Source organism: Methylobacterium durans (genome assembly GCF_003173715.1).
GTDB lineage: Bacteria > Pseudomonadota > Alphaproteobacteria > Rhizobiales > Beijerinckiaceae > Methylobacterium > Methylobacterium durans.
The window spans coordinates 4,389,628-4,445,236 of the sequence record NZ_CP029550.1 but is presented as its reverse complement, the minus strand read 5'-3'; the positions used below and the strand labels follow the sequence as shown (position 1 = coordinate 4,445,236).

Genomic DNA, 55,609 nt, shown 5'->3' with positions numbered 1-55,609 from the left:
ATCGGCGTCACCGAGGTCATCGGCTCGACATTCGCCACGTCCACGGCGCCGAGCTGCTCGACGAAGGCGAGGATCGCGTTGAGCTCGCCCTGGAGCGGCGCCACGTCCTCCTCGCTCACCGCGATTCGGGCGAGGTGGGCGATGCGCCGGACTGTCTGTGCGTCGACCGACATGCTGCTGTCTTCATCCTCGCGGAGGAGGCCCGGTGCGGGGCGGCCGGAAGCGGCCTGCGGGGCTGTTTCCCGCGCTATAGCACCGGGTTTCGCGCGCCCGCAACGCGGGCGGCGCCGTCGCGCGAGCGAGCGCGTCCGCTCTCAGGTCACCACGTGGTTCGGAGTCACCGACATCTCGATCAGGATGCCGGGCCGCTTCGGATGGCGCTCGGCCTGCGCGAAGCCGAAGACCAGCGTCTCGAAGGCGAGGAGCAGCATCAGCTTGTGCCGGCGCGACAGGGCGCGTCGGCCCGCCGCCATCTCGGGCCGCGCTTCGGACGGAGCCCGCCCCACCGCCACGAAGGCTCCCGCCGGCACCGCCACGCGCCGCGCCGAGGCGACGAGGCGCAGGATCGGGCGGACCCGCGGCATTCGGCTCGGCGTTGTCACGGGCGACCTCGAACACGGTTAAGAAAACGTTAAACGCGACTATGGCCGAACAGGTCCCGGCCCCGCTACTGCAAGGTTTCGTTATGGTTAATGCGTCGGACGCACGGAGGGGCAGCATGTGGCAGTCGGTGTTCGAAGAGCTGCATCCGGGCTGTCCTTCGAGCGAGGCCGAGATAGCCCGGGCGGAGGGTGAACTCGGGGTGCCGCTGCCGGATTCCTATCGGCGCTTCTGCCGGTCATGCGGGGCAGGGCTCGCCGGCGGTCTGATCCGGATCGCCACGCCCCTGCCCTTCGAGGCCGCCGACCTCGTCGCCCGAGGGGCGCTGATCGCGCACAGCGTCGGCAGTGCCGCGCAGGCGCTCGCCGAGAACCCGGCCTTCGCGGACCGGCCCTTCCGCTTCGACGTCGCGGGCGACGATCCGAGCGTGCTCGATCGGGCCCTTTTCTTCGGCGAAACCGAGGACGGCGCCTTCCTGTTCTGGGACGTGCAGGGCACCGGCGAGTACGATATCTGGGTGATGGGCGCAGATCTCGAGAGCGTCCGTTTCGGCGCCGAGAGCCTCGACGAGCTGTTCCGCGATCTCCAGGGCCCGCGCGTCGCCGCCATCCTCGGGCCCGGGGCCGAGCCGCTCCCGTCCCGGTTCGAAGGCATCGACGAGGCGGTGCTGGCGCGGGCGGGCGCCACGGCGTAAGGCCGCCGCACGAGTGGGAACCCGGGTGCCGCGTGAACGCTGACGAGATCCTTGCCTTCGCCGAGGCTTCGCGCGGCGGCGCGCGGCTGATCGGGATCGACCTCGGCACGAAGACGATCGGGCTCGCCCTGTCGGACCTCGGCCGGACGATCGCGACGCCGTTGGAGACCATCCGGCGGGTCAAGTTCACGCAGGACGCGACGCGGCTCAAGCTCCTGTGCGGGCAGCATGCCGTCGGCGGGCTCGTGATGGGCCTGCCCCTCAACATGGACGGCAGCGCGGGACCCCGCGTCCAGTCGACCCGCGCCTTCGTCCGCAACCTGACGCCGCTGCTCGACCTGCCGGTCCTCTACTGGGACGAGCGTCTCTCGACGGCAGTGGTGACGCGGGCGCTGATCGAGGCCGACGCATCGCGGGCCCGGCGGGGCGCGCTCGTGGACAAGCTCGCCGCCACCTACATCCTGCAGGGCTGCCTCGACGCGATGCGCGGCCTGGATGCGGCCGACGAGGGCGAACAGGATTACTGACCGATGAGCGAGACGGCACCGCTGCCGTGGCGCTCGATGCGCCCGTCGAGCTCGAGTTCGAGGAGCGTGGTCTGGACGACCCGCACGCTGAGGCCGCTCGCGCGGGCGAGTTCGTCCGTCCCCATCGGGGTCGGGCTGAGATAGGCGATCAGGCGGGCGCGATCGTCCACGGCCTCGCCGAGGCCGGTGGGCGTGGCCTCGGCGAGGCCCTCGGCGGGGACGGACAGGGCGATCCCGTCGAGATCGATCTCGTCCCAGAAGATGGGCTCGTCCGCGAGGTCGGGCCGGTCGACGGCCAGGGGCGAGGCGGTCCCATCGTCGACTACCAGGAGGGCGAGGACGAGGAGGACGTGGTCGGGCTCGGCCACCAGCGTCGCGCCCTGGCGGATCAGATCGTTCGTGCCCTCCGCGCGCGGGTCGAGGGGGGAGCCCGGGACCGCGAACACCTCCCGCCCCTGCTCCAGGGCGAACCGGGCCGTGATGAGCGAGCCCGAGCGACGGGCCGCCTCGACCACCACGCTGCCGAGCGCGAGCCCCGAGATGATGCGGTTGCGCCTCGGGAAGTCGCGGCCGCGCGGCTCCCAGCCCATCGGCATCTCGGCGACCACGGCGCCTCCGGCGCCGAGGATCTCGTCGACGAGCCCGGCGTGATGGGCCGGGTAGATCCGATCCTGCCCGCCGGCGAGGACGGCCACCGTGCCGGTGGCGAGCGCCGCCCTGTGCGCCCGGGCATCGATGCCGCGGGCGAGGCCCGAGACGACGACGAGGCCGGCCTCTCCGAGAGCGCGCGCGAGGCGCTCCGTGAAGGCGAGGCCCGCGGCGGAGGCGTTGCGCGAACCGACGATGGCGACGGACGGCCGCCGGAAAGCGGCGGTCTCGCCCCGGATCGCGAGGAGCGGCGGCGCGCTGTCGGTCGCCTGGAGCGGCTTCGGGTAATCGGCCTCGCCCATCGCCGTCAGCCGCACGCCGAGCCGGGCCGCCGCCGCGATCTCGGCCTCGGCTTCGCCGCGCGTCGGCGGCGTGATGCGGCGGCCCCGGGCCGCGGTCAGGTCCGGCAGCGCGTCGAGGGCGGGGCCGGCCCCGCCGAAACGGTTGATCAGCCCGCGGAAGGTGCGCGGGCCGACGCCATCCGTGCGGATCAGGCGCAGCCAGTCGACCCGCTGAGCGTCGGTGAGCTGCATCCCCCCTCCTTGGCCCCTCCCCCAAGGGGCCGGCAGGCGGGCGCCTCAGCCCTTCTGCCCGATGCGCCCTTCGGTGCCGGCCATCAGGCGGCGGATGTTGGGCGCGTGCTTCCACCATAGCAGGGCGGCGAGCACGAGAAAGAGGAGGGCCGCGCGCGGCTCGCCGAGCGCCCAGAGGACGAAGGGCGTCGCCGCCGAGGCGACGAGGGCCGAGAGGGACGAGTAGCGCAGGGCGAAGGCGAGGCCGAGCCAGAGCGCCGCGAAGCCGAGCACCGCGAGCGGGCTCAGCGCCAGGAGCACCCCGATGAAGGTCGCGACTCCCTTGCCGCCCTTGAAGCCGAGCCAGGCCGGGAAGAGGTGCCCGAGGAAGGCGCCGAGACCGGCCGCCAGTGCCGCCGTCTCGCCGAACCGGGCGGCGAGCAGCACGGCGGCCGTGCCCTTCAGGGCATCGCACAGCAGCGTCGCCGCGGCGAGGCCCTTCCGACCCGTGCGCAGGACGTTCGTCGCGCCGATATTGCCCGAGCCGATCGCCCGGACGTCGCCGAGGCCGGCGATTCGCGTGAAGATCAGCCCGAACGGGATCGATCCGAGAAGGTAGCCGCCGACGAGGCAGGTGGCGAGAACCGCGAAGTCGGCTGCGCCCACGTCCATCAAGCCGCCTCGGAGAGGTCGTGGCCCTGGTGCACGACCTTGCCGCCCACGAGGGTGAGCACGGCCGCGCCCTGGAGGCGGGCCTCGTCGAAGGGCGAGTTCTTCGAGCGCGACTTCAAGTGCCGCTTGTCGAGGAGGTAGGGCACGTCCGGGTCGATCACGATGAGATCGGCCGGCGCGCCGACCGCAAGTCGGCCCGCCTCGCGCCCGAGGATCTCGGCCGGACGCGTCGTCAGCGCCCGCAGGAGTTGCGGAAGGGCGATGTCGCCGGTGTGGACGAGGCGCAGCGCCGCCCCGAGCAGGGTCTCGATGCCAAGCGCCCCGTCCGCGGCCTCGGCGAAGGGCAGGCGCTTCGTCTCGACGTCCTGCGGGTTGTGGTCCGAGACCACCACGTCGATCAGGCCCTCGGCGAGCGCAGCGACGACGGCGAGCCGGTCGGTCTCGTGCCGCAGCGGCGGCGAGAGCCGGCAGAAGGTGCGGTAATGGCCGATGTCGCCCTCGTTGAGGACGAGGTTGTTCACCGAGACGCCGCAGGTGACGGGGAGACCGTCCGCCTTGGCGCGGCGCACGATCTCGACCGAATCGGCGCAGGAGATCATCGCGGCGTGGTAGCGCCCGCCCGTGAGCCGGACGAGCCGGATGTCGCGCTCCAGCATCACCGTCTCGGCCTCGCGCGGGATGCCGTGGAGCCCGAGGCGGGAGGCCATCTCGCCCTCGTTCATGACGCCGTCGCCCACGAGATCCGGCTCCTCGGCGTGCTGCATCAGGAGCACGCCGAAATCCCGCGCATAGGTGAGCGCCCGGCGCATCACCTGCGCATTCGTCACCGCCTTCAATCCGTCCGTGAAGGCCACCGCCCCGGCCTCGCGCAGAAGGCCGAACTCGGTCATCTCGGCCCCAGCCAGCCCTTTGGTGATCGCGGCGGCCGGCAGGACGTTGACGCTCGCGGTGTCGCGGGCGCGGCGCAGCACGAAATCGACGATGGCCGGCCCATCGATGACCGGGTTCGTGTCCGGCATGCAGACCAGGGTCGTGACGCCGCCCGCGGCCGCGGCCGCGCTCGCGCTCGCCAGCGTCTCCCGGTGCTCGGCGCCGGGCTCGCCGACGAAGGCGCGCATGTCGATGAGGCCCGGCGCAAGGATGTGGCCGGCGCAGTCGATGATCTCTGCGCCGTCCGGCGCCGCAGGGACGCTGCCCCAGGCGATGTCGGCGATGCGGCCCTCGCGGACGAGGACGGCGCCGGGGCCCTCGCGGCCGATGGCGGGATCGATCAGGCGGGCGTTCGAGAGGAGGAGCGGGCGAAGCGACATCGGCATCACGCGTTCGGCAGGTGGGTCGCGAGGGCCTCCAGCACCGCCATGCGCACGGCGACGCCCATCTCGACCTGCTCCCGGATCAGCGACTGGGTCCCGTCCGCGATGTCGGAAGCGATCTCGACGCCGCGGTTCATCGGGCCCGGATGCATCACCAGGGCGTCCGGCTTGGCAAGCCGCAGCTTGTCCCCGTCGAGGCCGAAATAGCGGAAATATTCCTTCACGGACGGCACGAAGGAGCCGTTCATGCGCTCGCGCTGGAGGCGCAGCATCATCACGATGTCGCAGCCTGCGAGCCCCTCGCGCATGTTCGTGAACACCTCGACGCCGAAGCGCTCGATGCCGGTGGGCAGCAGGGTCGAGGGGCCGATCACCCGAACCCGGGCCCCCAGGGCCTGCAGCAGGATGATGTTGGAACGCGCCACCCGCGAGTGCAGGACGTCCCCGCAGATCGCGACTTGAAGCCCCTCGATCCCGCCCTTGTTGCGGCGGATCGTCAGCGCGTCGAGGAGCGCCTGGGTCGGGTGCTCGTGGGCGCCGTCGCCGGCGTTGACGACCGCGCAATCGACCTTGCGGGCGAGCAGATGCACGGCGCCAGCCGCGTGGTGGCGAACCACGATGATGTCGGGCCGCATGGCGTTCAGCGTCGCCGCGGTGTCGATCAGCGTCTCCCCCTTCTTCACCGAGGAGGAGGCGACCGACATGTTCATGACGTCGGCGCCGAGGCGCTTGCCCGCGAGTTCGAATGAGGATTGCGTGCGCGTCGAGGGCTCGAAGAACAGGTTGATCTGGGTGCGGCCGCGCAGGACGTTGCGCTTCTTCTCGACCTGCCGGGAAATGTCGACGGCGGCGTCCGCCCGGTCGAGCAGGCCCTCGATCTCGGGGCGGGTCAGCCCCTCGATGCCGAGCAGGTGGCGGTGCGGGAAGCTCGGGGTCACGGGCGCGCTCATGTCGAGGCCGGGCTATAGGTCGCCGGCAGGGGCGCCGCAAGGCTCGGCGCCCCTCGCCCCCACAAACTCGTGAGAGAGCGGCCCCTCGCAACATTCCGCGCCTGCCCAACGTAGACGCGTAACTCCGGCGATGCCGCGGCGAACGATTCGTCGCCGGCTCAGCGAGCATCCCGCCAGCCAACCACGAGCGCCCGCCCTTGTCCGTCTCATCGGCCCCGGCCCAGCCTGCGGAGGATCAACGCGATTCCGCGCGGCTCTGGATCTTCCGCCACCCCCTCGTGATCCGGCTCGCCCACTGGATCAATGTCGTCTGCCTCGTCGTGCTGCTGATGAGCGGCCTGCAGATCTTCAACGCGCATCCGGCCCTGTACTGGGGGGCGGCCTCGACCTTCGATGCGCCGGCCCTCGCCATCACGAGCGACGAGGGGGCGGGCGGGACTCCGCGCGGGATCACGCAGATCGGGACGCACACGTTCGATACGACGGGCTGGCTCGGCCTCTCCGCGGTCGGCGGCGAGCCGACGGAGCGCGCCTTTCCGGCCTGGGCAACGCTGCCGGCAGGCCAGGACCTCGCGACCGGGCGCCGCTGGCATTTCCTGTTCGCCTGGGCCTTCGTGATCAACGGCCTGATCTATCTCGCCTACGGAATCGGCACAGGGCAGTTGCGCCGCCGCCTGATCCCGGACGGGGACCAGATCCGCGACATCGGCGGCTCGATCCGCGAGCATCTGACCCTGCACTTCCCCGAAGGCGAGGAGGCGCGCCGCTACAACGTCCTGCAGAAGCTCACCTACCTCGTGGTCGTCCTCGTGCTTCTCCCGATCATGGTGCTCGCCGGCCTCGCGATGTCGCCCGGGCTCGACGCGGCCTTCCCGTTCCTCACCGAGCTGTTCGGCGGCCGGCAATCGGCCCGCAGCGTGCACTTCATCGTGGCGAACCTGCTGGTGCTGTTCGTCATCATCCACGTGCTGCTCGTGCTGCTCTCGGGCTTCTGGAACAACATGCGCGGCATGATCACCGGCTGGTTCACGATCCGGCGAATCCCGGGCGCGACGATCAGGACGGGAGAGAGCCGGTGAAGCACATCGCACCGCATCGCCGTCGCTTCCTGCGGGGCGCCGCCGGTCTCCTCGGCGCGGCAGCCCTCGGCGGCTGCGACCGTCTCGCAGAGACCGCCTTCGGCCGGCGCACCCTCAAGCTCGGCGAGGACGCGAACCTGTTCGTGCAGCGCCTGCTCCTGACGCCGCAATCGCTGGCCCGAGAATTCCCGGATTCGGCGATCTCCGCCTATTTCAAGCCGAACGGCACGATCGACCCGTCCGACGAGGCGTATCGCGCGCTCGTCGCCGACCAATTCTCGGGCTTCACGCTCGCCGTCGACGGTCTCGTCGAAGCACCGCAAGCCCTCAGCCTTTCGGATCTCCGCGCCCTGCCCGCCCGCACCCAGATCACGCGCCACGATTGCGTCGAGGGTTGGAGCTCGATCGGCAAGTGGACGGGCGTGCCCCTCTCCGAGATCCTGGGCCGTGCCCGCCTCAAGCCGGAAGCCCGCTATGTCGTGTTCCATTGCGCCGACACGATGGAGGTCGCCGGCGGCGGCCTGGAGGAGGGCGGCACGCCGATCCGCTACTACGAGAGCATCGAACTCACCGACGCCTACCACCCGCAGACGATCCTGGCCTACGACATGAACGGCAAGGCGCTCCCCGTCGCGCATGGAGCCCCCTTGCGCCTGCGCCTCGAACGGCAGCTCGGCTACAAGATGGCGAAGTACGTGATGCGGGTCGAGGTGGTCGCCTCCCTGGCGAGGCTCGGCGACGGACAGGGCGGCTACTGGGAAGACCGGGGCTACGAGTGGTACGCGGGGATCTGAGCGCCACTCGACCGGCTCGGCCCGGGCTCGATCGCCGGGCGGACGGCCGCGCGATTTGACATCGCGCCGCCCTTCCACCACTTCTGCCGGCGCAATGGCCCCTCCCCCGGAGGAGGCCGGCATCCGACACAATTGCATCTGACCGTCGCTGCGGTGGGCTCTGGCAAGAGGCTGACCCGTTCATGAAAGTCGTCGTCGTCGAGTCGCCGGCCAAAGCCAAGACGATCAACAAATATCTGGGCCACGATTACGAGGTCATCGCCTCCTTCGGGCACATCCGCGACCTGCCGGCCAAGGACGGCTCGGTAGATCCCGAGAACGACTTCCTCATGCTATGGGAGTTGGAGGATCGCGGCGCGAAGCGGGTCTCCGAGATCGCCAAGGCCGTGAAGGGCGCCGAGAAGCTCATCCTCGCGACCGACCCGGATCGCGAGGGCGAGGCGATCTCCTGGCACGTGATCGAGGCGCTCGCCGCCCGCAAGGCGCTGAAGGGCGTGCCGGTCGAGCGGGTGACCTTCAACGCCATCACCAAGGACGCGGTCCAGACCGCGATGCGCCAGCCCCGCGAGATCGATCAGGCCCTGGTCGACGCCTACCTGGCCCGCCGCGCGCTCGACTACCTCGTCGGCTTCAACCTCTCCCCGGTGCTCTGGCGCAAGCTGCCCGGCGCGCGCTCGGCGGGCCGGGTGCAATCGGTGGCGCTGCGGCTCGTCTGCGAGCGCGAATACGAGATCGAGACCTTCCGCCCCCGCGAATACTGGTCGATCGTCGCCACCCTCGCCACCGAGGCCGGCGGCGTGTTCGAGGCGCGGCTCGTCGGCGCGGACGGCAAGCGAATCCAGCGCCTCGACGTCGGCAACGGCGAGGACGCGGCGGCCTTCAAGCGTGACCTCGAACTCGCGACCTTCCAGGTGGCGAGCGTCGAGGCCAAGCCCGCCAAGCGCCACCCGCAGCCGCCCTTCACCACCTCGACCCTCCAGCAGGAGGCCTCGCGGAAGCTCGGCATGGCGCCGGCCCAGACCATGCGGGTCGCCCAACGCCTCTACGAGGGCGTCGAGATCGGCGGCGAGACGGTCGGCATCATCACCTACATGCGCACCGACGGCGTCGACATGGCGCCCGAGGCCGTCCAAGACGCCCGCCGCGTCATCGGGCGCGAGTTCGGCGACGCCTACGTGCCCGGTGCCCCGCGCAAGTACAGCACCAAGGCGAAGAACGCGCAGGAGGCCCACGAGGCGGTGCGCCCGACCGAGATGAGCCGACTGCCGAAGCAGGTCGCGCGCTACCTCGATCCCGAGCAGGCCCGGCTCTACGACCTGATCTGGACCCGCACTGTGGCGAGCCAGATGGAATCGGCCGAGCTGGAGCGCACCACCGTCGACGTGACGGCGAGCGTCGGCCCGCGCCGGATCGAGCTCCGCGCCACCGGACAGGTCGTGAAATTCGACGGCTTCCTAGCCCTCTACCAGGAAGGCAAGGACGACGAGGCCGACGAGGAGAGCCGCCGCCTGCCGCCGATGAAGGCGGGCGACCCGCTCCGGCGGGAGCGCATCACCGCGACGCAGCACTTCACGGAGCCGCCGCCGCGCTACTCGGAGGCCAGCCTCGTCAAGCGGATGGAGGAGCTCGGCATCGGGCGGCCCTCCACCTACGCGGCGATCCTGCAGACCCTGCGCGACCGCGAATACGTCAAGATCGAGAAGAAGCGCCTCGTCCCCGAGAACAAGGGCCGGCTCGTCACCGGCTTTTTGGAAAGCTTCTTCAAGCGCTACGTCGAGTACGATTTCACGGCCGATCTCGAAGGCCAGCTCGATCGGGTCTCGAATGCCGAGATCGATTGGCGCGAGGTGCTGCGCGAGTTCTGGCGCGATTTCTCCGCCGCGGTCGGCGGCACCAAGGAATTGCGGGTCGCCGAAGTGCTGGAGGCGCTGAACGAGCTCCTCGGCGCCCACATCTTCCCCGAGCGTGCGGACGGCTCGAATCCGCGGACCTGCCCGAATTGCGGTTCGGGCTCGCTCTCGCTCAAGCTCGGCAAGTTCGGCGCGTTCGTCGGCTGCTCGAACTACCCCGAGTGCAAGTACACCCGCCAGCTCTCGGCCACCGGTGTCGAGGGCGAGGGCGACGGCTCCTCGTCCGAGGGCGGCCAGCCCGGCGTGCGCGTGCTCGGGACCGACCCCGCCACGGGCCTGCCCGTGACGCTGCGCGACGGCCGCTTCGGCCCCTTCGTGCAACTCGGCGAGGCATCCGCCGAGAAGGGTGCAGAGAAGCCGAAGCGCTCGTCCCTCCCCAAGGGGCTGGCCCCGTCGGCGGTCGATCTGGAGCGGGCGCTGCGCCTCCTGGCGCTGCCCCGCGAGGTGGCGCGCCACCCGGAGACCGGCGAGCCGATCCTGGCCAATCTCGGCCGCTTCGGGCCCTACGTGCAGCACGGCAAGACCTACGCGAACCTGGGCAAGGACGACGATGTCCTCGAGATCGGCGGCAACCGGGCGATCGATCTCATCGTGGCCAAGGAGCAGGGCGGCGGGCGCGGGCGTCCGGCCTCGGATCCCGGCCGCGCTCTCGGCAAGGACCCGGCATCGGGCCGCGAGCTGACGGTGAAGGCCGGCCGCTACGGTCCCTACGTCACGGACGGCGAGGTCAACGCGACCCTGCCGAAGGCGATCAGCGCCGAGGCGCTGACGCTGGATGAGGGTATCGGCCTCGTCAACGCCAAGCGCGCCTCGGGCGGCGGCAAGGCTTCGGCCCGCGGCCGCAAGGGTGCGGCCGCTCGCGGCAAGGCGCCGGCCCGGAAGGCGGCGTCGGAGGGTGAGGAGGCGGCACCGAAGAAGCGCGCGGCGGCCAAATCCGCGACGAAGGCCGGCGCCAAGGCGAAGCCGGCCGCCAAGAAGACGGCGGCCCGGGGCTGAGAGCGGGGCCTTTGCCTCAGACGAGGTAGGTGATCGTCGCCGCGAGCGCGGTCGCGAAGGTCGCCATCGCCAGGGTTGCCGGGGTGAGGAAGGCGGCACGCGCGGCGTCCCTCGCCTCCTCCGCGAAGCCGAATGCCTCGCCGGCGGCGCGCTCGTAGCGCGCGAGCGCGATGTGGCGGGCCTGAGCGGCGGCGTTGCTCATCGGCGTCCTGCTCCCTCTGTCTCCGTCGCGGCGGGGCGCGATACGGCAAAGCTTTGCCGTGACAATGCGCGAGCGCACATAAAGGTTCCCTGAACCGGCATGGACCCCGCGACGATGCGTGAGGCGATCTTAACCATCCCTCCCGCATCAGTTTGATGACGGTTGCCGAGAAAGCCTCGCGGTGCCGCGTTGCCGGGGGTGCATTTGGCCCGTCGGCTGCCGCCATGCGATGCTCGACCGCACCGGCGACGGCGCCGGGTGCTTTGATGTTTCCGGTTTGTTCCGGTAGAACGGGCGGATGAAGGCACATGCTGCGAGACGAAATCCGGCTGCACGGGGGGCGCGCGTGAGCGATCCGGCACGGGATCTGTTCGGTCCGGGCGCGAAGCCGGCCGCCTCGGGGCCCGGCAGCCGGGAGGAGGCGCGCCGCCGTCTCAGCCTGACGCCCGCCGTCCCGGCCCCTCCGGACGCTGCGGAGGCTGGCTACGACGCGTCCGCCATCGAGGTTCTGGAGGGGCTGGAGCCGGTGCGCCGCCGCCCCGGCATGTATATCGGCGGCACTGACGAGCGGGCGCTCCACCACCTCTTCGCCGAGGTGATCGACAACTCGATGGACGAGGCGGTGGCGGGCCATGCCAGCTTCATCGAGGTGGAGCTCGAGGAATCCGGCGCCCTCGTCGTGACCGACAACGGCCGCGGCATCCCGGTCGATCCGCACCCGAAATTCCCCGGCAAGTCCGCGCTCGAGGTCATCATGACCACGCTGCATGCGGGCGGGAAGTTCGATTCAAAGGTCTACGAGACCTCCGGCGGCCTGCACGGTGTCGGCATCTCGGTGGTGAACGCCCTCTCGGATCTGCTCGAAGTCGAGGTCGCCCGCAACCAGACCCTGTACCGCCAGACCTTCTCGCGCGGTCATGCGCAGGGCGGGTTGGAGACGGTCGGGCGCGTCCAGAACCGGCGCGGCACGCGGGTGCGCTTTCATCCGGACGCGCAGATCTTCGGCTCGCTCAAGTTCGATCCGCGCCGCCTCTTCAAGATGGCCCGCTCCAAGGCCTACCTGTTCGGCGGCGTCGAGATCCGCTGGCGCTGCGCGCCTGCCCTCTTGGACGGCCTGGACGGCGTGCCGCCCGAGGCCGTGCACCGGTTCCCCGGGGGCTTGCGCGACTATCTCGCCCGCGACATCGAGGGGAAGGAACTCGTCACCGACGCGATCTTCTCCGGAAAGGTGACAAAGCCCGGTAGCCACGGCTCGCTCGAATGGGCGGTGGCCTGGATGGTCCAGGACGACGGCGTCTCCTCATCCTACTGCAACACGATCCCGACGCCCGAGGGCGGCACCCACGAATCGGGCCTGCGCGTCGCCCTGCTGCGGGCGCTGCGCGAGCACGCCGAGCGGGTGAATCAGGCCAAGCGCATGGCGGCGGTCACTACCGACGACGTGATGGCGACCTGCGCCTCGATGCTCTCGGTCTTCATCCGAGAGCCTGAGTTCCAGGGCCAGACCAAGGACAAGCTCGCCACGGTGGAAGCCTCCCGCATCGTCGAGACGGCGATTCGCGACGCCTTCGACCACTGGCTCGCGGATTCGCCGGCCCAGGCCAACAAGCTCCTCGACTGGGTGATCGACCGGGCGGAGGAGCGCCTGCGCCGCCGCCAGGAGAAGGAGGTCGCCCGCAAGACCGCGACCCGAAAGCTGCGTCTGCCCGGCAAGCTCGCCGATTGCTCGGCCGCGGGCACGGCGGGGTCGGAGATCTTCATCGTCGAGGGCGATTCGGCCGGCGGCTCCGCCAAGCAGGCCAGGGACCGCGCGACCCAGGCGATCCTGCCGTTGCGCGGCAAGATTCTGAACGTCGCCTCGGCGAGCCGTGACAAGCTCGGCGCCAACCAGCTCATCGCGGACCTCACCCTGGCTCTCGGCTGCGGCACGGGACACCAGTACCGGGAGGAGGATCTCCGTTACGAAAAGGTGATCATCATGACGGACGCCGATGTCGACGGCGCCCATATCGCCTCTCTCCTGATCACCTTCTTCTACCGGCAGATGCCTCGCCTCATCGACAAGGGGCATCTCTACCTCGCGATCCCGCCTCTCTATCGTCTGCAGCAGGGCACCAAGACCGCCTATGCGCGCGACGACGCCCACAAGGACCAGCTGATCAAGAGCCAGTTCAAGAGCGGCAAGGTCGAAATTGGTCGCTTCAAGGGCCTCGGCGAGATGATGCCGGCTCAGCTGAAGGAGACCACCATGGATCCGAGAAAGCGAACGCTCCTGCGCGTCGCGATCCTCGACGAGGCGCGGGAATCGACAGGCGACACTGTCGACCGCCTGATGGGCAACAAGCCCGAGGCCCGTTTCGCCTTCATCTCCGAGCGCGCCGCCTTCGCCGATGGGACCGACCTCGACATCTGAGAAGGCCGGACGGCGGGGTCCCGCGGGCACGTGCCTGAAGCGGCCGGTGGCGCGAGGTCTACTCTCCTCAGGCGGAGGGACGCGTTTTGAGAGCGTCACCTGTGCGATCGCGCGAGGTGATACCAGAAACGAGAAAGCCCGGCCGTGAGGCCGGGCTTTCTCGTCTGTCCGTCCCGATGGGCGGCGCCGGAGCGCCGCCCACGAGGTCAAACTTAGTAGGATCCGAACTTGTAGTTGAGGCCGGCGCGGACGACGGCGAACTCGTCGTTGCGGTTGCGGCCGGCGAAGCCGAGCGTGTCGTAGACCGGGACCAGGCCGCCGGCGGTGTTGAGGCCGCCCACCAGGGTGTTGACGCCCGTCCGGCCGCGATCGAGGTTCACGTACAGACCTTCGACCTTCAGCGTCACCGCCGAGGAGCGGAAGAAGTTCAGGAACGAGTCGGTCGGCAGCGCGTACTCGATGCCGCCGCCCACGGTCCAGCCGGTCAGGAAGTCGCTGCCGCGGGCCACGTTGGCGAAGTTGCCCAGGCTGGTGTCGCCCGAGGCGTAGGCGAAGCCGCCGGTGCCGTAGATCAGCGTGCGGTCGAAGGCGTAGCCGAGGCGGCCGCGCACCGTGCCGAAGAAGTCGAGCGTGCTCAGCGTGCCGTTCACCGGAACGAAGTTCGGGTTGATCGTGCCGACCGGCGCGGTGGTGGTGAAGCGGTTGTTCCGGCCCGAGCCGAAATCGAGGTACTGGGCGTCGGCCTCGACGCCGACCACCACGCCCGAGCCCGGCGTGAACTGGTAGTTGTAGCCGATCTGGCCACCGCCGGTGAAGCCGTCGCGGTCACCCGAGCGGTAGAGCAGGGTGTTGCCGACCGGCAGGATCGAGGTGGTCACCGGCGCGCCGCCGACGCCCGTCAGGGTGACCGGGTTGCCGGCCGTCTGCAGGAAGCCGTTGCGGTTGTTGCCGGTGTCGAACGCGTAGCCGGCGTTGAAACCCGCGTAGAAGCCCGTCCAGGTGAACACCGGGACCGGCGCGAACACCGGCGGCGGCGCAGCGCGACGCGGAAGATCGGCAGCGGACGCGACGGCGGTCATGCCGGCGAGAACGGTCGAGGCAAGGAGAAGCTTTTTCATCATCACTGGTCCTGTCTGGCGAAAGCCGGCGCGCTTTTAGGCTGCGGGAGCGATCGGGTCTGTCGCTTTCGTGCAACAAGCCCGTCCAGATAAGCCGTAAGGAGTCAACGAAACGTGAAGGTTAGATCGAGGTAAGATTCCAGCGGCGGAGGATGTGCCCCAGCGCACACGCCGAAGGACGAGAACAAAGCTTGCGGGAGAATTAAGAAATGCAGCCACAATCCTGTCGGAATGAGTGGCCGGCGCTTCTCAATCCTGCAGCATGGTGCGGAATCGGACGCGAGGCGGCGTTTTAGTTCAGGATGCATCCTCGTCAGCACGAGATGAGCCGGTAGGGCTCTCTTAACCCTGTCCGTGAAAGTCTCCCGGTCGCAGGTTGCGCGTCCCGCGCGGCCGGCCTCGCCAAGCCAGCTCCCGAGCCGATGCGCGCCTCCGACTCCTCGCCCGAAGCCGGCTCCCGCTCTCCCCTCCTCGCCTGGGCTCTGCGCGTCGCCGCCGTGACGCTGGTCCTCGGATGCGCGGCGGCTCAGTATCTCTCACGCTACCACGGCGCATCGGAACGCCGCGTCGCCGTCGCGGCGGCGCTGCCGGAGCCCGAGACCACGGGCTCGATCGGGGGCGGCGCGCGCGCTGTCACCCTCGACCCCTGCGCCCTGGCCGGCCGGATTCGGGGCAGCGCGCACTGAACGATCCGCCCGCACGGCCGAAGGGCATTCCGGCCCGGATCTCAGATTGACAAGCCGCGCCAACACTCTAAGTGTGCCGGCACTCGCATGCGCGGCGGGTCGGGAAACGAGACAGCCGTCATTGCCGTTGCCGCGACGATCTCCTCCGCGCCGGCCGGCGACCTTCCCGCGCGCAACGGTTCTCAAAAGAAGATGTCATTTGCCGATCTCGGATTGAGCGACAAGGTCCTCCAGGCCGTCACCGCCGCCGGCTATACCCAACCGACTCCCATCCAATCGCAGGCCATTCCCCACGTTCTCGCGCGCCGGGACGTGCTTGGCATCGCGCAGACCGGAACCGGCAAGACGGCGGCCTTCACCCTGCCGATGCTGACGATGCTGGAGACCGGCCGTGCCCGGGCCCGCATGCCCCGCACGCTGATCCTGGAGCCGACCCGCGAACTCGCGGCGCAGGTCGAGGAGAATTTCGAGCGCTACGGCACGAACCACAAGCTCAACGTCGCCCTGATCATCGGCGGCGTCTCCTTCGCCGATCAGGACGCGAAGCTGACCCGCGGCACCGACGTGCTGATCGCGACGCCGGGTCGCCTCCTCGACCATTTCGAGCGCGGCAAGCTTCTCCTCACCGGCGTCGAACTGCTCGTCATCGATGAGGCCGACCGGATGCTCGACATGGGCTTCATCCCGGACATCGAGCGCATCGTGAAGATGGTGCCCTTCACGCGCCAGACCCTGTTCTTCTCGGCGACGATGCCGCCCGAGATCGAGCGGCTCGCCGACATGTTCCTGCACAATCCGCAGCGGGTCGAGGTCGCGCGCCCGGCCTCGACCGCGACGACGATCGTGCAGCGGCTCGTCGCGACGGGCGGCGAGGGCCACGAGAAGCGCGAGCGTCTGCGCGGTCTGATCCGCGGCGAGGGCGAACTCAAGAACGGGATCATCTTCTGCAACCGCAAGCGCGACGTCGCGCAGTTGCAGAAGTCGCTCGCGAAGCATGGCTTCAACGCGGCGGCCCTGCACGGCGACATGGATCAGCGCGCCCGCATGGCGGCGCTGGACGGGTTCCGCAGCGGAGACACGCCGCTCCTCGTGGCGAGCGACGTGGCCGCGCGCGGCCTCGACATCCCGGCCGTCAGCCACGTCTTCAACTTCGACGTGCCGCATCATCCGGAGGATTACGTCCACCGGATCGGCCGCACCGGCCGCGCGGGCCGCGAGGGCCACGCCTTCACGCTCGTCAGCCGCGGCGACGACCGCTCTCTACAGGCGATCGAGTCCCTGATCGGCCAGCCGATTCCCTGGTTCGACGGCGACCTCGCCTCGCTGCCGGCCTCCGACGGGGAATCGGACGGGCGAACCCGCCATCGCGGCCGGAGTGTCGACGGGGCCCGCCGGGGCCGCCGGGGCACTTCCGGCGAGGGCCGGCCCGCGCCATCCCGCCGGAGCGGTGCCGAGCGGGCTCGCAGCGAGCCGATGGAGAACGGGGCGCCCCCGCGCGACGCCGCGCCGGTCTCGCCCGCTCAGGTCTCGCCTGCTCCGTCGCGCCAGCGGCCCGAGCGTGGGCCCGACGAGCGCGGCGGTCGCGGTCGCCGCCGGCACGAGGAGGACGATGCCGGGACGCCGATGGGCCTCGGCGAGCACGTGCCGGCCTTCCTGCTGCGTCCGGCACTCGTCAAGAAGCGCAAATAACAGCCGCGGCGCGTCGATCCGTTCGCGTCGGCTTAACCGTCCATCCATCCTCGCGGATGCATCTTCTCCGGCACACACCGGCCGACAGGTCGGTGACGCCGCGGAGGGGATCGGGTTGGGATGAGCGAAGGGAGCCACAACGACCGCGACCGGACCTTCGCGCTGTGCCAGCGGGCGAACGACCTGATGCGTGATTACGGCTCCTCGGCGACGCCGCGAGCCTACACAGTCTGGTACACGTACGTATCGGGCGCGCAGCCGCTGATGAACGACGCGATCAAGCGCCTGACCGCGCAGAACGGTTGCCTCTGCGACAGCGACATCGACTCCCTCTACGACACCTACATCGACGGCCGCCGGCTCTCGATGGCGGCCGAGAAGATGAGCGCCAGCGTGCTCGCCGAGATCGAGAGCATCACCGAGATGATCGATCTCTCGCTCGGCTCGACCGCGCAATACGGCGAGTCGCTGCGGGCGTTCTCCCACGACCTTGCCGGCGCGGCCCTCAATCGCGTGCGGATCCGCGAGATCGTGGCCTCCCTTGTGACAACCACCCGCGAGGTCGCGGCCAACAATCGGACGCTCGAGGCGCGCATGCGCGAGAGCCGCTCCGAGATCGAGACCCTGCGCGAGACGCTGGAGGCGACCCGCATCGAGAGCCTCACCGATCCGCTCACCGGTCTCTCGAACCGAAAGCATTTCGAGGAGATGCTGGCCAAGACCGTCGAGACGGCGGCGAGCCGGCCGGTGACGTCGAGCCTGATCGTCCTCGACATCGACTTCTTCAAGCGCTTCAACGACCTCTACGGTCACCTCACCGGCGACCAGGTGTTGCGCCTCGTTGCCATCGTCATGCGCGAGCAGGTGCGCGTGAACGCCAATCTCTCGCGCTTCGGCGGCGAGGAATTCGGCATCCTCCTGCCCGACACCGATCTTGATGCGGCCCGCGCCGTCGCGGAGGCCGTGCGCACGAGCGTGATGGGTCGCGAGCTCGTCAAGCGCTCGACGGGCGAGTCGCTCGGCAAGGTCACCGTCTCGCTCGGCATCGCCGCTTACCGGGCGGGCGACACGCCCGTCTCCCTGCTCGAGCGCGCGGACCTGTGCATGTTCGCGGCCAAGCGCGGCGGCCGCAACCGCTGCGTCGACGACCGCACCCCGATCTCGGATCTGTCCCGGGTAGCCTGAGGGCCGAAGCCTCAGGCCGTGGCGCGCAGCGCCTCGGGGTTTGCCGGCGTGATCGCGACGGACTCGCCGCAGCCGCAGGCGGAAGTCTGGTTCGGGTTGTTGAAGACGAACTGCGCGGACAGCTTGTTCGTCTGGAAATCCATCTCGGTGCCGAGCAGGAACAGCACCGCCTTGGGATCGATGAAGACGGTCACGCCCTTGTCCTCGATCATGTCCTCGCCGGGCTTGCGCGCTTCCGCGTACTCCATCGTGTAGGACATGCCGGCGCAGCCGCCGTTCTTCACGCCGACCCGCAGGCCGGCGATTGGACGGTCCGCGTCGGCGATGATCGCCTTGATCCGGCCTGCCGCCGCGTCGGTGAGCGACATGACCTTGAAACCTGATGACATCGCGTGCTCTCCGGCAGCCGGGTTCAAGGCCCGGGCGGGTGAGGGATTCTTGTGCACGTACGGAAGATAAGATCCCGTTGGCGGTGAATCTACCGCCCCCTACCACATGTCGAGGGCGACGCGGGCCTCGTCGGACATGCGGCTCTGGTCCCACGGCGGGTCGAACACCATCGTCACGGTGCAGGATTGCACGCCGGGGACGGCCGAGACGGCGTTCTCGACCCAGCCCGGCATCTCGCCCGCCACCGGGCAGCCTGGTGCGGTGAGCGTCATGTCGATCGACACCGTCCGGTCGTCGGCAATGTCGACCCTGTAGATGAGGCCGAGCTCGTAGATGTCGGCCGGGATCTCGGGGTCGTAGACGGATTTGAGTGCCGCCACGATGTCGTCGGTGAGGCGGTCGAGCTCCTCCGGCGGAATGGCGGAGGCGGCCGCCACCGCGGGGGCGTTGGTGCCGCCGGTGATCGTTGCGTCGGACATCAGTGGACCTTTCAGGCGAACAGCATCTCGGCCTTGGCCAGCGCCGCGACGAGCGCATCGATTTCGGCTCGCGTGTTGTAGAGGCCGAAGGAGGCGCGGCAGGTCGAGGTGACGCCGAACCGGTTGAGGAGCGGCATGGCGCAGTGGGTGCCGGCACGCACCGCGACGCCCTGGCGATCGATGACGGTGGCGATGTCGTGGGCGTGCGCGCCCTTCATCTCGAAGGCGATGACGCCGCCCTTGTCTCGCGCCGTGCCAATGAGGCGCACGGAATTCATCGACCCCAGGCGCTCCTGAGCATAGGCGGTGAGCATGGCCTCGTGGGCCGCGATCCGCTCGCGCCCGATGCCCATCATGAATTCGAGGGCCGCCCCGAGCCCCACGGCCTCGACGATCGCCGGCGTGCCGGCCTCGAAGCGGTGAGGGGGGTCGTTGTAGGTGATCGCGTCCTCGGTGACGGTGCGGATCATCTCGCCGCCGCCCTGGTAGGGGGGCAGCCGCTCCAGCCATTCCCGCTTGCCATAGAGAACGCCGATGCCGGTCGGCCCGTACACCTTGTGCCCGGTGAAGACGTAGAAGTCGCAGTCGAGCGCCCGCACGTCGACCTCGCGGTGAACCGCGCTCTGCGCCCCGTCGAGCAGCACCGGCACGCCGTGGGCGTGGGCGATGCGCACGATCTCCTCGGCCGGAGTCACCGTGCCGAGCACGTTCGACATGTGGGTGACCGCGACCATCTTGGTGCGGGGCGAGAACAGCTTCTCGTATTCCTCGACCAAAAAGTTGCCGTCGTCGTCCACCGGCACCCACTTGATCACGGCGCCCCGGCGCTCGCGCAGGAAGTGCCAGGGCACGATGTTCGAGTGGTGCTCCATGATCGAGAGGATGATTTCGTCACCCTCCCCGATCAGCCCGGCCCAGCCCATCGAGCTCGCCACGAGATTGTAGGCCTCGGTGGCGTTGCGGGTGAAGATGATCTCGTCCGTCGAGGCCGCATTCAGGAACTGCCGCGTCGTCTCGCGGGCGCCCTCGAACCCCTCGGTCGCCGCGTTCGCCATGAAGTGCAGGCCGCGATGGACGTTCGCGTAGCCCGTCTCCATGCAAGCGACCATCGCGTCGATCACGGCCCGCGGCTTCTGCGCGGAGGCCGCGTTGTCGAGGTAGACGAGCGGCTTGCCGTAGACCGTCTCGGACAGGATCGGGAATTCCTTCCGGATCGCCTCGACGTCGTAGGGAGTCTGAAGGACGGGTGCGTTCATGAAACTTTCCGCGTGGCGCGAGGTACCCCTTCCCCGCGAGGGAGGAAGGGGTCCGTCGCTCAGCTCCGCTCGGCCAGCCAGGTCTCGACCGTGCCGATCATCGCCTCGCGGGCACCCGCGTGGGTGACCGATTCCAGCGCCTCCCCGAGGAAGGCCTGGACCAGCAGGCTCTCGGCTTCCGGTCGCGGCAGGCCGCGGGCCATCAGGTAGAAGAGGAGATCCGCGTCCGGCGCGCCGCAGGTGGCGCCGTGGCCGCAAGCGACGTCGTCGGCGAAGATCTCGAGCTCCGGCTTGTTCATCATCTGCCCCTCGTCCTTGAGGAGGAGGCAGTCGGACTTCATCTTGCCGTCGGTCTTCTGGGCGATCTGCTCGACGATGATCTTGCCCTGGAACACGCCGGTCGCGTCGCCGTCGATCACGGTCTTGAACAACTCGCGGCTGACGCCGCCGACCGCCGCGTGATCGGCGAGCAGCGTGGAGTCGGCGAGTTGGCCGTCGCCGAGCATCGTGGCGCCGTTCACGGTCGCGGTCGCATCCTCGCCCGCAAAGTGCAGGTAGATCTGGTGGCGCGACAGCACCGCGCCGGTCACGACGTTGACGGTCTCGATGTGCGAGCCCGCGCCGAGCCGGGCAGAGATCGTCGAGAGCGCGATGGCCTCGCGGCCCTCGCCGTTGAGGCGGCTGTGATGGAAGCGGGCCCGATCGCCGATCACGACGTCGAGGGCATCGTTCGGCTGGTAGGCGACGCCGTCCGGGCCCTCGTGCGATTCGAGCACCATCAGCTCAGCATCGGCTTCGAGCACCACGAGCACGCGAGTCGCCGTGGAGAAAGCCTCCGCGCCCGTGCCGACGAAGCGCAGATGCAGCGGGGCCGCGACCTTGGCGCCCGCCGCGACCCGAACCAGCAGGCCGTCCGCCATGAAGGCGGCGTTGAGCTGATAGATCGGGTTCTCGCGGCTCTGGGCGACTGGAGCGAGGGATGCGAGGAGCGGGTCGTTGGCGGCGAGCGCCTCGTTCAGGGGCGTGACGGTGACGCCCTGCGGCACGTGGCCGAGATCCGACGCCTCGGCCACGAGATGGCCGTTCACGAAGGCGAGGCGGACGGCCTCGATACCTGCGAAGCCCTTGGCCGCGCCGATTGCCTCCCTCGCCGTCGCGGCGGCGGGCGCGTCGGCGGGCGGAGCGGCCTCCTTCAGGGCGGCGCGCAGGTCCGTGTACTTGAAGGCCTCGACCCGTCGGCTCGGCAGGCCCATCGCCTCGAAGTAGCGGAACGCCTCCTCACGGGCGATCGATACGCCCGTCGGGAACTTCATGCGGGCGACCTCGAACAGCTTCGAGAGACCGCTCTCGGCCGGGGTGCGAAGATTGGTGACGTCTGCCATGGCTCAGGCCGCCTCGCTCGCGCGGTACTCGGCGTAGCCCGAAGCCTCCAGCTCGAGGGCAAGCTCCTTGCCGCCGGACTTCACGATCCGCCCCTGGGACATGACGTGCACGGTGTCGGGCACGATGTGGTTCAGGAGCCGCTGGTAGTGCGTGATGACGAGGAAGGAGCGGCCTTCCGCGCGCAGCGCGTTCACGCCCTCGGAGACGATGCGCAGCGCGTCGATGTCGAGGCCGGAATCGGTCTCGTCGAGGACGCAGAATTGCGGCTGCAGCAGCGCCATCTGGAGGATCTCCATGCGCTTCTTCTCGCCGCCCGAGAAGCCGACGTTGAGGGCGCGCTTGAGCATCTCCTTGTTGATCTCGAGCGTGTCGGCGGCCTTGTTCACCTGGCGAATAAAGTCGGGCGTCGAGAGCTCGGCCTCGCCGCGCGCCTTGCGCTGCGCGTTGAGGCAGGCCTTGAGGAAGGTCATCGTGCCGACGCCGGGGATCTCCAGCGGGTACTGGAAGGCGAGGAAGATGCCGGCCGCGGCGCGCTCGTCGGGGGCCATCTCCAGGATGTTCTCGCCGTTGAGCAGGATCTCGCCGTCGAGGACCTCGTAATCCTCCTTGCCGGCGATGACGTAGGACAGGGTCGACTTGCCCGACCCGTTCGGCCCCATGATGGCGGCGACCTCGCCGTCCTTCACGGTGAGGTCGAGCCCGTTGAGGATGCGGTTGTCCTCGATCTGCACGACGAGGTTCTTGATCTCAAGCATAGTCAGTTCCGAAAGTCAGAAATACGAACACGGGCGAGTAGGTGCCGCGCGGGTGGATCCCGCGAGGCATCGATCTCGGGCCCGTCTAGCCGACCGAGCCTTCCAGGCTGATCGAGATCAGCTTCTGGGCCTCGACGGCGAACTCCATCGGCAGCTGCTGCAGCACATCCCGGACGAAGCCGTTGACGATCAGCGCGGTCGCCTCCTCCTCGGAGAGCCCGCGCTGCAGGCAGTAGAACTTCTGGTCCTCGGAGATCTTCGAGGTCGTGGCCTCGTGCTCGAACACCGCGGACGCGTTCTTCGACTCGATGTAGGGCACGGTGTGCGCCCCGCACTGGTCGCCGATCAGCAGGCTGTCGCAATTCGTGAAATTGCGGGCGCCCTTGGCCTTCTTGTGGGCCGAGACGAGGCCCCGGTAGGTGTTCTGCGAGCGCCCCGCCGAGATGCCCTTCGAGATGATCCGGCTGGTCGTGTTCTTGCCGAGATGGATCATCTTCGTGCCGGAATCGACCTGCTGCATGCCGTTCGACACTGCGATCGAGTAGAACTCGCCGCGGGAATCGTCACCACGCAGGATGCAGGACGGGTACTTCCAGGTGATCGCCGATCCGGTCTCGACCTGCGTCCAGGAGATCTTCGAGCGGGCGCCGCGGCAATCGCCGCGCTTCGTCACGAAGTTGTAGATGCCGCCCTTGCCCTGGGCATCGCCCGGGTACCAGTTCTGGACCGTCGAGTACTTGATCTCGGCATCATCCAGGGCGACAAGCTCGACGACCGCCGCGTGGAGCTGGTTGTCGTCCCGCTTCGGGGCGGTGCAGCCCTCCAGATACGAGACGTAGCTGCCCTTGTCGGCGATGATCAGCGTGCGCTCGAACTGCCCCGTGTCACGCTCGTTGATGCGGAAGTAGGTCGACAGCTCCATCGGGCAGCGCACGCCCGGCGGGATGTAGACGAACGAGCCATCCGAGAACACGGCCGAGTTCAGCGTCGCGAAGAAGTTGTCGGTCACGGGCACCACCGAGCCGAGGTACTTCTGCACCAGCTCCGGATACTCGCGAACGGCCTCGGAGATCGGCATGAAGATCACGCCGGCCTTCTGAAGCTCCGCCTTGAAGGTGGTGGCGACCGACACGCTATCGAAGACGGCGTCGACGGCCACGCGCCGCTCCGGCGCGATCCCCTCAAGCACCTCGACCTCACGCAGCGGGATGCCGAGCTTCTCGTAGGTGGCGAGGATCTCGGGGTCGATCTCGTCGAGCGACTGGGCCGCCTGACGCTTCGGGGCCGCGTAATAGTAGATGTCGTTGTAGTCGATCTTGTCGTAGGAGACGCGCGCCCAATCCGGCTCCTTCATCGTCTGCCAGCGCTTATAGGCGTCGAGGCGCCACTCGAGCATCCAAGCGGGCTCGTTCTTCTTGGCCGAGATGAAACGGATCACGTCCTCGGAGATGCCCTTCTCGGACTTCTCCATCTCGATCGTGGTCTCGAACCCGTACTTGTACTGATCGACGTCGATGGCGCGAACGCGATCGACGGTGTCCTGCACTGCAGGCATTAGCTTCTCCTACCGACACCGGCGTCAAGGGCCGGGGGTTTTTCGAGATGGCGCGGGACGGCTCGCATCAGGCCGCTCTCCCTTGCCGCTTATATAGGGACGAAACCGCGCGTTCGAAGGCTTCGAGGAAGCGGACCCCGTCGCTTTCAACCGTGTTCCAGCCCAAACTCACGCGCAGCGCCCCTGCAGCCAGCGCAGGGCTGACCCCCATCGCCGCGAGGACGGGCGAGCGCGCCACCTTGCCCGAGGCGCAGGCCGAGCCCGACGACACGGCGACCCCCGCGAGGTCGAGCGCCATCAGAGCGGTCGCCGCCTCGAGCCCCGGCACCGCGAAGCACAGCGTGTTCGGAAGGCGCGGCGCGCCGTCGCCGAAGACAACCGCCTCTGGAGCCCGCGCGCGCACGGCCGTCTCGATCCTGTCGCGCAGGCGACCGAGCCGCGCAGCCTCGCTCGCAAGAGTCGTTCCGGCGATCTCCGCGGCCCGGCCCATCCCGACCAGACCGGGCAGGTTCTCGGTGCCGCAGCGGCGACGCCCCTCCTGCCCGCCGCCGCGCACGAAGGCCGCGTCGAGGCCGGCGCCATCGGCCAGCGCGAGGGCGCCGACGCCCTTCGGCGCACCGAACTTGTGGCCCGAGATCGTCAGCGCATCGAGGCCGAGGGCGCCGAGATCGAGCGCGATCTTGCCGGCGGCCTGGACCGCGTCGCTGTGGACGAGCGCCCGGCCGTGGCGGCGGGCCAGCGCCACGATCTCGGCGAGCGGCTGCACGACGCCCGTCTCGTTGTTGGCGGCGTGGACCGAGATCAGCACGGCCTCGTCGCCGAGGGCGGAGAGCTGCGCCTCCATCGCCGCGAGATCGATCAGGCCGGACGGCTCGACCGGCAGGACTTCGACGGCCTCCGACGGAAAGCGATGGCCTGCCGCGACGCAGGGATGCTCGGTCGCCCCGATCAGGAGACGGGTCGGTGCCGGAAGCCCCGTGCGGCGAAGCGCGCCCGAGAGGACCGCGTTGGCCGCCTCCGTGCCGCCGCTGGTGAACACGACATTCGCGGCCGTCGCGCCGACGAGGCCGGCCACCTGCTCGCGGGCCGCCTCCAGCATGGCGCGGGCCGCGCGGCCCTCAGCGTGGACCGAGGACGGGTTGCCCGGCAATTCCAGCGCGCGCACGACCGCCGCCGACACCTCCGGACGAACCGGCGAGGTCGCGTTGTGATCGAGGTACGCGCGTGTCGCCTTCATGAGCGTGCCGACAGAGCCTTCGGACCGAGCACCGACATTTCCTTGCTTTCGCCCCCCGACATCATGCTAAGGCGCGCGCACGACACGCATTCCAGGCGGCCGGCTGCAGGGAGACGACCGGGACGAAACGTATCGTGCAGGGTTCTTTAGAATGATTCTAATCGTCTAGAACCATTCTAAGAGCGCTTGTAAGTGTGTCTCGACCTGAGTCAAGGCTCCGCGGCGGAGCCGTCGCGACGGCCTGAGATTTCGGCCGGGCCTTCGAGGCCGCCGAGAGGAGATGGGAGTACCATGCCCGAAGTGATCTTCAACGGCCCGGCAGGCCGCCTCGAAGGCCGTTACCAGGCCCCGAAGAAGAAGGGGGCGCCGATCGCCATCGTGCTGCATCCGCACCCGCAATTCGGCGGCACGATGAACAACCAGATCGTCTACAATCTGTTCTACACGTTCGCGAACCGCGGCTTCGCGGCGCTCCGCTTCAATTTCCGCGGCGTCGGGCGCAGCCAGGGCTCCTTCGACCACGGGTCGGGCGAGCTCTCCGACGCGGCCGCCGCCCTCGACTGGGTGCAGTCCGTCAACCCGGAGGCGAAGTCCTGCTGGATCGCGGGGGTCTCGTTCGGCTCCTGGATCGGCATGCAGCTCCTGATGCGCCGCCCGGAGATCGAGGGCTTCATCTCGATCGCCGCGATGGCGAATCGCTACGATTTCACGTTCCTGGCGCCCTGCCCCTCCTCCGGCCTGTTCGTGCACGGCTCGGAGGATCGCGTCGCCCCGGCCCGTGAGGTGATGCCGGTCATCGAGAAGGTGAAGACGCAGAAGGGCGTCATCATCGAGCACCAGATGGTCGAGGGGGCCAACCATTTCTTCGACGGCAAGGTCGACGAGTTGACCCAGACGGTCGACACCTATCTCGACAAGCGCCTCGGCAGCCGGGAAGAGGCGGCCTGAACTCGGCGGGGCTCGGCGGGACGGGCATGCCCCGTCCGGGCCAGCCCGGCCTCAGGGTCTCGGCACCGGCGCTCCGCCGCGCGGCATGGCTGCCGCCGCCTGCCGGCTCGTGCCGGCCACGATCAACTTGCCCCGGCGGGTCGACGTCTACTCGGCCGCTTCGTGGAAGCTCAGCCGCAGGCGGAAGCCGTCGTTGAGGGCGGCTGGGAGCGGTTCCGACGTCTCGGCGCCGAGGCGGAGCGCGTAGATCGCCGCCTCCGGCAGCGGCCGCGCCAGGGCGGGCGCCATCGCGTAGGCGACGTAGGTCGTCAGGCAGACGCTGGCCGCGATCTGGACGCCGATCAGCCACAGGAGCCAGCGCCCGGGCTTGCGCCCGCGTGCGGGTTCGGGCGGTCGCGGCATTGGCGCGGGCCGGAGAACGGTCGCCACGGTCGCGGAGGCGGCCGGGAAGATGAAGGCGTCGCCGGCGAGGTCGACGGTCAAGGGCAGATCGCTCATGCCGGGCAGGATCGCCGATCTTCGCTAACGGTCCTTGAATCACAGGATGCCCGCTCCGTCCCGGGCGGGGTCGGACATCGGGAATCGAGAAGAAATCCCTTACACTTCTTCGTGTAGCATCAGCGGATCCTTTACCTTCGGGTGACGCGCCGACATCCTGCCGGGCCCGCGCCGGAACTGTCTTCGCATGTTGCAGGATGCCTTCGTTCTGATCCTCAGCGACCGTCCCGGGCCGGCGGCGGGCCTGGCCCGCGGGATCGAGCGGGTGGTGGCCTGCACCTGCCTGGATTTCGGGGCGGGGCTGCCGCCGAAGCGTCCGCTCGCCGTCGTCGTCGATCTCGACACTCCCCGGACCGCGACGGCCGCGGTGACCGAAGCGCTCGCCGTGCGCCTGCGCGAGCGTCCCGTGCCGACTCTCCTGCTGACCGGTGCCTCGCGGGACGATGCTGGCGCCGCGGATTCGTTCGGGGCGCAGGCGGTGTTGCCGGCCGCGACGCCGCGGGAGACCATTCTCGCCAAGGTCCTCGAGATGATCGACGGCGCGGCCCGTGCCGCGGCCGCCCGCACGCGACGCCTGAACCAGCGGGCCGAGGTCGCGACCGGGATCGTGACCGACCTGTTCTTCCAGGCCTCGGCCGACCGGCGCCTGCGCGACGCGGAGGCCGACCGGGGCACCGAGACGGTGCTCGCCGCCGTCTCCGAGGCCGGGATCCGGGACTGGCTCGACGTGGTCTGGCGCCACGACGCGCAGGTCTATCAGCACACGCTGAGCGTCGCGGGCTACGCGGCAGCCTTCGGAACGGAGATCGGGCTCCCTGAGGCGGACCACCGCCGGCTGACCAAGGCCGCCCTGCTGCACGACATCGGCAAGTCCCGCATCCCGGCCTCGATCCTGAACAAGCCGAACGGCCTCTCCGCCGAGGAGACCGCGCTGATGCGCAGCCACGCCATCCTTGGCGCCGACCTGCTGCGCGCGCAGGGCGACGTCGAGCCCGAAATCATCGACGTCGTGCGCCATCACCACGAGAAGCTCGACGGCAGCGGCTATCCGGACGGCCTCGCCGGAGCGCAGATCTCCGATCTCGTGCGTCTCGTGGCGATCTGCGACATCTTCTCGGCGCTCACCGAGCGCCGGGCCTACCGGGCGCCGCTCTCCGTGACGGAGGCGGTACGCATCATGACGGACATGCGTGGACAGCTCGACCGGACCTTGCTCAACGCCTTCGCGCCCGTCATCGCCCGCTCCGCCTGCCAGATATGGCCGTGAGGGGCAGGCCCCGAGCGCTCTCGTGATCCTTCGCCCGCCTCGCGCGTTGGCCTGCGGTCAATCCGCAGAGCCGCAGGGAGAGCCGCATGACCGCCAACGATCCCGCCCACCGCCAGGGTCAGAGCGTCAACACCGTCGATCAACTCAGCAGCGTCACGCTCCTCGGCATCGCCCTCGCCGGGGCCGGCGTCGCGGTCGGGATCTTCGCGATGATCTCCTGACGCGCCGAGAAAAAGCCCGCCGCGGCCTGACGGCCGGGCGGGCTGAAGTGCGATCAGGATCCTATGAAGGACTATGGATTGAACGCGCGGCGGGGCGCGCCTAATCCCGCGCGATCGCGTTCGCGGCCAAGAATTCAATTCCGACCCGGCGCGGGGCCGGCCCGTCCGCTACGTAGGATCTGGACAGGGCCGCGCAGGCTGCCGCATGATCCGCGCCAACAAGGCCGGACTGGAGCGGCCGCTGCGAGGAGCGCGACATGCGCGGATACTGGCTCTGCGACACGCAGCAGGGTTCGTTCCGGATCGAGATGATCCGTCTGGCCGGCCGCGACAGCTACGTCGTGTTCTACGAGAACCAGCCGCTGGGCAGTTCGGACACCGCCGAGGCCGCGCTGATGCGCCTGATCCAGGGCGCCACCCACAAGCCCTCCTGCGGCCTCGACATCGCGCGCATGGCGCTGCCGACCGTCCTGTCTGACTGGACCTTCGCCTCCGCGCCCTGACGCCTTCTCGGGCGATGGAATACCGAATGCAAAATACTGCCCGGATGCCGGACGCCGATAAGTTTCGTTGAGGCGGGCCGAAAAATTACTTCGTTTGCCAGATCCGCGCTTCGAATTATCTTGAGAGCAGCGAACACCGACCCGGTCCCGTGCACGTATTCCCGTGTTTCGGTACCGGCCGAGCCGGCCTGACACGCGCAGCGCCGGTCCCCGCGCGGATCGCTCGGCGGAGAGAGGGGCTCGGCAGAAGCCCCCGCCGGACGCCCAGGCCGGAGCCTCCCTCTCAGCGGAGGCCAGGGAAGGAAACGGAACGCCGATGAAGAAGAACAAGGTCATCACGGCGGACGAGGCGATCGCGCTCATCCGCAACGGCGACGTCGTCACGACGACGGGCTTCGTGCAGAGCTGCATCCCGGAGGCGCTGCACGCGGCGCTGGAGAAGCGCTTCGTCGAGACGAACGGCCCGCGCGACCTCACGCTCATCATGACGGCGGGTGCGGGCGACAGCAAAGGTCTCGGCACCGGCCGCCTGCACCATGACGGCCTGCTGCGCCGGGTCATCGCCGCGAATTTCGGCCGGATGCCGAAGGTCGCCCAGGCCGCGCAGGAGAACCGGATCATCGGCTACAACCTGCCGCAGGGCGTCATCTCGCAGCTCTACCGGGCCTGCGCGGCGGGCCAGCCGGGCCTGTTCTCGAAGGTCGGCCTCAAGACCTACGTCGATCCGCGCCACGGCGGCGGGCGCGTCAACACGGTGACGACCGACGACATCGTCAAGCTCGTCGAGGTCGATGGCGAGGAGTGGCTGTTCTACACGGCGACCAAGATCGACGTGGCCTTCATCCGCGGCACCTCGGCGGACCCCTCCGGCAACATCTGCATGGCCAAGGAGGCCCTCACCCTCGACAACCTCGCCCAGGCCATGGCCGCCCGCAACAACGGCGGCATCGTCGTTGCCCAGGTCGAGCGCATCGTGGAGCAGGGCTCGATCAAGCCGAAGGACGTGCGCGTGCCCGGCATGCTGGTCGATTGCGTCGTCGTGGCGGAGCCCGAGATGCACCGCATGAATTACGGCGTCATGCACGACGCCGCGCTCGCGGGCGAGATCCGGGTGCCCGTCACCGGGATCAAGCGGATGGCGCTGACCGAGCGCAAGATCATCGCGCGCCGCGCCGCCTTCGAACTGCCGCCGAACGGGGTCGTCAATCTCGGCGTCGGCGCGCCCGAGGGCATCTCGTCGGTGGCCGCCGAGGAGAAGGTGACGCCCTACATCACCCTGACCACGGAGGCCGGGGCGGTCGGCGGCGTGCTGGCGAGCGGGTCGAGCTTCGGCGCGGCGACCAACGCCGACTGCATCATCGACCAGAACCAGATGTTCGACTTCTACGACGGCGGCGGCCTCGACATGACCTGCCTCGGCATGGCCGAGTGCGACGGCGAGGGCAACGTCAATACGAGCCGCTTCGGCGGCCGCCTCAACGGCTGCGGCGGCTTCATCAACATCTCGCAGAACGCCCGCAAGGTGGTCTTCGCCGGCACCTTCACCAATGGCGGCCTCGTCACGGCCGTCGAGGACGGCAAGCTGCGGATCGTGCAGGAGGGTCGCTCCCGCAAGTTCGTGGAACGGGTGGAGCAGAACACCTTCAGCGGCCCCTTCGCGCAGGAGCGGAGCCAGCCCGTCCTCTACGTGACGGAGCGCTGCGTCTTCCACCTGACGAAGCGGGGCCTGGAGTTGATCGAGGTGGCGCCCGGCATCGACATCGGCCGGGACATCCTCTCGCAGATGAGCTTCACGCCGATCATCGAGAACCCGATCCTGATGGACCGGCGCATCTTCGCCGAGGAGCCGATGGAGCTTCTCGCCGACCTTCTCAACCTGAACCTCAGCGAGCGCGTCAGCTACGACGCCTCCCGCAACCTGCTCTTCGTCAATCTGGAGGGCTGGCAGGTGCGCTCGAAGGGCGACATCGACGCCCTGCGCCAGGTCCTCGAGACCGCCTGCCTGAAGGCCGGCCAGCGGGTCAACTCGGTGATCAACCACGACGGGTTCCGCATCAGCGAGAACCTGTACGACGATTACGCCGAGATGATCGATTACATGGAGAAGTATCATTACCTCACCTCGACCCGCTACGCGACGAGCGCCTTCCTGCGCCTCAAGATGCAGGAGGCCCTGAGCAAGCGCGGGCTCGCGCCGCACATCTTCGAGCGCAAGGAGGACGCCCACGCCTTCCTCAAGGCGGAGGGGATCGGCTCGGGCACGGGCGAGATCGCCTCGGCGGCTTGACGCGGGAGGATTCGCGCCAGCGCGCCGGACTTGCATTTTTCTGCTTGATCCGAGCCTTTCCGCAGGCTCGTTCGGCGCTATGATGCCTTCCTGAACAGGGGAGGCGTCGCATGGCAGCCCAACCTCGGTGCATCGCTCTCGTCGGACCGGCGCAGAGCGGAAAGACGGCGCTGCTCGAAGCGCTGATGGAGCGGGCCGGCTCGGGCGAGCGCCCGGCGAAGGCCGGCGAGGGCAGCTCGGAATCCCGCTCCCACGGCATGAGCGTCGAGCCGGGCGTCGTCACGCTGAGCTATCTCGGCGACACCTTCACCTTCGTCGATTGTCCCGGCTCGATCGAATTCATGCACGGGATGCAGGCGGTGCTGCCGGTCTGCGACGCGGCCGTGGTGGTCTGCGAGGCGGACGAGCGCAAGCTCCCGGCGCTCGAATACGTGCTGCGCATCCTTGAGGCGCAGGGCGTGCCGCGGCTCCTCTTCGTCAACAAGATCGACGCGGCGACCCAGAGCCCCCGGGAGACCCTCGGCCTCCTGCAGGCGGCCTCCGTCACGCCCCTGCTCCTGCGCCAGATCCCGATCTGGCAGGACGGGGCGGCGACGGGCTTCATCGACCTCGCCCTGGAGCGGGCCTTCGTCTACCGCAACCACGCGCCGAGCGCGGTGGTCGCCCTGCCCGAGGGCGAGTTGCCCCAGGAGAAGGAGGACCGCTTCACGCTGCTCGAACGCCTCGCCGACCACGACGACGTGCTGATGGAGCAGCTCATCTCCGAGATCGAGCCGGACCGCGAGCGCATCTTCGGGGATCTCTCCCGGGAGCTTCGCGAGGGGCTCGCGGTCTCGGTCCTGATCGGCTCCGCGGCGCGGTGCAACGGCGTCGGGCGTCTCCTGAAGGCCCTGCGCCACGAGGCGCCCTCCCTCGCCGAGACCCGCGCCCGCCTCGGCATCCCGGATGACGGGCCGGCGCTCGCCCAGGTGATCCAGACCCGCCACACCGGCTTCGGCGGCAAGCTCTCGATCGGGCGCGTCCTGAGGGGGGCCTTCCAAGAAGGCGAGAGCGTGACCGCCTCGGACGGCACGACCTCCCGTATCGCGGGCCTCGTCGCCCTGAGCAGCGGCCAGAACGGCCGGATTGCCGCCGCCGCGGAGGGCGAGACCGTGGGATTCGGCCGGCTCGACGGCATCGGCACCCGCGCCTGCTTCGCGGCCGGGAGCGCGGCACCCCCGGAGGTCGCCGCGCCGCCGCCGCCCTCCCCCGTCTACGCCGCGGCCCTGAAGGTGCGCGACCGGAAGGACGACGTGCGCCTCACGAGCGCGCTCGCCAAGATCACCGAGGAGGATCCGGGCCTCAGCGTCGAGCAGGACGCGGATCTGGAGGAGATCCGCCTCCTCGGCCAGGGCGAGATGCACCTGCGCGTCGCGGTCGAACGCCTGTCGTCGCGGTTCGGCGTCGCGGTCGACAAGGACCGGCCGAAGGTCGGCTACCGGGAGACGATCCGATCGGCCGCCACCGGCCGCGGCCGGCACAAGAAGCAGACCGGTGGCCACGGCCAGTTCGCCGACGTGCAGATCGCGGTGCGGCCGCTCCCCCGCGGCGAAGGGTTCCTGTTCGAGGACGAGGTGGTCGGCGGCGCGGTGCCCCGGGCCTACATTCCCTCCGTCGAGGCGGGGGCGCGGGCCTATCTGCGCCGCGGACCCTTGGGCTTTCCCGTGGTCGATCTCTGCGTGACGCTCACCGATGGCGCTGCCCACGCGGTCGATTCCTCGGACGCGGCCTTCCAGGCGGCTGCCCGCCTCGCCCTCGACGACGCGCTGCCGAAGGCCGATCCTGTTCTCCTGGAGCCGATCCTCGCCGTCGAGATCGCGACGCCCTCCGCCTACACGGCCAAGGCGACGGGGGCCGTGACGAGCCGGCGCGGCCAGATCCTCGGCTTCGACGCGCGGCCCGGCTGGGTGGGCTGGGATCTGCTCCAGGCGCAGATCCCGGAAGCCGAGATCTGGGATCTGATCGTCGAGCTGCGCTCGGTCACGGCGGGTGTCGGCAGCTTCACCGCCCGCTTCGACCACCGGGCCGAGCTCACCGGCCGCCCCGCCGATCTCGTCCTGGCGAACGGGCTCTCCCGGCGGGCGGGGTGAGGAGGCGCGGCGCGCCTCAGGATCCCGGCAGGGCCCGCTCCAGGAGCAGGTCCGCCGCCGCATCGATCGCGTTCGCGCCGAACGGCCCGCGCTCGCGGGCGAGCCGCGTGGCGGCGTAGGCCTGCGCCACCGCGGGCGGCGCGCAGGCCGCGAGCGCGGCCGCGGCGGCGAGCGTCGCGAGGCGGCCGGTGGCGAGTCGGGCGCGCGCCTCCGCGTCCGGCGCCTGCAGCGCGGCGCCGATCTCCGAGGCCGCCTCCCGGGTGCCCGGCAGCCCCGCCGTCTCGGCCACGAGGCCGGCGACGACCGCGTCCGCCGTCTCCGGTGCGCGGTGCGCGGCGCGCAGCACGTCCAGCGCCATGACGTTGCCGGACCCCTCCCAGATCGCGTTGACGGGGGCCTCCCGGTAGAGCCGCGGCATCGGGCTCTCCTCGACGTAGCCGTTGCCGCCGAGGCATTCCATCGCCTCCGCGATCAGGGCCGGCGCTCCTTTGCAGACCGCGTATTTCACCGCCGGCGTGAGGAGGCGTGTGCGGTCCGCCTCGCCGCGGTCGAAGCTCGCCGCGAGCCGCATCGCGAGCGCGGTCTGCGCCTCGACCTCGAGGGCGAGGTCGGCGAGCACGGTGCGCATCGCGGGCTGCCCGACGAGCGGGCGCCCGAAGGCGTGGCGGTGGCGGGCGTGGTGCAGTGCGAGGGCCAGCGCCATCCGGGACAGGCCGGCGGAGGCCAGCGCGCAATCGAGGCGGGTGAGCTGCACCATCCCGATGATGGTCGGCACGCCGCGCCCCTCCTCGCCGACCCGCCAGCCGAAGGCGCCCGCGAACTCGACCTCCGAGGAGGCGTTCGAGCGGTTGCCCAGCTTGTCCTTGAGCCGCTGCAGGCGCAACGCGTTGATGGACCCGTCCGGCCGGTGGCGGGGCACGAGGAAACAGGTGAGGCCGCCAGGGGCCTGCGCGAGGACGAGGAAGCCGTCGCTCATCGGCGCCGAGAGAAACCACTTGTGCCCCGTCAGCCCGTAGCCCTCGCCTTCGGGCTCGGCCCGGGTCGTGTTGGCACGAACATCGGTGCCGCCCTGCTTCTCCGTCATCCCCATGCCGAGGGTGACACCGGCTTTCTCGAACCAAGGCCGGAAGCGCGGATCGTAGGTCCGCGCGGTCAGACGGCCCTCCCAAGCGGCGAGGTGACCCGGCGCGGCGGCGAGCGCGGCGGCGGCGGCGTTCGTCATCGTCAGGGGGCAGAGATGCCCGCACTCGACGCCCGCCGCCACGTAGAAGCGCGCGCCCCGCGCGAGATGGCCCCCGGCCGCGCGGGCGGAATGGAGCCCGTCGCCGACGCTCGCCTCCATCAGGGCGTGGTAAGCCGGATGGAACGCGACCGCGTCGAGGCGCCGTCCCTGCGCATCGTGCGTGCGCAGGGACGGCGGGTTCTCGTTGGCGAGACGGCCGAGTTCCAACCGGTCGGACGCGCCCCAGGCGTCGCCGAAAGCGAGGAGCGCGGGCAGGTCCGCCTCGGCACTCTGGCCGGCGAGAGCGCCGAGGAGCGGCGTGTCCGCGGCGACGAGGTTCACGTCGGCGAAGGGCGGGGACTGGTTGAAGACCGCGTGCGTCTCGGCACTCATCGGCCCATCATGCGCGCTCCTGCCCGCGCCGCAACAGCCTTTCCTAGGTGTTTGATCCCAGGGTTTGATGGTGCAGTTTTCTCACGAGAGTGGAAGGACGCGCTATGGGCCAGGTTCAGCACGGGAGCGCCACGACGACAGCGGCAGTCCGTCGAGCGATACAGCATAGTCAAGCGAGCCTGAGGGCGTTGGCGGCCCGTTACGGCGTCAACCCGAAGACCGTCGCGAAGTGGAAGAAGCGGTCCTCGGTGGCTGACCGGAAGACGGGGCCAACGGAACACCGGTCTACGGTGCTGACGGCCGAGAACGAGGCGGTGATCGTCGCCTTTCGCCGGCACACCCTGCTGCCACTCGACGACTGCCTCTACGCCCTGCAGCCGACGATCCCGCACCTTACACGCTCAAGCCTGCACCGGTGCCTGCAGCGCCATGGCATCTCGCGGCTCCCCGAAGTGGATGGCGACAAGCCGCTACGTGCAAAATTCAAGCGCTACCCGCTCGGCTACTTCCACATCGATATCGCCGAGGTGCACACCAAAGAAGGCCGACTCTACCTGCTTGTGGCGATCGACCGGACCTCCAAGTTCGCCTTCGCCGAGTTGCACGAGAAGGCCACGCGCCGGGTCGCCGGCAACTTCCTGCGGGCCCTTGCTGCCGCCGTTCCCTACAAGATCCACACGGTGCTCACCGACAACGGCACGCATTTCACCGAGCCGTCCGGGAACACTTGGACGCCGGAAGAGATCAGAGCGATGCGCGCCGAGAAGGTGCTGTTCCGCTGCCACTCCTTTGAGGGCGCCTGCGCCGACCTCAACATCGAGCACCGTCTCACGAAGCCGCGCCATCCCTGGACGAATGGTCAAGTTGAGCGGATGAACCGCACGATCAAGGACGCCACCGTCAAGCGCTTCTACTACGACAGCCACAGTCAGCTTCGGCAGCACCTCGCCGACTTCGTGGCCGCCTATAACTTCGCCCGCCGCCTCAAGACGCTACGCGGCCTCACGCCCTACGAAGCTATCTGCAAAGCTTGGACGGAGGAGCCCTCTAGGTTCACCCAGAACCCGCACCACCAAATCCCGGGACCAAACACCTAGGACGCCATCGGGGTCGGGCGCGGGGCGGATTCCGGCAGCGCCGCACGCCCCTCCCCGACCGGCGGCATCGCCTGATCGACGCTCGCCTGTGCGCCGAGGCGGACGAGTTCCGCCCGCAGATCGCCAAGGGTCTCGATCACGCCGTTGGCCGCGAGATCAGCCTGGATCCGCTCCAGCAGATCCTCGTCCCGGACGCCCTGGACGAGGGACGCGACCAGCTCGGCCGCGTAGGCCTCGGCCGCGCGCGCGTCGACGCCGAGCTTGTTGGCGGCGTACCAGGCGAGCCCGCGCATCCGACGGCAGCGCGCGACGAAGCGGGCCTCCTCATCGCGAGCAAAGATCAACTCCGCAGCCCGTTCCCGCTCCTCGAATAGCCTCGCCATATCGCGTCTCCATCCTTGTCGAGCTTGAACTTCGGCACGAATGCCTCGTCCCGACGCGGATGTTACGCTCTTCTTTTGACTTGGACTATGCCGGCGGAGATTGTGTATCGGGTTGAACGTTTCGTCGCTCCCGTCTCCTCGTGGGGCCGGACCGTCCCAGGTCAGTCCTGGCCGCGCCCCCCGCTCTCCGCGTTCGCCTCGCCTTCCCTCTGGCGCGACGGGAAGGTCAGCACGTTCGCGGCCCCGGCGGAATCCGGCGCCGACGCATCGTCGGGATGGCCTCCGGCGGCGATCGTGATCCAGCGGATGATGCGCCCGCTCCCGCGGCGCGCGAGGTGCCGGTGAATGCGTCTCCGCGCCCAGCCGGGTGACAGGTCGACGTACCGCAAGAGCCTTCCCGAGATCGGATCCGTGAGGGACGATGCCCGAAATGCCCGGCCAGGATCGAACCGGATTCGGGTAGATCACGGATCCACGAGGGTCCGTTACCCGCCCACCATGCCGCCGGGCGCAGGCCGCGGCACCGCGGCCGCGTCGCGAAGGCTTGCCTCAGCGTCCCAATCCACAGGACCTACAACCTTAGGCTGCAGTACGCTCGGGCTCTGCGTGGACGACCGGTACGGCCGGGGCGCCCTCCCATTCGGTATGCGCCGGGATCGACTCGCCCTTCATCACGATCGTGAGAGGGCGCAGGCGCGCGTAGTCGCCGACCCGGGTATCGTACAGCACGGTCGCGAAGGCGCCGACCGACACGCCGCGCCCGACCTCGACGCGGCCGACCTTCATGATCCGGTCCTCGTAGAGGTGCGTCTGCAGGGCCGAGGTGCGGTTGATCGTGGCGTAGTCGCCGATCCGGACGCAGTCGAACTCGGTGATGTCGGTGGTCAGCATGCAGACCCCCTGCCCGACCTTGACGCCGAACAGCCGCAGCACCCAGGGCAGGAACGGCGTGCCCTGGAGATGCTCCAAGAGCACCTTGCCGGCCAGTCCCCAATAGGCGACGGCGATCGCCTCCGTGCGCATCGCCCACCACGACCACATCGGCCGCATGCCGGGCTTGTAGCGGCCCATCAGCAGCCATTTCAACGCGATAACCGCCGAGGACTGGATGATCGCGATCACCACGCTGACGGTCACGAAACTGATCGCTAGGCCGGTCCAATCCTCGGCCAGGATCGCGGGGTAGAAGTAGAAGTCGATGGCCGTGATCGCGAGGGTGATGTAGAGCATCGGCGAGAACGAGGTCGCGAAAGCCTCGAAGATGCCGCGGCGGAGCTTTGGCCCGATCCCGGGCTCGTAGGTCTGGGCAAGCGAGCCGAGATCGACCTTCTGGCGCACCGGCAACTTGATCGGCGGCGATCCGAACCACGTGTCGCCCGGCGCCATCAGCGCGTTCTCCGGCGGCTTCGACTTGATGCCGATGAGCACGTCGTCCGGGATCACCGCACCGGGCGGCACCACCGCGTCGTTGCCGACGAAGACCCGCGCGCCGGTGCGCACAGGCTCGAGATGCATGTAGCCGTGCCGGATCTCCTCCTCGCCGTAGACGACCTCGTCGGCGATGAAGTTGTGCGCGCCGATGTCGGCGAGGTCGTAGCGCCCGGCGAGATTCGTGGAGATCTCGGCCCCCTGCCCCATCCGGGCGCCCATCAGCCGGTACCAAGCCCGCATGTAGACGGTGGCGAAGAGCGAGGAGAGGGTCTCCAGCGTCACCTCTGCCGCGAGAGCGACGGTCCATTTGCGCAGGTAGAAGCCGGACCAGATCGACCACGTGCCGGAGCTGACACGCGGCAGGATCAGCCAGCGGATCGCCGCGATCAGCAGCACGGTGCCGGCCGTCATCAGCATGGCGGTGGGCCAGGTCAGCAGCGGCAGGTACCAGTGGTAGTCGATGTCGGTCAGCGCGCCGAGATTGTCGCTGATCTGGTCGAAGATGAAGAAGGCGGGGAAGATCGGCAGCAGGCCGACGGCGGGGATCGCGGCCAGGAGCAATGCGTAGGCGACGAGGAACGCCGCGCGGCGCCGGGGCGAGGCCGCGGCGGGCTCGACATGCGCCGTCTCGGCGTGGCCGACCTTGCGGCCGGGCGAGCCGTCCCAGCGCTCGCACGCGCCGACGCGGCTGCCGGTGGGCACGGTCGTCAGATCCGCGATCTCGGCACCCGCACCGATCACGGTGTCGTGGCTGACGACGCAGGAGGTGCCGATCGCGACATCGGGCCCGATCTCGACGCGGCCGATGACGAGTTCGTTGCCCACCACCTCGGCATTCGCGATGACGAGGCGGCCGCCGAGCGATGCGCCGTCGCCGATGCTGAGGAGGTCCGGCGCGCCGACCTCGATGTCGGAGATGAGCGCGTCGCGTCCGATCTTCGCGCCGAGCATCCGGAGGTAGATCGCGATCACGGGGGAGCCCTGCAACCACTTGATGTGGACGAGGGGGGTCAGGCGCTGCGCCAGCCACCAGCGGTAGTAGTAAACACCCCAGAGCGGGTAGCGGCCGGGCTTCGTCCGCCCGAGCACGATCCACTTGGCCGCCAGCGCGGTGCAGGCGGTCACCGCGTTGATGCCGATATAGACGAGGAGCAGCACCGCCATCTCGCCGAAGAAGCCGAGCGAGCCGCCGGTGAGCAGCAGGTAGGTGACGAAGATACCGAGCCACTGCGAGGTGGCGAGCGCGATCACGAAGGGCAGCGCGACGGCCTGGGCGAGGCCGCACAGGGCCCGGCGCAGGAGGGGCGGCGCCGCGAAGCCGAGGTCGCGCACGGCCGCCTCCGAGCCGACACCGCCGGTGCGCTCGATGAGCGCGTCCGCCATCGCCCGGAGCGTCCGCTTGCCGTAGACGTCCTGCAGGGTGATCGCCGCGAGCGCCGGCGTCTCGCGCACCGCGGAGACGAAGCGCGCGGCGAGCAGGGAATGGCCGCCGAGATCCGAGAAGAAATCGGCCTCGAAGGGCATCGGCTGCGCGCCGAAGACCTGGTTGGCGGCGGCGAGCAAGGCCGCCTCGGTCTCGTTGTGCGGAGGCTCCTGTTCGCCCTCGACGCTCGTCACCGTGAGTGGCGCGACCTTCAGCGTCTTGCGGTCGACCTTGCCGGAGGTGAGGCGCGGCAGGTGTTCCACGAACTCGAAATGGCCCGGCACCATGTAGGGAGGCATTTGGCCGGCGAGCGTCTGGCGCAGCTCCCCCTTGTCGACCGCGGCGCCGCGCTCGGGCACGAGGAAGGCGACGAGGCGGTCGACGCCGTCGTCCTGGCGCAGCACCACCGCGGCCTGATTGATGCCGGACTGGGCCTGGATGCGTGCCTCGATCTCGCCGAGCTCGACCCGGAAACCGCGGATCTTGACCTGATCGTCGATGCGGCCGTGGAAGAGGATGTTGCCCTGCGGGTCGAGGGACACGGCATCGCCCGAGCGGTAGAGCACCGGGTCCAGCCCGTCCTCCACGAAGGGGTTGGCGACGAATTTCTCGGCCGTCAGTTCCGGGCGCTGCAGGTAGCCCTTGGCGATTCCGGGGCCTCCGATCAGGAGTTCGCCGGGCTCGCCGGGCCCGAGCAGGTTCAGGGCCTCGTCGGCGACGTAGACCGTGTAGTTCGGGATCGGGCCGCCGATGGTAACCGGTTCGCCCGGGCGCATCTCGGCGGCGGTCGCCACCACCGTCGCCTCGGTCGGCCCGTAGGTGTTGAAGAGCTGGCGTCCGGACGTGGCCCAGCGGGCGATCAGGGGCTCGGGCAACGCCTCGCCTCCGAGGAGCACGAGGCGCACGCTCGGCAGGTCCCGGCTGATCATGGCGAGCAGCGTCGGCACCGTGTCGAGCACGGTGCAGCCGGCTTCCGTGAGGATGCCGGGCAGCGCCTCGACATCGCCCATCATGGCGGGCGAGGCGACGAAGAGGGACGCCCCGACGAGGTAGGGGACCCAGATCTCCTCCATCGAGAGGTCGAACGCGACGGACGCGCCCTGGAACACCACGTCGTCGGCCCGCATGCCGTAGAGTGCGTTTCCGGAGCGCAGGAAGTGGCAGATGTTGGCGTGGCTGATGACGATGCCCTTCGGCACGCCGGTCGAGCCCGAGGTGTAGATGAGGTAGGCCGGATGCTCCGGCGTGAGCCCCGCCGCCCGCGGATCTGGCAGGGGCGCGTCGGCCGGGGTCCCGGCGGCGAGGTCGGCGAGCGTCAGGGCCGGCGCGGCGTCCGGCGCCTCGGGCTTCAATGCAGATGAGACGAGGAGCGCCCGCGCCTCGGCATCCCGGAGGCAGACCGCGACGCGGTCAGCCGGCGCCTCAGCGTCGAAAGGGAGCCAGGCGGCGCCCGACAGCGTGATGCCAACCTGCGCGACGAGGAGATCGAGGCCGCGCGCCATCCAGAGGCCGACGACGTCGCCCGGCCCGATACCGCGATGGGCAAGGGCCGTCGCCACGGCTCGGGCGCGGCTCTCCATCTCGGCATAGGTCAGGTGCGGATGGCGGCCGTCCGTCCCGCGGGCGGAGCCATCGATGAGGGCCGGGTGGTCCGGCCGCGCGGCGGCGGTCGCCAGAAAAATCTCGGCCAGCACCTCGTCGCGGATCAGGTCAGGCCGCAGGGTCCCGCGCAGGAAGGCGCGGCCGGAGAGCGGTCCCGCCTCCGCGCGCAGGTCCGCCCGCGGCCGGGTCATCTCGGCGACACTGGTCATTGGACTGACGTTGCTCCGCTCCCGGCTCCCGCGCGGTCGGGAGCCATCGTTCGACGGGTCTTTGTTCCCGGATCGTGCCGTTATCGAGGCGGCCCGACGTTGAGGGGCCGGGATCGCTCGGCGCGGCCCTCGTTCGGAGGCCGCGAGGCGATCAGCCGACGACCGTAGCGCGGGCAGGTTGAACCGGTCTTGAACGTTCCTGGGGCAGATGGGCTTCCCGAGCAACAGGCGGGTCGTCCGAACGGCCCCACCCGGCCCCGATTCGCATGGGGTGCCGCGGCAGGGCCTCGGGACAGGAGACGGAGCCTGGGCCTCGCACATCCGAGCCCGGGTCACACCCAGCGCCAACCGTCCGCATCGAGGACGAGGACGCCGCCCTGGCGAATGCCGATCCGCGGCGCCGCCCAAGGATCCAGGTAGCCGCGCGCCACCAGGATCGCCCGCGCGACGCCGCCATGCGCCACCATGACCGTCGGTGCGTCGAGGTCGCGGAGCGCGGGAGCGACGCGCTCGGTCAGCATCGCGTAGCTCTCGCCGCCGAATCCGGGCGGCTGATAGCCCCAGCGGTCCCGATCGCGGGCCGCGGCGCCCGCCGGATCCCGGCGACGAATTTCGGCCCAGGTCGACCCTTCCCAGGCGCCGAAGCCAATCTCCTTGAGCCGGTCGTCGACCCGGTAATCCTCCGGCGACAGGTTGAGGCAGCCGCGCAGGGCCTCCATGGTCCGGCGCGTGCGGCTGAGCGGGCTCGCGACGAAGTCCAGCCCGGCGAAGCGGTCGCCGGTGAGCGCGCGCAGCCGGTCGGCAGCCTCCTCGGCCTGCCGGAGGCCGGTGCCGTTCAGCCGGGTGTCGCGCTGACCCTGGAGGCGCCCTTCCGCGTTCCAGTCCGTCTGGCCGTGGCGCACGAAGTAGATGGTTGGCATTGCGGGTCAGAGGGCGGAGCCGGGCAGATTCCGTTTGGGCCCGCGGGGCGGCAGACCGAAAAGACGCTCGCACGGCCTCTTGCCGGAACGGCTCAGCCTGCCGATCGTTTTCGCACCCACGCGAACCTCCAGAGGGTCCGCTTCCGGCCCCATCGATTGCGAGCGATAGAGAGTCGTCATGTCGAAGAAACACGGCAAGCACGCCGAGGGCCAGCGCGACCGGTCGACCGGCGTGACAATGTCGCAGGACTCTCTCCGGCAGTCGGCTCGGGACCGGCCGCCTTCCTCCGCCGCCTGGGCCGGAGCGGTCTCGGAGATCGCGGGTGCGGCACCTGCCCTGATCGGCGGTCACGCGCCCGTCGTCGTGCCGGCTGCTCCCGGCATCGTGACGGTCACGCCCGGCCACGTCTGCGAACTCGACCGCATCGACCCGGACGCCGATGGCGGGCTCGACAAGGCCGTGGCGAAGGAGGCTCTGCTCGCTGAGCGCGCGCGGATCCAGGAATTGCAGGAGCGGCTCTACGCCGAGCGCCGCCGCAGCCTGCTCGTGGTCTTCCAGGCCATCGACACCGGCGGCAAGGACGGCACGATCCGCGCCGTGCTCGAAGGTGTGAACCCGCAGGGCTGCGAGGTCTCCTCCTTCAAGGCACCCACGACCGTCGAACTCGATCACGACTTCCTCTGGCGCTATCACCAGCGGACGCCGGGCCGAGGCATGATCGGAGTGTTCAACCGTAGCCACTACGAGGACGTGCTCGTGGTGCGGGTGAAGCATCTCGTTCCGGAGGAGATCTGGCGGGGGCGCTACGGCCTGATCAACGATTTCGAGCGGCTGCTGACGGCCTCCGGCACGCAGGTGCTGAAGTTCTTCCTCCACATCTCGCGGGCGGAGCAGAAGGAGCGGCTCGAGGCCCGCATCGCGGACCCGGCCAAGCACTGGAAGTTCGACCCGGCCGATCTCGTCGAGCGCGAATCCTGGGACGCGTATCAGTCCGCCTTCGGCGACGCGCTGACCCGCTGCTCGACGCCCTACGCGCCCTGGCACGTGGTACCGGCGAACCGAAAATGGTTCCGCAATCTCGTCGTCGCCCGCACCATCGCCGACACGCTGGAGGCGATGGATCCGCGCTACCCGGACGCGCCCGAGGGCATCGCGGGGATGACGGTGCCGGACTGAGCGCGGGCTCAGTCCTTGTCGAGCGACAGGTCCGGCGCCTCGGGATTCTTCATGCCGACGACGTGGTAGCCGGCATCGACGTGCAGGATCTCGCCGGTCATGCCGCGGGACATGTCGGAGACGAGATAGGCCGCCGTCTCGCCGACCTCGTCGATGGTCACCGTTCGGCGCAAGGGAGCGTTGTACTCGTTCCACTTGAGTATGTAGCGGAAGTCGCCGATGCCGGAGGCGGCGAGGGTCTTGATCGGGCCGGCGGAGATCGCGTTGACGCGGATCTTCTGGGGGCCGAGATCCGCGGCGAGGTAGCGCACCGAGGCTTCGAGCGCTGCCTTGGCCACGCCCATGACGTTGTAGTGCGGCATCCACTTCTCGGCGCCGTAATAGGTCAGCGTGAGGAGCGAGCCGCCGTTGCGCATCAGCTTCTCGGCGCGCTGGGCGACCGCCGTGAACGAGTAGCAGGAGATCAGGAGCGACTTCGTGAAGTTGCCTTCGCTCGTCTCAATGTAGCGGCCGGTCAGCTCGTCCTTGTCCGAGAAGGCGATGCAGTGGATGACGAAATCGATCCCGCCCGGGAAAGCGGAGGCGGCCGCGTCGAACACCGCGTCGATCGAGGCCGGATCGGTGACGTCGCAATGGCCGATCACGTGGGCGTCGAGCTCGCGCGCCAGGGGCTCGACGCGCTTCTTCAGGGCGTCGCCCTGGTACGTGAAGGCGAGCTCGGCCCCGTGGGCGCGGGCGCTCTTGGCGATGCCCCAGGCGATCGAGCGGTTGTTGGCGACGCCGAGCACGATGCCCCGCTTGCCCGCCAGAATCCCGGTTCCGGACGCATGTCCGTCGCCGCGAGCGTCAACCGGGTCGATGTCCGCCATGAGTCACCTGAAACGCTGAAGGCCCGTGGCGCGCAGCCAGGAAGGCCGGGTCCGCACAGCGGGCATCCTTAGCGGAGGTGCGCGGAGGGGGGAAGTCCGGGACGCGGCGGTCGAGGTTACTCGGCCTTGGCCCCGCGCCGGCTCTGGGCGTACTCGGTCAGCGCCGGGTCGGCGCTGCCAGGCAGAACGATGGCCGTGGTCGCGAGCAGGTCGCCGCGGCTGCCGTCCTTCTTCGGCAGGCCCTTGCCGCGCAGGCGGAAGGTGCGGCCCGAACTCGTCATCGGCGGCATGCGCATCTCGACCGCGCCGGTCAGCGTCGGAACGCGGATGGCGCCGCCGAGCACCGCATCCTCCAGCGGCACGTCGACGGTGGTGCGCAGGTCCGCTCCCTCCTGCTTGAAGCGGGCATGGGGCAGGACGCGGATGGTCAGGAGCGCGTCGCCGGGCTCACCGCGCAGGTTCGCCGCGGGATGGCCGAGGCCGCGCAGGCGGATGGTCTGGCCGTCGACCACACCGCGGGGGATCACCACATCGACCTCGCGGCCGGTCGGCAGGCCGAGGCGCAGCTTCTCCTCGCTGCCGACCTGCTCGAGCGTCACGCTGAGCTCCGCCTGGACGTCGTCGCCCCTGACGGGACCGCCGCGCTGGAAGCCGCCGGCGCCGCCCGCTCCGCCGGGCCCCGCGCCGCCGGCGCGGAACGCCTCGCCGAACAGGTGCGAGAAGATGTCCTCCCCGATGCCGCCGCCCCCTCCGCCGCCCGCGGCGCGGCTGCGCGCCATGCCCTCGAAATCGAAGGAATTGGCGCGCCCTCCGCCGAAGCCCGAAAAGCCTTCGAACCCGGTCGCCCGCGGCTTGCCGTCGGCGTCGATCTCACCGCGGTCGAACTGCGCGCGCTTGGCCGGGTCGCCGAGGATCTCGTAGGCGGAATTCGCCTCGGCGAAGCGGTCCTTCGCGCGGGCGTCGTCCTTGTTGCGATCGGGGTGATGGGCCTTGGCGAGCTTGCGATAGGCGCGCTTGATGTCGGCCTCGCTCGCTCCCTTCGGGATTCCCAGAACGTCGTAGGGGTTGCGCATCTCTCGTTTCGGATCTCGGCGCCGCCGGGTCCGGCGGTCAGATGGGTCGGACCGTCATGTGGCGGACATGTTGCGTCCGTGCAACGCCCTCGGTCACGAAAGGTCGGAGCAACGCGGCCTCGCGTCAAGCCTGCCGGCGCGGCGCGTGCGGTCCCGCCGGTCAGCCGGCGCGGCTCGTCCGCAGCCGTTTCAGCTCCCAGGAGCCGCCGGAGAGCTTACAGCCGGTCCCGCGCACGAAGCGACTCGTCTCCGGTGTGATCACCGTCGCGAGGAAATCGCGGCAGATCTCGTCGTTCGAAACGTAGGGGAGCCCGGTCGGGTTCACCGAACCCCGCAGGCTCGTCTCCGGATTGTCCCACTTGACCGGGCGGCCGTTGCCCTGCGGATCCAGGGCGACGCCGAGCGCCGCCCGGGCGCGGCGCCAATCCTCCTCGCCGAGATCCGCGCCGAAGCTCGCTGGGCGCTTGCTGATGCTGCCGGTCACGGTCGGCTCCGGCAGCACGGCGGCTTCTGCCTTGGGCGTCGTCTCGCTCTGGAAGGTGATCAGGGGCTGGCCGCAGCCGCACAGGGTCAGGATCAGGCCGGCGACGGAGGCCGCGGTCGCGGCGGCCCTGCACGCATTGCGCCCCGGCGCCGCGGGAAAAGAGGCTTTACAGTCGCGACGACGCATTACACCTGAACTCAATCCCGGCACGACGCGACACGAACGTGATCACGCCCGTGCCCCCCGACCCGGATGTCACGGCTGAGGATTTGAGCGTGGATCGGTTAAAGATCGATGAGCCGGCGCTTGCCGGCGCGGCCCTTGCGGATTTCACCCTCGCCGAGGATCCCTGGCCGCTCTTCGCCGCCTGGATGGCGGAGGCGGAGAGATCGGAGCCCGAGGACCCGAACGCGATGGCGCTCGCGACCGCCGGGTCGGACGGGCTGCCCGACGTGCGGATCGTGCTCCTGAAAGGCGCGGATCGGGGCGGCTTCGTCTTCTACACGAACGTGCAGTCCGCCAAAGGCGAGGAACTCGCTCAGAATCCGCAGGCCGCGATCGTGCTGCATTGGAAGAGCCTGCGCCGGCAGGTGCGGGCCCGCGGCGCCGTGACGCGCGTCACGGCTGAGGAGGCTGACGCCTATTTCGCGAGCCGCCACCGCGACAGCCGGATCGGTGCGCATGCGAGTCGCCAGTCCCGCCCGCTGACCGACCGGCCGACCCTGATGGCCGAGGTCGCGGATCTCGCGGCGCGCTACGAGAACGCGCCCGTGCCCCGACCCGAGCATTGGACGGGCTTCCGGATCGAGCCGGTCGCGATCGAGTTCTGGCAGAACGGCGAGTATCGCCTGCACGACCGCATCCGCTTCACGCGCGCGGGAGCGGGCTGGAGCCGATCGCGACTCTATCCCTGACGGCGCATGCTGCGGCGCGGCACGGACCCTGGATTTCCGGGGGCGCTCCGCTTAGACCTGACGGGCTGGGCGGCGGCCCGCCGGACCCTTCGTCGGCCCGTCCGCGCAGATCGAGAGGCACGGCCTTGGCTTCATCCGGCAACGAACGTCGGCGCGTCATGCTGCTCACGGGGGCGAGCCGCGGCATCGGCCACGCCACCGTCAAGCGCTTCTCGGCCGCGGGCTGGCGCGTCATCACCTGCTCGCGCCATCCCTTTCCCGAGAACTGCCCTTGGGAGATGGGCCCCGAGGACCATCTCCAGGTCGATCTTGCCGACGCCGAGGACACGGTGCGCGCCGTCAAGGAGGTGGCCGAGCGCCTCGCTGCCGAGGGCGGGCTCCTGCACGCCCTCGTCAACAATGCGGGCATCTCGCCGAAGGGTCCCGAGGGCGAGCGGCTCGGCGCCATCGGGACGCCCTTCTCCGATTGGCAGCGGGTCTTCCAGGTCAATTTCTTCGCCCCGATCCTCCTCGCGCGGGGCCTCTGCGACGAGCTGACCCGAGCGCGCGGCTCGATCGTCAACGTGTCCTCGATCGCGGGCTCACGGGTCCATCCCTTCGCGGGTGCCGCCTACGGCACCTCGAAGGCGGCGCTCGCGGCCCTCACCCGCGAGATGGCGGCCGATTTCGGGCCGCTGGGCGTGCGGGTGAACGCGATCTCGCCTGGCGAGATCGACACATCCATCCTGTCACCCGGCACCGAGAAGCTGGTCGAGCAGATCCCGCAGCGGCGCCTCGGCACGCCCGACGAGGTGGCCAAGGCCATCTACTTCCTGTGCACCGAGGCCTCGTCCTACGTGAACGGGGCGGAGTTGCACATCAACGGCGGGCAGCATGTCTGAGCGCGGTCCTGCCGCTCTCCTGCTCGCTCTCCTGTTCCTCACCGCTCCCGCCGCGGCGGAGCCCTCGGTGACGATCCTCGACCTGCCCTTCCGGGCCAAGGCCATGCGCGGCCCCGGCAGCGAGGTCGCCGTGGCGGTCGCCACTTCTGGACTCCTGCCGCTCGCCCGGCCGAAGGGCGCCGCGGCCGACAGGGCATCTCCCGGGGACGAGGAGGCACCCCTCGTCGTCGTCTGGGGCGAGGACGGGGGCGCCGCCCTCACCCTTGCCGAGGGGCAGGTGCGCGCGACGCTTCTGGGATCCGAAGCGATCGAGGGCCTTGCCGCGGCCGAGACGCCGCGCGGCGCCCTGCCCGGCACCCGCCGCGCCCTTTCCGGCCCCTTGAGCGCCTACCTGACCGGGCCGACCCGCGCCGCGGGCGACGGCGCGCCATCGGCCGCCGGCCTCACCATCCGCGAGCGCCAGCCGGTCGCGGTCAGCGCCGATCCGAAGCCGGTTCCGGTCGCCACCGTGACGGTTCCGGCCGGCCCCGATGCCGTGTTCTCCCGCGAGCGCCCGCATACCGTCCGCATCTGCGCCCGGACCGCGATCCTGGCGGCGACGCGACAGGGAGCGGAGGCTTCGTCGCTGGTCCTCGTCGACCGCCTGGGCGAGGCGCCGGGCGTGCCCTGGGCAGTGATCGCGCGCACGCCGCCGCAGCCCGGCGGCCCGCTCTCGATCGCGGGCGTCGCCGATTTCTCAGGCACCGGGCAGATGCAGACGGCGACCGTGACCGGGACGAACCTCCAGCTCTGGTCCTACGCCAACGGCGCCTTCGCCCTGGCGGCCGAGCGGACGGGCTTCGCGGGCGGCGACGGCGAGACGGCGCTCGCCGCCAGTCTCGATCTCGACCGTGACGGCGTCCCGGATCTCGCCCTGCCCACCGCCGACCGGGCGAGCCTCGCTGTCCTGGGCTTCAAGGGCGGCCTCGCGGAGCGCGCCCGCGCCGCCCTTCCCGGCACGGCCGGTTTCGGCGTCGCGGCCCTCGGCCGTGGCGAGGCCGTCCGCCTGCTCGTCGGCCTCGCCGACGGCCGGGTCGCCGTCATCGCCTTTGAGGGCAGGAGCCGATGAGCGAGACCGTGCGCCTTTTCCCCGCCCGGCCCTTCGTGGGGGCCTCGATCGCTGTGATCCGGGACGGGCGCGTGCTGCTGGCGGCCCGGGCCAACGAGCCGATGCGCGGCGTCTGGACGCTTCCAGGCGGCCTCGTCGAGGCCGGCGAGGGATTGTCCGAGGCGGCGCGCCGGGAACTCGCCGAGGAAGTCGGGCTCGACGCCACCGTCGTCGCCGTGCTGAGCCCGACCGAGATCATCGAGCGCGACGCGGAGGGCCGCGTCCGTCACCATTACGTCGTGCACCCGCACGCCGCGCTCTGGTGCGGCGGCGAGGCCGTGCCGGGACCCGAGGCCCTCGGCGTGCGCTGGGCGCGCCCGGACGAGGTCGAGGCGCTCGCCACGACGCCGGGGCTCGGCCGAACGCTGGCGGAGGCGTTCGCCGCCGTCGAGCGGCATACCGCCGAGAGCGCGGCATGAGCCGGATTCCGATGGATGGGCTGCGCGCGGCCCTGTGCCGCCTGTGCCTCGCCCTGCTGCTCGTTCTCCCGCTCGCCCTGCCGCCGGACCTTCAGGCGCAGCAGCGGGGCGGCGCCCGGCCGGCCGCCAAGCCCGCGGAGAAGGACAAGGCGCCCCCCGCCCCCGCGGAGCCGCCGCCCCCGCCCTACGACCGCGACCTGATGCGGCTCTCCGAGATCATCGGCTCGCTCGCATTCCTGCGCGGCCTCTGCGCCAACCCCGACGCGAACGAGTGGCCGAGCCGGATGAAGGCACTCATCGACGCGGAGGGCATCACCGCGAACCGGCGCGACCGGCTCGCGGGTGCCTACAATCGGGGCTATCGCGGCTACAGCCTGACCTACCGGACCTGCACGCAGGCGGCCCACGAGGCCGCCGGGCGCTTCCTTGCCGAGGGCGAGCGCCTCTCCCACGATCTGGCGGGCCGGTTCGGCGGCTGATGCACCTGTGTCACAGGTGCAGTCGTCCGCGAAAAACCTTCCAAATCGTCCGCCGGCGTTAACCTCTTCGCAATTCCCGGCTGGTCGGGCGCTCGGCCCCATCCTATCATCCGCTCCATCGCCGGGTGTCCTCTCGGCGCCCACAGATGCCGTGACGCCATGCCAAACACTTCCGGAACCGTGCCCTTCGAGGCGGACGTCGACGAGAAGCGCGCGGCGCTGAGCTACGTCTCCGAGGCCTTCGCGGAAGGCTGCCTCGACGGGCTCGACGGCGACTGCATGGCCCAGGCCGCCCTCTTCGCGGCCTTCCAGGAACTCGTGATGACCTACGGCGAGGAAGCCACGGCCCGATATGCGGAAGGTTTCCCGGAGCGCATCCGCGGCGGAGCCTTCACCACCACCCTGCAGCACTGAGCGGGCGCGTCGCGCGAGAACGGCCGAGATCAGCGCGCCGCCAGCGTCTCCGAGAACAGCACGGGCTCGCCGGTACCGGGCGCGGTCAGCGCGCCCTCCCACATCACGCGTCTGCCCCGCACCACCGTGCCGACCGGCCAGCCGGTGACGGTGACGCCATCGTACGGGGTCCAGCCGCATTTCGAGGCGATCCAGCCGTTGCGGATCGTCTCGCGGCGCTTCAGGTCCACCACCGTGACGTCGGCGTCGTAGCCCAGCGCGAGGCGCCCTTTGCGGGCGATGCCGAAGAGCCGTTGCGGACCGGCGCTGGTCAGGTCGACGAACCGGGCGAGCGACAAGCGACCCGCGGCCACGTGGTCGAGCATCGTCGGGACGAGGGTTTGCACCCCGGTCATGCCCGAGGGCGAGTCCGGGTAGCTCTTGCTCTTTTCCGCCAGCGTGTGGGGCGCGTGGTCCGAGCCCAGGATGTCCGCGACGCCCTGGCGTAACCCCCACCAGAGCACGTCCCGATGGGCCGCATCCCGCACCGGCGGGTTCATCTGCACCAGTGTGCCGAGGCGGGCATAGGCTTCCGTCCCGTCGAGGGTGAGGTGGTGGGGCGTCACCTCGACGCTCGCCACGTCCTTGTGCGCGCCGAGGAAGTGCATCTCCTCGGCCGTCGAGACGTGCAGGATGTGGATGCGCGCGCCCGTCTCGTGGGCGAGCGCCACGAGGCGCCGGGTCGCCTTGAGCGCCGCTTCCGGCGAGCGCCAGACCGGGTGCGAGGCCGGATCGCCCGGAACCCTCAGGTCCTTGCGCTCCCGGAGCATGGGCTCGTCCTCCGCGTGGAAGGCGGCGCGGCGACGGATACGGGAAAGGATCTCGCGGACGCCCGCATCGTCCTCGACGAGAAGGGAGCCGGTCGAGGAGCCGACGAAGACCTTGATCCCGGCGGCACCCGGCAGCCGTTCCAGCTCGGCCACCTGATGCGCGTTCTCGTGCGTGCCGCCGACCCAGAAGGCGAAGTCGCAGTGCATCCGGTGGTAGGCGCGGCCGATCTTGTCGGCCAGCGCCTCGGCGCTCGTCGTCTGCGGCACGGTGTTCGGCATCTCGAAGACGGCCGTGACGCCGCCCATGACGGCCGCGCGCGAGCCGGATTCGAGATCCTCCTTGTGGTCGAGGCCGGGCTCGCGGAAATGCACCTGCGTGTCGATCACCCCCGGCAGGAGGTGGAGGCCGGTGCAATCCTGCCGCTCGGCCGCCGCTGCCCCGGTCAAGGTCCCGATCGCGGCGACGCGCCCCGCGCGGATGCCGAGATCGGTCCGGTGCTCGCCGTCCTGGTTGACGAGGGTGCCGCCGTGGAGGACGAGTTCGAAGGGCTCTTCCATCGGGTTCGGGCTCCGGGCTCAGGAGGCCGACACGTTGAGACGCGGCCTGCGGCGGCTTATGTGTCAGCGCCTCGCCACACGCAACGTTTCGAGCGGAAGCCCCATGCCGATCGCCCTGCTGCCGGACCGCGCCGTCGTCACCGTCACCGGCGAGGAGGCGCAAGGCTTCCTGCAGGGCGTGATCACCTGCAACGTCGAGGATCTGCCCGAGGGCGTGGCGCGTCTCGGCGCCCTGCTGACGCCGCAGGGCAAGATCCAGTTCGATTTCCTGACCTCGCGGATGCCGGGCGGCTTCCGCCTCGACGGCGCGGCCGAGCGGGCCGGCGATCTCGCGAAGCGCTTGAGCCTCTACAGGCTGCGCGCCAAGGTCGGCATCGCGGCCGATCCGGCGCTCGCCATCGCCGCCGCCTGGAACGGTGCAGGGACCGCCGCAGAGGTGGAGTGCGTCGCCGATGGCCGCCTGGCCGAGCTCGGCGCCCGCCTCTACGCCGCGCCGGCCGCCTTCTCGGCCGACGCGACCGAGGCCGACTACCATGCGCACCGCATCCGGCTCGGCGTGCCGGAGGGCGGGCGCGATTTCGCCTTCGGCGACGCCTTCCCGCACGAGGCGCTGATGGACCAGCTCGGCGGCGTCGATTTCCGCAAGGGCTGCTATGTCGGCCAGGAGGTCGTCTCCCGCATGCAGCACCGGGGCACGGCGCGCACCCGGATCGTGCCGGCGCTCTACCCGAGGGTGAGGCGCCCGCCCCCTTCAGCGAGGTGACGGCGGGACAGAAGAGCCTGGGCAGCACGGGCTCGGCCGCGGGTGGGCGCAGCCTCGCCATGCTGCGCCTCGACCGGCTCGCCGACGCGCTCGCGGCCGGCGAGACCCTGCGGGCGGACGGGCGGCTTATCGCCGTCGAAAGGCCGGCCTTCGCGACCTTCGCGTGGCCGGCCGCAGCGGACACGGCCGCGGTCTGACTCCGATGGCGACGCAGCCCGAGACGCTCCGCCCGGATTCCGGCCTCATCACCCATTCCGACGGCTGCGCCCGCTGCTGGTGGGCGGGGCTCGACCCGCTCTACGTCGCCTATCACGACACGGAATGGGGCGTGCCCGAGTTCGACGACCGGGCCCTCTACGAGAAGCTGATCCTCGACGGGTTCCAGGCGGGCCTTTCCTGGATCACCATCCTGAAGCGCCGGGAGGGGTTTCGCCGGGCCTTCGCGGGCTTCGAGCCGGAGCGTGTCGCCCGGTTCACGGAAACCGACGTCGCGCGGCTGATGCAGGACGTCGGCATCATCCGCAACCGCGCCAAGATCGTCGGCGCCATCGGCAGCGCCCGCGCCTACCTGCGGATCATGGAGCGGGGTCCCGGCTTCTCTCACGTCCTGTGGAATTTCGTGGACGGGCGCCCGCTCCAAGGCGGCGCCCGCACCCGGGCCGACATCGCCACCGAGACGGCGGTCTCGCGGGCGATGTCGAAGGCCCTGAAGGGGGAGGGATTCGCCTTCGTCGGTCCCACCATCGTCCACGCCTTCATGCAGGCGGTCGGCATGGTCAACGACCACCTCCTCGGCTGCCATCGGCATGGCGTCTGCGCCGAACTCGGCCGCGCCGCGCCGCTCCAGCGGCCCGCGTGAGCGCCCGGCCGCCGCGGGCGTGGCAGCGGATGCTGTCGGGGCGTCGCCTCGACCTTCTCGACCCCTCGCCCCTCGACGTCGAGATCGCCGACATCGCTCACGGGCTCGCCCGGGTCGCCCGCTGGAACGGGCAGACGGCGGGTCCGCACGTCTTCTCGGTGGCTCAGCACTCGCTTTTGGTCGAGGCGATCGGCGGCGAGATTCTGCCCGCGGCAGGCGCAGCGCAGCGCCTCGAATTCCTGCTCCACGACGCGCCCGAATACGTGGTCGGCGACATCATCTCGCCCCTCAAGGCCGCGATCGGCGATTCCTACAAGGGGGTGGAGCGGCGGCTGCTTACCGCGATCCGCCGCCGCTTCGGCCTGGAGGCGCCAGGCCCCGTCCTGGCGCGCGCCGTCAAGCGCGCCGATCGGATCGCTGCCCATCTCGAGGCGACGCGGCTCGCGGGCTTTGCGGCCGACGAGGCGGCCCGCTATTTCGGACGGCCCGAGGAGATGCCGCCCGCCGTGACGGCGCTCGCCGAGCCCTGGCCGACCGCCGAGGCGCAGGCGCGCTACCTCGCTCGGTTCCACGCGCTCGCAGGCTGATCCCGATGCCCCGTCTTCACGTCTGCTCCCTGTCGCGCCTGCCCGAGACCGTCGCCGAGACGGGGGCGAGCCACGTCCTCACCCTGGTCAATGTCGGGACGCCGATGGAGCGGCCCGCGGCGATCCGGGCCGAGTGCCACGGCGTCGTCGGGGTCAGCGACATCGTCGCGCCGCTCGACGGACACGTGCTCCCGGCCGAGGAGCATATCGGCCAGATCCTCGATTTCGTCCGCGCATGGCCCCGCGAGCGCCCCCTCGTGATTCACTGCTACGCCGGAATCAGCCGCTCGACGGCGGCCGCCTTCATCGCGGCCTGCGCCATGGCGCCGGAGCGCGACGAGGCCGAGATCGCGCAGGCGCTGCGCCGCGCCTCGCCCTCGGCGACCCCGAACCGGCTCTTCGTCGAGATCGGCGACCGCCTGCTCGGGCGGGAGGGCCGTATGGTCGCGGCGATCGCGGCGATCGGCCGGGGTGCCGAGGCTTTCGAGGGCGAGCCGTTCCACCTCGTCATCGGCTGAGCACGACGCCCGTACAAAATACCGGGACTGTGACCGAAACGCCGCCACCACCGACGAATCAGATGAGCCGGCGGCCAGGCAGGGTTGTGCCGCCCCGGCGCCCCGCCTTAGAACCGGAACAAAGGGACACGAGGGATGACCGAAGCTCGATCTGCCGCCGCCCCGCCGGCGTCAACGACCGGCGTGTCCGGGACTAGCGATCTGCCGTTCGAGAAGGCTCTCGAGCAGCTGGAGGAGATCGTGCGCCGGCTGGAGCGGGGGGATGTGCCCCTCGACGAATCCGTAGCGATCTACGAGCGCGGCGAGCGGCTCAAGCAGCATTGCGAGATGCTGCTGAAGCGAGCTGAGGCGCGCATCCAGAAGATCACGCTCGGGCCCGACGGCCGGCCCGAGTCCGTCGCTCCCCTCGACGTCGCGTGATCGGCGCGGCTCCCGCCCGGAAGTGAGGTAGGTTCAGTGGCGCAGGTCGACACGTCCATTCTCGACGGCATTGTGGATCCTTCGGCGCTTCGGCGTGTTGCGGAGGCTGATCTGCAGGGTGTGGCGGACGCGGTTCGCGCGGAGATGATCGACGCGGTCTCGGTGACCGGCGGTCATCTCGGCTCTGGGCTGGGCGTGGTCGAGCTGACGGTGGCGCTGCATCATGTCTTCGACACGCCTGACGACCGCATCGTCTGGGACGTGGGCCACCAGTGCTACCCGCACAAGATCCTGACCGGGCGGCGCGACCGCATCCGGACGCTGCGCCAGGGCGGGGGGCTGTCGGGCTTCACCAAGCGCTCGGAGAGCGTCTACGACCCGTTTGGGGCGGCTCATTCCTCCACCTCGATCTCGGCCGCGCTCGGCATGGCGGTGGGGCGCGACCTCGACGCGGCGGCGGCCCGGGCGGCCAACGCGAGCGCGAAGCGCCGCAACGTGGTGGCGGTGATCGGCGACGGCTCGATGTCGGCGGGCATGGCCTACGAGGCCATGAACAACGCCGGGGCGATGCACTCGCGCCTGATCGTGGTGCTCAACGACAACGACATGTCGATCGCGCCGCCGGTGGGGGCGATGTCGGCCTATCTGGCGCGGCTGGCCTCGGGGGCACCTACCGGAGCTTGCGCGAGACCGCCAAGCAGCTCGGCAAGCTGTTGCCCAAGGCGCTCTACCAGCGCGCGGCGCGGGCCGAGGAATACGCCCGCAGCCTGCTGGTGGGCTCGGGCACGATGTTTGAGGAGCTCGGCTTCTACTACGTGGGCCCGGTGGACGGTCACAACCTCGACCACCTGCTGCCGGTCCTGAAGAACGTGCGCGACTCGGAGCAGGGCCCGATCCTGCTGCATGTGGTGACGCAGAAGGGCAAGGGCTACGCGCCGGCGGAGGCCTCGGCCGACCGCTACCACGGCGTGGTCAAGTTCGACGTGGTCTCCGGGGTGCAGGCCAAGGCCAAGCCGAACGCGCCGGCCTACACGCGGGTGTTTGGCGAGAGCCTGGTCAAGGCGGCGGACGCCGACCCGAAGGTTGTGGCGATCACGGCAGCGATGCCGGGGGGCACGGGCATCGACATTTTCGGCAAGGCGCATCCGGACAAGACCTTCGACGTGGGGATCGCCGAGCAGCACGCGGTGACGTTTGCGGGGGGTCTGGCGACGGAGGGCTACAAGCCGTTCGTGGCGATCTACTCGACCTTCCTGCAGCGGGCCTACGACCAGGTGGTGCACGACGTGGCGCTGCAGAACCTGCCGGTGCGGTTCTGCCTGGACCGGGCGGGTCTGGTGGGGGCGGACGGGGCGACGCATGCGGGGGCGTTCGACCTGGCGTATCTGTGCTGCCTGCCGAACATGACGGTGATGGCGGCCGCCGACGAGGCGGAGCTGGTGCACATGGTGGCGACGGCGCATGCGCACGACACGGGCCCGATCGCGCTGCGCTACCCGCGCGGCGAGGGGGTGGGGGTGGACCTTCCGGAGCGGGGCGAGGCCCTGGCGATCGGCCGGGGCCGGGTGATCCGGCGTCCGGAGGGGGCGCGGGTGGCGCTGGTGAGCTTGGGCACGCGTCTGGCGGAGGCTGTGAAGGCGGCGGACGTGCTGGAGGGGTTGG

General features: G+C 70.1%; 52 protein-coding genes and 2 pseudogenes (2 of these 54 running past the window's edge). 29 read left to right on the top strand and 25 right to left on the bottom strand.

The window, feature by feature from the left end; all coding sequences use genetic code 11:
- Together gatC and DK389_RS20375 are read right to left on the bottom strand one after the other, a co-directional pair.
- A protein-coding gene (gatC, locus tag DK389_RS20380; protein ID WP_109892284.1) for an Asp-tRNA(Asn)/Glu-tRNA(Gln) amidotransferase subunit GatC crosses the window boundary here: on the bottom strand, positions 1–173 show its 5' portion. Its footprint begins 115 nt before the window's first position; only the first 173 of its 288 coding nucleotides appear in the window; the start codon lies at positions 171–173; the stop codon falls past the left edge of the window.
- A gap of 141 nt (positions 174–314) precedes the next feature.
- The gene (locus DK389_RS20375; RefSeq protein ID WP_109892282.1) at positions 315–584 is read right to left on the bottom strand and encodes a hypothetical protein; all 270 of its coding nucleotides are present in this window, start codon (positions 582–584) and stop codon (positions 315–317) included.
- A gap of 134 nt (positions 585–718) precedes the next feature.
- Between DK389_RS20375 and DK389_RS20370 the strand changes: the two genes are divergently transcribed.
- Both DK389_RS20370 and ruvX read left to right on the top strand, forming a co-directional pair.
- Complete coding sequence (locus DK389_RS20370; RefSeq protein ID WP_109892280.1) at positions 719–1,294, top strand: SMI1/KNR4 family protein; 576 nt, start codon at positions 719–721, stop codon at positions 1,292–1,294.
- Positions 1,295–1,326: 32 nt separating this feature from the next.
- A complete protein-coding gene (gene ruvX, locus DK389_RS20365; protein ID WP_109892278.1) occupies positions 1,327–1,821 on the top strand; it encodes a Holliday junction resolvase RuvX in 495 nt (164 codons plus the stop codon).
- Here the strand turns inward: ruvX and dprA are convergent.
- Genes dprA through DK389_RS20345 form a run of 4 tightly spaced genes read right to left on the bottom strand, consistent with a single transcriptional unit; the run spans position 1,815 to position 5,916 of the window.
- Positions 1,815–3,002: a DNA-processing protein DprA gene (gene dprA / locus DK389_RS20360; protein WP_109892276.1), complete on the bottom strand. Its 1,188-nt coding sequence runs from the start codon at positions 3,000–3,002 to the stop codon at positions 1,815–1,817. The two genes, ruvX and dprA, sit on opposite strands and share 7 nt — an antisense overlap.
- A 45-nt stretch (positions 3,003–3,047) precedes the next feature.
- Positions 3,048–3,653, bottom strand: coding sequence for a glycerol-3-phosphate 1-O-acyltransferase PlsY (gene plsY / locus DK389_RS20355; RefSeq protein WP_109892274.1), 606 nt, complete (start codon positions 3,651–3,653; stop codon positions 3,048–3,050).
- A complete protein-coding gene (locus tag DK389_RS20350; RefSeq protein WP_109896654.1) occupies positions 3,653–4,963 on the bottom strand; it encodes a dihydroorotase in 1,311 nt (436 codons plus the stop codon). The genes plsY and DK389_RS20350 overlap by 1 nt, the downstream gene beginning before the upstream one ends.
- Before the next feature lie 5 nt (positions 4,964–4,968).
- Positions 4,969–5,916: an aspartate carbamoyltransferase catalytic subunit gene (locus DK389_RS20345; RefSeq protein ID WP_109892272.1), complete on the bottom strand. Its 948-nt coding sequence runs from the start codon at positions 5,914–5,916 to the stop codon at positions 4,969–4,971.
- A gap of 197 nt (positions 5,917–6,113) precedes the next feature.
- Between DK389_RS20345 and DK389_RS20340 the strand changes: the two genes are divergently transcribed.
- The 3 genes from DK389_RS20340 to topA all read left to right on the top strand — a co-directional run bounded on the left by DK389_RS20340 (position 6,114) and on the right by topA (position 10,695).
- Positions 6,114–6,995 carry a cytochrome b/b6 domain-containing protein gene (locus DK389_RS20340; protein WP_236960194.1) on the top strand — a complete coding sequence of 294 codons (882 nt, stop codon included), beginning with the start codon at positions 6,114–6,116 and terminating at the stop codon, positions 6,993–6,995.
- Positions 6,996–7,000: 5 nt separating this feature from the next.
- Positions 7,001–7,789, top strand: a complete 789-nt coding sequence (locus tag DK389_RS20335; protein WP_109896650.1) for a molybdopterin-binding protein — start codon at positions 7,001–7,003, stop codon at positions 7,787–7,789.
- A 182-nt stretch (positions 7,790–7,971) separates the two neighbouring features.
- Positions 7,972–10,695, top strand: a complete 2,724-nt coding sequence (gene topA / locus DK389_RS20330; protein WP_109892270.1) for a type I DNA topoisomerase — start codon at positions 7,972–7,974, stop codon at positions 10,693–10,695.
- A gap of 16 nt (positions 10,696–10,711) precedes the next feature.
- On the opposite strand, the gene DK389_RS20325 is transcribed toward topA, so the two are convergent.
- A complete protein-coding gene (locus DK389_RS20325) occupies positions 10,712–10,897 on the bottom strand; it encodes a hypothetical protein (RefSeq protein WP_109892268.1) in 186 nt (61 codons plus the stop codon).
- A gap of 346 nt (positions 10,898–11,243) precedes the next feature.
- On the opposite strand from DK389_RS20325, the gene parE reads away from it, so the two are divergent.
- Positions 11,244–13,310, top strand: coding sequence for a DNA topoisomerase IV subunit B (gene parE / locus DK389_RS20320; RefSeq protein WP_109892266.1), 2,067 nt, complete (start codon positions 11,244–11,246; stop codon positions 13,308–13,310).
- A gap of 212 nt (positions 13,311–13,522) precedes the next feature.
- Here parE and DK389_RS20315 read toward each other — a convergent pair whose 3' ends face one another.
- Positions 13,523–14,428 (bottom strand): outer membrane protein, encoded by a 906-nt coding sequence (locus tag DK389_RS20315; RefSeq protein ID WP_109896648.1) that lies wholly within the window; start codon positions 14,426–14,428, stop codon positions 13,523–13,525.
- A 422-nt stretch (positions 14,429–14,850) separates the two neighbouring features.
- On the opposite strand from DK389_RS20315, the gene DK389_RS20310 reads away from it, so the two are divergent.
- The 3 genes from DK389_RS20310 to DK389_RS20300 all read left to right on the top strand — a co-directional run bounded on the left by DK389_RS20310 (position 14,851) and on the right by DK389_RS20300 (position 17,988).
- Positions 14,851–15,114, top strand: a complete 264-nt coding sequence (locus tag DK389_RS20310) for a hypothetical protein (RefSeq protein WP_109892264.1) — start codon at positions 14,851–14,853, stop codon at positions 15,112–15,114.
- 192 nt (positions 15,115–15,306) lie between these two features.
- On the top strand, positions 15,307–16,803 hold the full coding sequence (locus tag DK389_RS20305) for a DEAD/DEAH box helicase (RefSeq protein ID WP_109896646.1): 1,497 nt from the start codon (positions 15,307–15,309) through the stop codon (positions 16,801–16,803).
- Positions 16,804–16,923: 120 nt separating this feature from the next.
- Positions 16,924–17,988 (top strand): GGDEF domain-containing protein, encoded by a 1,065-nt coding sequence (locus DK389_RS20300; RefSeq protein WP_109892262.1) that lies wholly within the window; start codon positions 16,924–16,926, stop codon positions 17,986–17,988.
- 11 nt (positions 17,989–17,999) lie between these two features.
- Here DK389_RS20300 and DK389_RS20295 read toward each other — a convergent pair whose 3' ends face one another.
- From DK389_RS20295 to DK389_RS20265, 7 genes are all read right to left on the bottom strand, one after another.
- Complete coding sequence (locus DK389_RS20295; protein ID WP_109892260.1) at positions 18,000–18,377, bottom strand: HesB/IscA family protein; 378 nt, start codon at positions 18,375–18,377, stop codon at positions 18,000–18,002.
- Between the two features lie 99 nt (positions 18,378–18,476).
- Positions 18,477–18,857: an SUF system Fe-S cluster assembly protein gene (locus tag DK389_RS20290; protein ID WP_236960193.1), complete on the bottom strand. Its 381-nt coding sequence runs from the start codon at positions 18,855–18,857 to the stop codon at positions 18,477–18,479.
- Between the two features lie 11 nt (positions 18,858–18,868).
- Positions 18,869–20,113 carry a cysteine desulfurase gene (locus DK389_RS20285; protein ID WP_109892258.1) on the bottom strand — a complete coding sequence of 415 codons (1,245 nt, stop codon included), beginning with the start codon at positions 20,111–20,113 and terminating at the stop codon, positions 18,869–18,871.
- 59 nt (positions 20,114–20,172) lie between these two features.
- Positions 20,173–21,495: a SufB/SufD family protein gene (locus DK389_RS20280; protein WP_109892256.1), complete on the bottom strand. Its 1,323-nt coding sequence runs from the start codon at positions 21,493–21,495 to the stop codon at positions 20,173–20,175.
- A 3-nt stretch (positions 21,496–21,498) separates the two neighbouring features.
- On the bottom strand, positions 21,499–22,251 hold the full coding sequence (sufC, locus tag DK389_RS20275; protein WP_109892254.1) for a Fe-S cluster assembly ATPase SufC: 753 nt from the start codon (positions 22,249–22,251) through the stop codon (positions 21,499–21,501).
- 85 nt (positions 22,252–22,336) lie between these two features.
- Positions 22,337–23,806, bottom strand: a complete 1,470-nt coding sequence (sufB, locus tag DK389_RS20270) for a Fe-S cluster assembly protein SufB (protein ID WP_109892252.1) — start codon at positions 23,804–23,806, stop codon at positions 22,337–22,339.
- Between the two features lie 67 nt (positions 23,807–23,873).
- Entirely contained in the window at positions 23,874–25,043 is a 1,170-nt protein-coding gene (locus tag DK389_RS20265; protein ID WP_109892250.1) for a cysteine desulfurase family protein, read from the bottom strand.
- A 291-nt stretch (positions 25,044–25,334) separates the two neighbouring features.
- Between DK389_RS20265 and DK389_RS20260 the strand changes: the two genes are divergently transcribed.
- Positions 25,335–25,991: an alpha/beta hydrolase gene (locus DK389_RS20260; protein ID WP_109892248.1), complete on the top strand. Its 657-nt coding sequence runs from the start codon at positions 25,335–25,337 to the stop codon at positions 25,989–25,991.
- A 147-nt stretch (positions 25,992–26,138) separates the two neighbouring features.
- Here the strand turns inward: DK389_RS20260 and DK389_RS20255 are convergent, their stop codons facing one another.
- Positions 26,139–26,489, bottom strand: a complete 351-nt coding sequence (locus DK389_RS20255) for a hypothetical protein (protein WP_109892246.1) — start codon at positions 26,487–26,489, stop codon at positions 26,139–26,141.
- A gap of 187 nt (positions 26,490–26,676) precedes the next feature.
- Here DK389_RS20255 and DK389_RS20250 point away from each other — a divergent pair, with 187 nt between their 5' ends.
- From DK389_RS20250 to DK389_RS20235, 5 genes are all read left to right on the top strand, one after another.
- Entirely contained in the window at positions 26,677–27,756 is a 1,080-nt protein-coding gene (locus DK389_RS20250) for an HD-GYP domain-containing protein (protein ID WP_109892244.1), read from the top strand.
- An 86-nt stretch (positions 27,757–27,842) separates the two neighbouring features.
- A complete protein-coding gene (locus DK389_RS35010; protein WP_257791905.1) occupies positions 27,843–27,977 on the top strand; it encodes a hypothetical protein in 135 nt (44 codons plus the stop codon).
- A gap of 257 nt (positions 27,978–28,234) precedes the next feature.
- Positions 28,235–28,480, top strand: coding sequence for a hypothetical protein (locus tag DK389_RS20245; protein ID WP_109892242.1), 246 nt, complete (start codon positions 28,235–28,237; stop codon positions 28,478–28,480).
- A 316-nt stretch (positions 28,481–28,796) separates the two neighbouring features.
- Positions 28,797–30,767: an acyl CoA:acetate/3-ketoacid CoA transferase gene (locus tag DK389_RS20240; RefSeq protein WP_109892240.1), complete on the top strand. Its 1,971-nt coding sequence runs from the start codon at positions 28,797–28,799 to the stop codon at positions 30,765–30,767.
- A 110-nt stretch (positions 30,768–30,877) separates the two neighbouring features.
- Positions 30,878–32,896 (top strand): elongation factor G, encoded by a 2,019-nt coding sequence (locus DK389_RS20235; protein WP_109892238.1) that lies wholly within the window; start codon positions 30,878–30,880, stop codon positions 32,894–32,896.
- 16 nt (positions 32,897–32,912) lie between these two features.
- Here DK389_RS20235 and DK389_RS20230 read toward each other — a convergent pair whose 3' ends face one another.
- Entirely contained in the window at positions 32,913–34,511 is a 1,599-nt protein-coding gene (locus DK389_RS20230) for an acyl-CoA dehydrogenase family protein (protein ID WP_109892236.1), read from the bottom strand.
- A 104-nt stretch (positions 34,512–34,615) separates the two neighbouring features.
- Between DK389_RS20230 and DK389_RS20225 the strand changes: the two genes are divergently transcribed.
- Positions 34,616–35,608 (top strand): IS481 family transposase, encoded by a 993-nt coding sequence (locus DK389_RS20225; protein ID WP_109887600.1) that lies wholly within the window; start codon positions 34,616–34,618, stop codon positions 35,606–35,608.
- Here DK389_RS20225 and DK389_RS20220 read toward each other — a convergent pair.
- The 4 genes from DK389_RS20220 to DK389_RS20205 all read right to left on the bottom strand — a co-directional run bounded on the left by DK389_RS20220 (position 35,605) and on the right by DK389_RS20205 (position 41,576).
- Complete coding sequence (locus tag DK389_RS20220) at positions 35,605–35,991, bottom strand: ATPase inhibitor subunit zeta (protein WP_109892234.1); 387 nt, start codon at positions 35,989–35,991, stop codon at positions 35,605–35,607. The genes DK389_RS20225 and DK389_RS20220 overlap by 4 nt on opposite strands.
- 161 nt (positions 35,992–36,152) lie before the next feature.
- On the bottom strand, positions 36,153–36,380 hold the full coding sequence (locus tag DK389_RS20215) for a hypothetical protein (protein WP_109892232.1): 228 nt from the start codon (positions 36,378–36,380) through the stop codon (positions 36,153–36,155).
- Positions 36,381–36,570: 190 nt separating this feature from the next.
- Positions 36,571–40,656: a Pls/PosA family non-ribosomal peptide synthetase gene (locus DK389_RS20210; protein ID WP_109892230.1), complete on the bottom strand. Its 4,086-nt coding sequence runs from the start codon at positions 40,654–40,656 to the stop codon at positions 36,571–36,573.
- A gap of 332 nt (positions 40,657–40,988) precedes the next feature.
- Positions 40,989–41,576, bottom strand: coding sequence for a histidine phosphatase family protein (locus tag DK389_RS20205; RefSeq protein WP_109892228.1), 588 nt, complete (start codon positions 41,574–41,576; stop codon positions 40,989–40,991).
- Positions 41,577–41,754: 178 nt separating this feature from the next.
- Here DK389_RS20205 and DK389_RS20200 point away from each other — a divergent pair, with 178 nt between their 5' ends.
- Entirely contained in the window at positions 41,755–42,753 is a 999-nt protein-coding gene (locus DK389_RS20200) for a polyphosphate kinase 2 family protein (RefSeq protein WP_109892226.1), read from the top strand.
- A gap of 8 nt (positions 42,754–42,761) precedes the next feature.
- Here the strand turns inward: DK389_RS20200 and fabI are convergent, their stop codons facing one another.
- From fabI to DK389_RS20185, 3 genes are all read right to left on the bottom strand, one after another.
- Positions 42,762–43,622, bottom strand: coding sequence for an enoyl-ACP reductase FabI (gene fabI, locus DK389_RS20195; RefSeq protein WP_109892224.1), 861 nt, complete (start codon positions 43,620–43,622; stop codon positions 42,762–42,764).
- A gap of 116 nt (positions 43,623–43,738) precedes the next feature.
- A complete protein-coding gene (locus DK389_RS20190; RefSeq protein ID WP_109892222.1) occupies positions 43,739–44,695 on the bottom strand; it encodes a DnaJ C-terminal domain-containing protein in 957 nt (318 codons plus the stop codon).
- 160 nt (positions 44,696–44,855) lie between these two features.
- On the bottom strand, positions 44,856–45,365 hold the full coding sequence (locus DK389_RS20185; protein ID WP_109892220.1) for an RT0821/Lpp0805 family surface protein: 510 nt from the start codon (positions 45,363–45,365) through the stop codon (positions 44,856–44,858).
- 83 nt (positions 45,366–45,448) lie between these two features.
- Between DK389_RS20185 and pdxH the strand changes: the two genes are divergently transcribed.
- From pdxH to DK389_RS20155, 6 genes are all read left to right on the top strand, one after another.
- The gene (gene pdxH / locus DK389_RS20180; protein WP_418292069.1) at positions 45,449–46,093 is read left to right on the top strand and encodes a pyridoxamine 5'-phosphate oxidase; all 645 of its coding nucleotides are present in this window, start codon (positions 45,449–45,451) and stop codon (positions 46,091–46,093) included.
- Positions 46,094–46,251: 158 nt separating this feature from the next.
- On the top strand, positions 46,252–46,974 hold the full coding sequence (locus DK389_RS20175; protein ID WP_109892218.1) for an SDR family NAD(P)-dependent oxidoreductase: 723 nt from the start codon (positions 46,252–46,254) through the stop codon (positions 46,972–46,974).
- Positions 46,967–48,082: a VCBS repeat-containing protein gene (locus DK389_RS20170; RefSeq protein WP_109892216.1), complete on the top strand. Its 1,116-nt coding sequence runs from the start codon at positions 46,967–46,969 to the stop codon at positions 48,080–48,082. The genes DK389_RS20175 and DK389_RS20170 overlap by 8 nt, the downstream gene beginning before the upstream one ends.
- Complete coding sequence (locus tag DK389_RS20165; protein ID WP_109892214.1) at positions 48,079–48,540, top strand: NUDIX hydrolase; 462 nt, start codon at positions 48,079–48,081, stop codon at positions 48,538–48,540. Before DK389_RS20170 ends, DK389_RS20165 begins: the two co-directional genes overlap by 4 nt.
- 20 nt (positions 48,541–48,560) lie before the next feature.
- On the top strand, positions 48,561–49,019 hold the full coding sequence (locus tag DK389_RS20160; protein ID WP_109896640.1) for a TIGR02301 family protein: 459 nt from the start codon (positions 48,561–48,563) through the stop codon (positions 49,017–49,019).
- Positions 49,020–49,178: 159 nt separating this feature from the next.
- Positions 49,179–49,433 (top strand): hypothetical protein, encoded by a 255-nt coding sequence (locus tag DK389_RS20155; RefSeq protein ID WP_109892212.1) that lies wholly within the window; start codon positions 49,179–49,181, stop codon positions 49,431–49,433.
- A gap of 29 nt (positions 49,434–49,462) precedes the next feature.
- On the opposite strand, the gene DK389_RS20150 is transcribed toward DK389_RS20155, so the two are convergent.
- Positions 49,463–50,800: a dihydroorotase gene (locus tag DK389_RS20150; RefSeq protein ID WP_109892210.1), complete on the bottom strand. Its 1,338-nt coding sequence runs from the start codon at positions 50,798–50,800 to the stop codon at positions 49,463–49,465.
- A gap of 103 nt (positions 50,801–50,903) precedes the next feature.
- Between DK389_RS20150 and ygfZ the strand changes: the two are divergent.
- The 6 genes and pseudogenes from ygfZ to dxs form a co-directional block, all read left to right on the top strand.
- Positions 50,904–51,760, top strand: a pseudogene (gene ygfZ, locus DK389_RS20145) (CAF17-like 4Fe-4S cluster assembly/insertion protein YgfZ).
- A 5-nt stretch (positions 51,761–51,765) separates the two neighbouring features.
- Positions 51,766–52,422, top strand: coding sequence for a DNA-3-methyladenine glycosylase I (locus tag DK389_RS20140; protein ID WP_109896638.1), 657 nt, complete (start codon positions 51,766–51,768; stop codon positions 52,420–52,422).
- A 29-nt stretch (positions 52,423–52,451) separates the two neighbouring features.
- A complete protein-coding gene (locus tag DK389_RS20135) occupies positions 52,452–53,009 on the top strand; it encodes an HD domain-containing protein (RefSeq protein ID WP_109892208.1) in 558 nt (185 codons plus the stop codon).
- 5 nt (positions 53,010–53,014) lie between these two features.
- Entirely contained in the window at positions 53,015–53,527 is a 513-nt protein-coding gene (locus DK389_RS20130; RefSeq protein ID WP_109892206.1) for a tyrosine phosphatase family protein, read from the top strand.
- 135 nt (positions 53,528–53,662) lie between these two features.
- Positions 53,663–53,947, top strand: a complete 285-nt coding sequence (locus DK389_RS20125) for an exodeoxyribonuclease VII small subunit (RefSeq protein WP_109892204.1) — start codon at positions 53,663–53,665, stop codon at positions 53,945–53,947.
- A 36-nt stretch (positions 53,948–53,983) separates the two neighbouring features.
- Positions 53,984–55,609 (top strand): annotated as a pseudogene (dxs, locus tag DK389_RS20120) (1-deoxy-D-xylulose-5-phosphate synthase) (it continues 353 nt past the right edge of the window).

Bases quoted from the DNA above. Each gene is read 5' to 3' on its own strand.
- DK389_RS20375 (WP_109892282.1), bottom strand. From the start codon at position 584: ATGCCGCGGGTCCGCCCGATCCTGCGCCTCGTCGCCTCGGCGCGGCGC.
- DK389_RS20370 (WP_109892280.1), top strand. From the start codon at position 719: ATGTGGCAGTCGGTGTTCGAAGAGCTGCATCCGGGCTGTCCTTCGAGC.
- dprA (WP_109892276.1), bottom strand. From the start codon at position 3,002: ATGCAGCTCACCGACGCTCAGCGGGTCGACTGGCTGCGCCTGATCCGC.
- plsY (WP_109892274.1), bottom strand. From the start codon at position 3,653: ATGGACGTGGGCGCAGCCGACTTCGCGGTTCTCGCCACCTGCCTCGTC.
- DK389_RS20350 (WP_109896654.1), bottom strand. From the start codon at position 4,963: ATGTCGCTTCGCCCGCTCCTCCTCTCGAACGCCCGCCTGATCGATCCC.
- DK389_RS20345 (WP_109892272.1), bottom strand. From the start codon at position 5,916: ATGAGCGCGCCCGTGACCCCGAGCTTCCCGCACCGCCACCTGCTCGGC.
- topA (WP_109892270.1), top strand. From the start codon at position 7,972: ATGAAAGTCGTCGTCGTCGAGTCGCCGGCCAAAGCCAAGACGATCAAC.
- DK389_RS20325 (WP_109892268.1), bottom strand. From the start codon at position 10,897: ATGAGCAACGCCGCCGCTCAGGCCCGCCACATCGCGCTCGCGCGCTAC.
- DK389_RS20315 (WP_109896648.1), bottom strand. From the start codon at position 14,428: ATGAAAAAGCTTCTCCTTGCCTCGACCGTTCTCGCCGGCATGACCGCC.
- DK389_RS20310 (WP_109892264.1), top strand. From the start codon at position 14,851: ATGCGCGCCTCCGACTCCTCGCCCGAAGCCGGCTCCCGCTCTCCCCTC.
- DK389_RS20305 (WP_109896646.1), top strand. From the start codon at position 15,307: ATGTCATTTGCCGATCTCGGATTGAGCGACAAGGTCCTCCAGGCCGTC.
- DK389_RS20300 (WP_109892262.1), top strand. From the start codon at position 16,924: ATGAGCGAAGGGAGCCACAACGACCGCGACCGGACCTTCGCGCTGTGC.
- DK389_RS20295 (WP_109892260.1), bottom strand. From the start codon at position 18,377: ATGTCATCAGGTTTCAAGGTCATGTCGCTCACCGACGCGGCGGCAGGC.
- DK389_RS20290 (WP_236960193.1), bottom strand. From the start codon at position 18,857: ATGTCCGACGCAACGATCACCGGCGGCACCAACGCCCCCGCGGTGGCG.
- DK389_RS20285 (WP_109892258.1), bottom strand. From the start codon at position 20,113: ATGAACGCACCCGTCCTTCAGACTCCCTACGACGTCGAGGCGATCCGG.
- DK389_RS20280 (WP_109892256.1), bottom strand. From the start codon at position 21,495: ATGGCAGACGTCACCAATCTTCGCACCCCGGCCGAGAGCGGTCTCTCG.
- sufC (WP_109892254.1), bottom strand. From the start codon at position 22,251: ATGCTTGAGATCAAGAACCTCGTCGTGCAGATCGAGGACAACCGCATC.
- sufB (WP_109892252.1), bottom strand. From the start codon at position 23,806: ATGCCTGCAGTGCAGGACACCGTCGATCGCGTTCGCGCCATCGACGTC.
- DK389_RS20265 (WP_109892250.1), bottom strand. From the start codon at position 25,043: ATGAAGGCGACACGCGCGTACCTCGATCACAACGCGACCTCGCCGGTT.
- DK389_RS20260 (WP_109892248.1), top strand. From the start codon at position 25,335: ATGCCCGAAGTGATCTTCAACGGCCCGGCAGGCCGCCTCGAAGGCCGT.
- DK389_RS20255 (WP_109892246.1), bottom strand. From the start codon at position 26,489: ATGAGCGATCTGCCCTTGACCGTCGACCTCGCCGGCGACGCCTTCATC.
- DK389_RS20250 (WP_109892244.1), top strand. From the start codon at position 26,677: ATGTTGCAGGATGCCTTCGTTCTGATCCTCAGCGACCGTCCCGGGCCG.
- DK389_RS35010 (WP_257791905.1), top strand. From the start codon at position 27,843: ATGACCGCCAACGATCCCGCCCACCGCCAGGGTCAGAGCGTCAACACC.
- DK389_RS20245 (WP_109892242.1), top strand. From the start codon at position 28,235: ATGCGCGGATACTGGCTCTGCGACACGCAGCAGGGTTCGTTCCGGATC.
- DK389_RS20240 (WP_109892240.1), top strand. From the start codon at position 28,797: ATGAAGAAGAACAAGGTCATCACGGCGGACGAGGCGATCGCGCTCATC.
- DK389_RS20235 (WP_109892238.1), top strand. From the start codon at position 30,878: ATGGCAGCCCAACCTCGGTGCATCGCTCTCGTCGGACCGGCGCAGAGC.
- DK389_RS20230 (WP_109892236.1), bottom strand. From the start codon at position 34,511: ATGAGTGCCGAGACGCACGCGGTCTTCAACCAGTCCCCGCCCTTCGCC.
- DK389_RS20225 (WP_109887600.1), top strand. From the start codon at position 34,616: ATGGGCCAGGTTCAGCACGGGAGCGCCACGACGACAGCGGCAGTCCGT.
- DK389_RS20220 (WP_109892234.1), bottom strand. From the start codon at position 35,991: ATGGCGAGGCTATTCGAGGAGCGGGAACGGGCTGCGGAGTTGATCTTT.
- DK389_RS20210 (WP_109892230.1), bottom strand. From the start codon at position 40,656: ATGACCAGTGTCGCCGAGATGACCCGGCCGCGGGCGGACCTGCGCGCG.
- DK389_RS20205 (WP_109892228.1), bottom strand. From the start codon at position 41,576: ATGCCAACCATCTACTTCGTGCGCCACGGCCAGACGGACTGGAACGCG.
- DK389_RS20200 (WP_109892226.1), top strand. From the start codon at position 41,755: ATGTCGAAGAAACACGGCAAGCACGCCGAGGGCCAGCGCGACCGGTCG.
- fabI (WP_109892224.1), bottom strand. From the start codon at position 43,622: ATGGCGGACATCGACCCGGTTGACGCTCGCGGCGACGGACATGCGTCC.
- DK389_RS20190 (WP_109892222.1), bottom strand. From the start codon at position 44,695: ATGCGCAACCCCTACGACGTTCTGGGAATCCCGAAGGGAGCGAGCGAG.
- DK389_RS20185 (WP_109892220.1), bottom strand. From the start codon at position 45,365: ATGCGTCGTCGCGACTGTAAAGCCTCTTTTCCCGCGGCGCCGGGGCGC.
- DK389_RS20175 (WP_109892218.1), top strand. From the start codon at position 46,252: ATGCTGCTCACGGGGGCGAGCCGCGGCATCGGCCACGCCACCGTCAAG.
- DK389_RS20170 (WP_109892216.1), top strand. From the start codon at position 46,967: ATGTCTGAGCGCGGTCCTGCCGCTCTCCTGCTCGCTCTCCTGTTCCTC.
- DK389_RS20165 (WP_109892214.1), top strand. From the start codon at position 48,079: ATGAGCGAGACCGTGCGCCTTTTCCCCGCCCGGCCCTTCGTGGGGGCC.
- DK389_RS20155 (WP_109892212.1), top strand. From the start codon at position 49,179: ATGCCAAACACTTCCGGAACCGTGCCCTTCGAGGCGGACGTCGACGAG.
- DK389_RS20150 (WP_109892210.1), bottom strand. From the start codon at position 50,800: ATGGAAGAGCCCTTCGAACTCGTCCTCCACGGCGGCACCCTCGTCAAC.
- DK389_RS20140 (WP_109896638.1), top strand. From the start codon at position 51,766: ATGGCGACGCAGCCCGAGACGCTCCGCCCGGATTCCGGCCTCATCACC.
- DK389_RS20135 (WP_109892208.1), top strand. From the start codon at position 52,452: ATGCTGTCGGGGCGTCGCCTCGACCTTCTCGACCCCTCGCCCCTCGAC.
- DK389_RS20130 (WP_109892206.1), top strand. From the start codon at position 53,015: ATGCCCCGTCTTCACGTCTGCTCCCTGTCGCGCCTGCCCGAGACCGTC.
- DK389_RS20125 (WP_109892204.1), top strand. From the start codon at position 53,663: ATGACCGAAGCTCGATCTGCCGCCGCCCCGCCGGCGTCAACGACCGGC.